This window comes from Sulfurimonas sp. (assembly GCF_023229105.1).
Classification (GTDB): Bacteria; Campylobacterota; Campylobacteria; order Campylobacterales; family Sulfurimonadaceae; genus Sulfurimonas.
In genome coordinates, this window is sequence record NZ_JALNZY010000004.1 from 1 (window position 1) to 47,793 (window position 47,793).

Genomic DNA, 47,793 nt, shown 5'->3' on the forward strand with positions numbered 1-47,793 from the left:
AGCCTCTTGCAATAGAGGGCTAAAATGACGTATACAACGTCATTTTAGAGTAGATTTTAAATCTAGAGAGCCTTGAAAAACTCTGCAGCTTCACGTTCGTCATCACTTAAGCTATTTTTTGTAAAATCTTCATCTTCTGCAATCAATCTTTTTATCTCTTTTTGGCAGTAGTTAAAAAGAGTATCTCTTGCATCATCAAGGTTATTGATAAAACCAAGTCCGCTAAATTGATATGGATTGTCTTGTTCTAGGCAAAGAAGAGTGCCGTCACATTTTTCTTCAATTACCTCTACTAAAGTTCTATATGTAATGTTAAATTCAGTTGCATGCCAGCCGATATCTTCCATCTCGTTAGAACCAAACTCATCGACACCATCGGCAGTTGTGTCATCATAGGTTGCTCTTAGTTTATTAAATCCTATAATCTCTTGCCAGTTTGCAAAAGCTTTTATAAGCACTCTTTCATTATCTTCAACAACCTGATAATTTTTACCAAGAGCCACTTCTATAGGGGTATTTGGCTCAACAGAACCAGCATAAATAAGCATATCATGTGCGCCAAACGGTTCATAACAGATATCCCCGTCAACTTTTATTGCAAATTTTTTGCCTGAGTTTATCGCTTCTAGTAAATTCTTTTTCTCAGCAGTGATGATTTCTTTAAAAAAGTTAAACTTTTTCATAAATACTCCTCTGTTTTTGATGACATTATAAAAGTTTTTGCTTTACTTTAGTATAATGTCAAAAAATTTTAGGCAATTAAGCTTAATATAATATCAAGGAAAAACAATGGCACTAAAAGTTTACTACGACAAAGATTGTAATATCGAACTAATCAAGAGCAAAAAAGTTGCAATGATAGGATTTGGTTCTCAAGGTCACGCACATGCGGAAAACTTAAGAGACAGCGGTGTTGAAGTAGTTGTTGGCTTAAGAAAAGATGGTTCTTCATGGGCTAAAGCTGAAGCAAAAGGGTTTAAAGTTATGAGTGTTGGCGAAGCTTCTGCTTACGCTGATGTGGTTATGATTTTACTACCTGATGAAAACCAAGCAAAAATATACAAAAACGAGATTGAGCCAAACCTAAAAAAAGGTGCAACAATCGCATTTGGACACGGGTTTAATATTCACTACGGAAGAATTCACCCAAGAGCCGATATAAATGTAACTATGATTGCTCCAAAAGCTCCAGGGCACACAGTTCGTTCAGAGTTCGTCAGAGGCGGTGGTATCCCAGATTTAATCGCTATTGGTCAAAATCCAAGCGGTACAACTAGAGAACTAGCACTTTCATATGCATCAGCAATCGGCGGTGGTAGAACTGCTATTATAGAGACAACTTTCAAAGATGAGACAGAGACTGACTTATTTGGGGAGCAAGCTGTTCTTTGTGGCGGAGCTGTTTCGCTTGTTCAAGCTGGTTTTGAGACATTAACAGAAGCTGGATATGCTCCTGAACTTGCATACTTTGAGTGTCTGCATGAGCTTAAGCTTATCGTTGACTTGATGTTTCAAGGTGGAATTGCAGATATGAGATATAGTATCTCTAACACTGCTGAGTATGGCGACTATGTTTCTGGAAAGCGTGTTATCAATGCACAGAGTAAAGCTGCTATGAAAGAGATTTTAAAAGAGATTCAAGATGGTAGATTTGCAAAAGACTTTATCCTTGAAGGTCAAGCAGGATACCCAAGAATGAACGCTGAGCGTACAAATGCAAAAGCTTCTTTAATTGAGCAGACAGGTGTAAAACTAAGATCTATGATGCCGTGGATATCAGCAAATAAAATAGTAGACACCTCTAAAAACTAATCTTTTTAGTTTCTAGCACTCATCTTCGGATGATGTGCTCAGGCACTTACACACGTAAGCTCCTTCTTATAAACATCCAAATCTAAGCACTATAAATTAAAAATCTTTAGTTTTTAAAATATATAAAATAGTGACGCATTTTCTGCGTTGCTACACTCGTCACACTACAGGAGTGCTTCTTCACTTCGTTCAAGGCGTGCAAAATTAGTGCACTTCCTCGTTATGCACCTTGAAACTCCATCACTCTTTTAGTTTTTAGATAAAAGGGCAATTGAACCCTCTGCTTCCTGAACTTGATGCAGGATTAATGAACTACTAATTAGAGTAGTTGTTGAAGCCTAATAAGAGTAGAGAGTAAAATCGCGCTTTTGTTTACATGTGAGCTTTTCATCTTTAGTTCACTATCAAGAAGCAGCTCATGTAACTTATAGTAAGTGAGGGGTTTTATTTTTATGGACATTGCGGCTTTTTCATCTACTACAAACTTTGGAGCAGGGTATCCAAGTATCTCTATGGCGTTTGGTGCACCGTTTACGCGTATGTAGATATGAAACATATATAGCTGTGTGAGGTAGGAGATTATGGCGGTTAGCACTCTTATCTCATCTTCTCCATGTTCGAGAATAGTGTTTAAGTCCTCTTTAAAATCTTTTTTATTTAAAATTTTTTTTATAAAATTTTCTATGCTTGTTTGGGAAAGTCCAAAAACTAGACTATCTATATCTTTGGTTGTTATAGCTCTATCGTAAACTTTTAACTTCTCTATTTCATTGCACGCAAGAGCAATATCCCAGTTTTGAATCGTTAAGAGATGGTTGATTGTATAGTTGTCAATATTTACATTTTTTTCTCGGGCAACTTGAGATATCGTAAAAACAGCTTCGCCTTGATTTGGATGAAAAAATCTAACACACATAGTTTTTGTTTTTGCCGGCGGTTTTGCGTACGCTTTTTGATCATCCCCATAGTAGGCATAAACAAAAATATTGCTTGAATTTTTTTCACACTGCTCTATAAGTATATCTAGCTCTTTTTTTGGAACTTTTTTCTCGCTTTTTATTATAAGAACATTGCGGTCCCCAAAAAGGGAAGCCTGCGAGAGATGCGCTTTTGCAGAAGCAAAATCATACTCATCATGATAAAATTTTGCTACAGATGCATCTTTGATATCTGTTAAAATCCCGATGTATCTATCTATAAGAAAAGCGCTCTCCCCAAAAAGTATAAAACTGTTTGAGAGCGAACCGTTTTGTATATGCTTATCTAGTTCGTTTTTGTACAACTTAGTTGTCTCTCTCTGCTCTCTCTATGACGCTTGCATAAATCTTTGCTTTGGCAATGTCAACTTTGTCGATTCTTACTTTGACATCTTCAAAGAGCTGCGCATCAAGACCATGTGTTATTAAAAATCGTGCACCTTGTATCTCATCATGGAGTTCTGCTTTGAGGTATGGGTCGGTAGAGGTAATTCTTGCTTTAAATATGCCGCCGATATTTTCATCTGCCCATCTTGCAAACTTTCTTGCCATAAACTCATTTTCAATCGTAGATGCTTCTCTCTCTTTTTCGCTGACACTCATGCAGAGCGACTCGATATTTCTTAAAACATAAGAGCTCTCCTGCGAGTCGTTATTGTTGATAGCTTTGAGAAGTCTGTGAACTATTAAGTCTGAATATCTTCTAATAGGTGAAGTAAAGTGTGTATATTCATCAAAGCCAAGACCAAAATGTCCTACGTTAAACGGTGCGTATCTCGCCTGCATTTGAGACTGGATGATAAGAGTATCCACTTCAGACGAAAGCCCCATCTCTTTAGCTTGCGTTTGTATCTCGGTAATTGTCTCTTTTATAGATCTCTTGATATCTACAAACATGCCTATACCTGCGAGTTCCTGATAAAGGTTTTGGAGTTTTGTCTGGTTTGGCGGCTCATGGATGCGGAATATTCCCTTTTTGAATCTCTTAGCAGCCTCTTTGTTTGCCAAAAGCATACAATCTTCTATAAGCGCATGAGATGGAGTCTCCTGGGCATAAGTCGTGTGTGTAATATTTGAGTTTTCATCAATAAACATCTCAAGCTCATTTGAGTGAAAATTGTAACCGACTTCAAGCCTTTTTTCTTTGAGTTTGTCGGTAATAATTTTTAGTTTGAATATATACTCAAAAACTCTCTTTTCAGACTCATTTTTTGCTTCAAGTCTGCCCTCTAAAAACTCATCAATCTCCTCATAATTAAATCTTCTTTGCGAGTGAATTATCGCCTCGTAAACTTTTGATTTTTCAACTTCTAACGTTTTTGGACTTAGTTTTATCTCAAAAACATAAGAGAGTCTATCCATATGCGGCTGTAGCGAGCAGAGCGTTTCGCTTAACTCTCTTGGAAGCATCGGGATTGAGCGGTGTGGGAGATATATGGAAAAACTTCTGTAAATTGCTTCATTGTCAATCGCACCAAACGGGGTAACATATTCGCTTACATCGGCAATTGCTACATAAAGCGTAAAATTTTTATCATCCCAGTATATTGCATCATCAAAATCTTTTGCCGTTACGGGGTCGATTGTACAAAACGGCAACTCTCTTAAATCTGCTCTTTTAGGATACTTTGAGGCGTCTACCTCCACAAAAGAGGATGCGAGTTTTAAGACTTCAGGTTCAAACTCATCATGTTTGTTAAACTGCGCAAGAACTATTTTTTCATCAACTTGGGGGTCTTTTATGTTGCCGAGCTTTTGCATAATACTAAAGTCTTGATTGTTGATTTTAAAGACATCACCATGCTCGTATGCATCTAGCTCCTCTTGCGTTATCTCCGCTCCTACTGGGTACTTAGTTTTGAGATCAACCAAAGATTTTCTACCCGCTTCTGAGATGATATAAGCAACGCTGCAACTCTGTGCTTTTCCTAAAATCTCAACAACTTTTGCAGCAGGGGAGCCTCTTTTTCCAAGGAGTCTTTGAACGACAATAAGGTCGCCCTCTTTAGCGCTTGCCAAATCTCCTTCGCCTATAAATATGTCACGAGTATATTCGCCGATGACATGAAGATATGCCGTCTCCTTTTGAACAAGGCCCAAAGAGCCTGCGCGGTATTTGGAGTTGAATTTATAAATATTCTCTTTTTTAGTAATATAGCCTTTTTCTAAAAAATTTTGTATAAACTCAAGTTCATCTGAAGCAACGTCTTGCTCGCTTAGCCCATTTGTTAGCTTTATTAGGAGGGATTTTATATCAGGCATCATATGTTTTGTAAAGCTTTATCGAAGCTTTGCATGTCAAGGTTATATTTTTCTATCAGCTCTTTTGCTGCAGCTATGCTATCATCAGTTACGGTACCGTTTACAAGGACGACTGTGCGTACAACTTGTAAGATTTGTGCAGATTTTTTATACTCTTTATTTGCTTTTTCGGGATGGAGGCAGTTACGTATAGTGTTTACCAATCCTAATTCAAATCTCCAGTGTTCAAACACTCTTGCGCTTACCTCGGGAGTATCAACTTTTGCAACTTCTCTCTCTGCTTCTTCGATGGTAGCCGAGCTTGCTAGGAGTTCTTTGAACTTCTCTTGCGTTTTATCAGCCATAATCTGCTGCGCTATCAAAACTTTGCCTATCTCAACTAAAAAAGCCGCAGGCGAGAGTATTCCAAGAAGTTTCGCATCTTGTTTAAGACACCATGCCGTAGTTAGAGCATGCTGTTTTTTTGAGAGCATTGAAAATGTATCATTATCAATCCCATACACAGACAGGTCAAGGTCAAAGCTTTTCTTGACGATAGAAGCCAAAGCAAAGCCCCTTACCGTTCCCATGCCAAAAAGGCCAACGGCTTGATTTATGGAGTTGATTTCACGAGAAAATCCATAAAGAGGAGAGTTCGCGGCTTTTAAAATATCTGCTGTTAAGAGAGGATCTTTTTCTAAAATTTTGGACATATCGCTAAAGGTACTTTCAGGATTTTGGTAAACAGCTTCTATTTGCATCACTGATTCAGGAAGTGGTGGCAACTGCTTAATTTTTTTAAGTATCTCTTCAGTCATACAATTCTCTCTTTTAGCGAATAATTTAGATAGATGATATATATTTATTCATAAAAAAGCACTGAATATTTACAAATAATAGATATTATTTTCGTATATTTTAAAAAAAGAGGACAACAATATGCAAAAAGAAGCGATGCTCATACAGTTAGGCTATGTACCAAATGATGCGTTGGTAAAACAACTACAGAGGATTGAAGAAAATACCGAAGGTTATGAAAAAATACAGAAACACATTATGGATTTGCATGATCATTTAAAGGTTGATGATTCTTATATTGCGATGTCAAACACAAACGATTTTTTTAAAATAAAGATTGATGCCCCAAATGCTGAGATTGCAGAAGAGGCGCATGAAAAAATTAGACACTTTAGTGAAAAATATAAAGTAATAATCAATAAATTAGAGAATAAAAACACCTATTACATACTAGGATTTAGCAATTTATAAAGAGCCGATGAGTATTGAGGGATATGATTTACTCATAAAAGAGTTTAAGTTTTTACTTGAGATAGAAAAACCTAAGGTGGCGCAAGAAAAGCTCGTTGCCGCTGCTTTGGGCGATAGAAGTGAAAATGCAGATTATCAGGCTGCAAAAGAGAAATTGCGGCATATAGAAAAAAGGCTTTTTTATTTAAACTCTATGATAGAAAAATCTCATATTATTGACCCCTCAACACTAACACATGACAGGGTTAGTTTTGGAAGCAGTGTGACCATACTAAGCCTCCAAACGGATGAGGAGGAGAACTATACTGTTTGTGGTGTTTTAGAGGCAGAGCCAGAACATGGGCTTATTTCCGTACACTCTCCATTGGCAAAGGCTATGATGGGAAAAAAGGTAGGGGATGAGTTTAAAATCCGGCTTCCCCTTGAAAAAAAGGAGTATGAAATAGTAAAAATCTACTATAAAAACATCTTTAGCCTTAAAAAAAATATCCGCACAAAGTCCGACTTTTCCTTCCATTAAAACTCTTTTTACCTCATATTAGATATAATTTTTCTTTAAAACTAAATTTTTAGGATTCCCCGTGAGCCAACAACTAGAAAATATTGAAAAAGTAATTGCTTCGCATAAGCTTTCAAGTGAAGATTACACGCATATTAAGCAGATTTTAGGGCGTGAGCCGAACTTGGTAGAGATAGGGATTTTTTCTGCAATGTGGAGTGAACACTGCAGTTATAAATCCTCAAAAGTTCATCTAAGCGGTTTCCCGACGAAAGCTCCATGGGTTATTCAGGGACCGGGAGAGAATGCGGGAGTAATTGATATAGGTGGCGGGTATGCTGCCGTATTTAAGATGGAGTCACACAACCACCCTAGCTTTATAGAGCCGTATCAGGGTGCAGCAACTGGTGTGGGCGGTATTATGCGTGACGTATTTACAATGGGTGCTCGTCCTGTTGCTAACCTGAATGCGCTTAGATTCGGCAATGTTTTAAACGATGATGATATCTCTAAGCATCAAAGATATTTGGTTCGCGGCGTAGTTGCAGGAATCGGCGGTTATGGCAACTGTATGGGGGTTCCTACTATCGGTGGGGAGACAAGTTTTGATGAGTGTTATAACGGTAATATTTTAGTCAATGCTTTTACTTTGGGTATCGCAAAAAGCGATGAGATTTTTTACGGAAGAGCGGATGGAATAGGCAACCCCGTTATATATGTAGGTGCAAAGACAGGTCGTGACGGATTAGGCGGAGCTGTTATGAGCTCTGATAGTTTTACGCAGGAGTCAAAATCTCTTCGTCCTACTGTTCAAGTTGGTGACCCCTTTACCGAGAAACTTCTTCTTGAGGCTTGTTTGGAGCTTTTTAAAACAGACCATGTTGTCGGTATCCAAGATATGGGAGCAGCAGGGCTTACATCGTCATCTTTTGAGATGGCAGGACGAAGTGGCAGCGGTATGATAATGCACTTAGATAAAGTGCCTGCTCGTGAAGAGGGAATGACTCCTTATGACTTTATGCTAAGCGAATCTCAAGAACGCATGCTTCTTTGTGCAAAAAAAGGGAGTGAAGCAGAGATTATTAAAATCTTTGAGAAGTGGGATTTAGATGCTGCGGTAATCGGGGAAGTTACTGCAACAGGCAAGATGGAACTTTTTTGGCATGGGGATAAAGTTGCCGAGGTTCCTGTTGATCCTGTAAGCGAGGAGGCTCCGGTACTCAACCGTCCTATGGTACGTCCTGCTTATCTTGATAAAATTGCCGAGGTAACGATTGATGATTTTGCCCGTGTTGCAAATCAAGAAGCGTTCGTTAAACTTACAAAATCTATGGAAGTGGTTGATAAATCGTGGATTTATACGCAGTATGATTCGATGGTACAAACAAATACCATAAAAAAAGGCGGCATGCTTGATGCTTCCGTTATTCGTGTTAAAGAAAATGGTAAAGCACTTGCGATGTCAGCTGATTGTAATGTTCGTTACTGTTATATTGACCCAAAAGGCGGGGCTGCTGCGGCTGTTATAGAGAGCGGAAGAAATGTTGCCATGAGCGGAGCGCGACCTTTAGCGATTACCGATTGTCTTAACTACGGGAATCCGGAAAATCCTGAAGTAATGTGGCAGTTTGGGCAGGGATGTCTGGGCATAAAAGAGGCTTGTACGGCACTCACGACTCCTGTAATCGGTGGAAATGTTTCACTATATAATGAGACAAACGGCGTATCTGTTTTTCCTACACCCTCTATTGCAACTGTGGGTGTAAACGATGATGCAAACAAGGTATTGATGTCAAGCTTTCAAGGCGAGGGTAATACTCTTTATTTAGTGGGAGAGAGCAAGGGTGAGTTTGGCGGATCACTCTACATGAAAGAGATATGCGGAGTTGTTGCGGGTAAACTTCCTGAGATTGATTATGAAAATGAGCTTGCTCTTTGGGAGTTGGTTATAGAAGCAAATAAAAAGGGTATCTTGGAGTGTGCAAAAGATGCAAGCAGTGGCGGTGTGGCTATTGCTTTGGCGAAAATGGCGGCTGTGAGTGGCCTTGGTTGTAGTGCTAGAATGCTTGTAAATGATGAAAGAGATATTTTTGCTGAGAGCATGAGCCGCGCTATCATAGAGGTCAAACAGGAAAACAGTGCATCATTTGAGTCGATGGCAGGAGTCTTGTCATGTCAAAAGATAGGAACTGTAGGCGGAGATAAGATTAAAATTAATAATGTAGAGATGAGTATGAAAGAGTTGCAAGATAACTATTTTAATACATTTAAAAAAGTTATTGAGTCAGATTTATAAAAGTTTATAATAAAACAAGAGATTTGAGCAGATTTATTTTTGGAAGTTTCTTGCATTTATAAATGCCGGCAAAACTAAAAAGGTATATTTGAAACTATGGGCAAGAAAACAACATATACAAAGATTACGGCAAAAATAATATCAATAACGCTTCTCCTTACTTTGACATCGGCTTTTATATATGGGGAGTATATGAAAAAAAATGCCATACACTCTCTAGCTTATGAAGATGCCAAAAAAACAAGTATGTTGGTTTTTGAGAGTCTCTATTCTGCCATGCAAAAAGGGTGGAACAAAGAGGATTTAAAAGAAATAATACAGAGACTCAATCAGGTAGATTCAGATATGAAGATCGATGTTTATAGAACAGATTTGGTATCGGACATTTTTGGAGTCATAGAAAAAGACAAAGTTGCAATCGCTCAAAACAAAGATATACAAGAAGCCATGACGGGTAAAGAAGTTTTAAATATATCCGATTCAAGCTTTATAAAATACTACTACCCCGTTATAACAAAACAGGACTGTCTTAAATGCCACACAAATGCAAAAGAGGGCAATGTTCTGGGCATCATAGATGTTTCTTATCCAGTCAATAATTTAAAAGTATCCTTAAGCGAGATGATAAACTTTTTTATCGTATTTATTATTGCCTTCTCCGTCGTGATTTTTTTGGCAATATTTATTAAATTTAATCAGCACATTATAAAACCGATTAAAAAGTTTTCAAATGCTATTCAAAACATAACAAAATCACATGACATAACAAAAAGAATAGAGGTCAATGATGATGTTGAGGAGATAGATTCGATAAAAGATGTATTTAATATCATGTTGGATTCAATAGAGCATCAATTTTATTATGATGTTTTAACGGGCTTGGAAAATAGAAGAAAATTAACCGAGAGGCTAGAAGAGAAAAAAAGAGCATTTTTAATGATTATAAATATAGACTCTTTTCAAGAGATAAACGATTTATATGGAAATAAGGCAGGAGACTCTATACTTAAAGATTTTGCCCACTTTTTAAAAGAGAGTATACCTACAGACGATGGCATCTACAGGCTCCATTCCGACGAGTTTTCATATATATGCGATAAAGGGATAAATATAGAGGAGTTTAAAGCTTTTGCTTCAAAGCTAAGTGAAAAAATTTCGCGTAAATCTTTTAAGATTAATGCAAACGGCGAAGTGAGCTTAAGTGCCACCTTCGGTATATCTTACGGATATGAAATGCTGTTGGAAAATGCAGATATAGCTCTTAAAATTGCAAAAAAAAGCAAAAAAGATTTTTTGGTATATGATGACACTATGTACATGGCAAAAGTATATGAGAAAAACTTTGAATGGACTAAACGCTTAAAAAGAGCCATAGAAGAGGATAAGATAGTACCTCTTTTTCAGCCCATAGTTGATACTAAAACACAAAAGATTGTAAAGTATGAAGCCTTGATGAGAATAGTCGATGACAATGGAACATATATCCCCCCTTTATACTTTTTAGAACTCGCTAAAAAGAACAAACTTTATCACCAGTTGACAAAAATAATGATTGAAAAAACATTTCAAAAGTTTAAAGATTTGCCTTATTCAGTTTCAATCAATATATCCGTTGAGGATATTTTAAACAGAGATATCAATAAATTTATTTTAAAAAAACTAAAAGAGAGTTCAATAAATCAAAAAATAGTATTTGAGATAATAGAATCTGAGGGTATTGAAAATTTTAATCAAGTCTTAGAATTTATAAACAAAGTTAAAAGTTATGGAGCAAAAGTATCTATAGATGACTTTGGGACTGGATATTCAAACTTTGAATACCTTATGAAACTCAAAGTAGATTACATAAAAATAGATGGGTCGATGATAAAAAATATAGATAAGGATGAGAACTCTCAGATAATTACAAAAACAATCGTGAATTTTGCAAAAAGTATGGGAATCAAAACAGTAGCAGAGTTTGTACACTCTAAAAATGTGTTTAAGAAGGTTGAGGAGCTTGAAGTTGATTTTTCACAGGGTTACTATTTTGGAGAGCCGACGGATAAAATTTTTTAAAATTCTTCCATTTTAAAAACTTCATAAGCCACTTCCTCGTATGGGTGAGTCTCTTTTAAAACAGTTATAGCCTTTTTTATTAGCGCCTTCTCGCAAATCATCTCAACTTTATACTCTTGGACATGTTGCGTTTTATTGAGAGTTCCAATATATGGCTTTGCTTTGTTTATCGGTCTGAACTCTCCTGCTCCGAGCGTCTCAAAACTGCAACACTCATAGTTTTCGTATCTTCCTACCCCGATAGCAAATAACGCCTCTTTTACTCTTTGCTTATCTTCGGGCGGTACGAAAAAGTTTAGTTTATACATTTAGAACTTTCAAATAGCCTAAAAGCTCGCGATCTAGCTGATACTTTTGGCTTGTAACCTCATCGATGTTCTTGTACTCAAAACCTTTTTTTGCATAACAAATCATGCTCTTATTTTTCCCATCAAGCAGACCGTCTATCGCATGATTTACAAATTTATAAGCCATAAGTCTGTCGTATATTGTCGGATTTCCGCCTCTTTGCGTATGACCTAGTATGGTTACTCGTGATTCAAACCCAATCTTCTGCTCAAACCATTTTGCAATCTCGCTTGACTCCTCTTTTATCCCCTCCGACACTATGGCTATAAAATAGTTTCGACCGTTTTTTATCTGCGCTTTAAAGCTCTCTTCATACTCTTTTAAATCATACTCTACCTCAGGGATTAAACAGAGTTCCGCTCCACTGCATAGCGCTGAGACTAGAGCTAAATAGCCACAGTTTCTTCCCATTGTCTCTATTACAAAAGCTCTTGAGAAGGAGGCTGCCGTATCTCTAATGTTGTCAATGGAATCTTTGATGACATTGAGTGCGGTATCAACTCCTAGGCAATACTCAGTACCGTTGATGTCGTTGTCTATAGTAGAGGGAATTCCGCAAAATTTTACCCCATGCTCCTTGTAAAAAATATCCATACCTCTAAAGGAGCCATCGCCACCTAATACAACTAGCATATCAATATCTAAAGTATCAAGATTTTTCTTTGCAATCTTTCTAAACTCTCTGTCCATAAATCTTTCGCTTCTTGTGGAGCCTATTATGGTTCCCCCGCGATTAATAATTCCTCCAACATGCTTATGAGAGACTTTAACTATTTTGTTATCAATCAACCCTTCAAAGCCGTTATAGATAAAGTAGGGAGTTAAGCCCTTTTGTAGTGAATACTCGACAAAATGTTTCAGTGCGGGATTCATACCGCTTACATCACCACCAGAGCATAAAATAGCTATATTTTTCATCCGTTTTTCTCAATTTTCATTTTCTTAAGTTTACCATCTTCTAATCTCAAATAAGATAAAATTTCATAATTTATTTTCACAAGGTCATAAATGAAAAGAGCATTGGTAAGCGTTAGTGATAAAGTAGGAGTAGTAGATTTTTGTAAATCTTTAGTAAAAAACGGGTTTGAGATTATATCAACGGGCGGAACTTATAAAATATTGGTTGAAGAGGGCGTAAAAGCTATTGAGATAGATGAGGTTACAAAGTTTCCAGAGTGTTTTGAGGGACGTGTAAAAACCCTAAATCCATTCGTTCACGGCGGAATTTTACATAGACGTGATAAGCAGTCGCATCTAGATCAGGCAAAAGAGCTAGGAGTTGAGGCTATCGATTTGGTATGTGTAAATCTCTACCCTTTTAAAGCGACAATTCAAAAAACAGATGATTTTGAAGAGATTATAGAAAATATCGACATCGGCGGACCCGCGATGGTTAGAAGTGCGGCTAAAAACTTTGATAGTGTTATGATTGTTACCGATGTAGCTGACTATACAAAAGTAATAGATGCGATAGAAAATGAGAAAAATACGCTTGAATTTCGCCGCAATCTCATGATAAAAGCGTATGAACATACCGCTGCATATGACTCCATGATAGCAAATTATATGAACAGCCGTTTTAACGGCGGTTTTGGAGCAAAACAGTTTATCGTCGGAAGCAAGGTAATGGATACGCGTTACGGCGAAAATCCTCATCAAAAAGGGGCACTTTATGAGTTTGACAAACACTTCTCAAACAACTTCAAAACACTTAAAGGGGAAGCAAGTTTTAACAATCTAAACGACTTAAGCGGGGCTGTTAAGATTGCTTCAGCATTTGGGGATGAAAATGCAGTCTGCATCACAAAACATGGAAATCCTTGCGGTTTTGCTATTCGTGATAATTTAATAGATGCTTATATAGAGGCTCTAAAATGCGATCCTGTTTCTGCATTTGGAGGCGTTGTCGCAGTTAACGGTGTCGTTACAAAAGAGTTGGCACTTAAGATGAATGAAATTTTCTTAGAGGTAATTATCGCAGGTCGTATCACTGAGGAGGCGCAGGAAGTTTTTGCTGCTAAGAAACGCATCAAGCTTTTTGAAATGGGACATGATAAGCTGGTTCTCTCAGATGATGCTAAAGATTTTAAACATATTGACGGTGGTTTTGTATATCAAGATGCTGACAAGGTACATGAGGGTGAAGTAAAAAATGCAAAACTTATGAGCCAAAGAGAAGCAACGCCGCAGGAGAAAAAAGATATGCTTATTGCTTATAAAGTAGCATCACTTACAAAATCAAACTGTGTAGTTTATGTAAAAAACTCTGCAATGGTAGCCGTGGGCATGGGAATGACCAGCCGTGTTGATGCTTCGCAGTGTGCTTTGAAAAAAGCTAAAGAGATGGGACTTAACGTAGAGGGAGCGGCACTTGCGAGTGAAGCATTTTTTCCGTTTCGCGACTCCATTGATGCAGCTGCAGCAGCAGGCGTAAAAAGCGTAATCGAGCCGGGGGGAAGCATAAGAGATGAAGAGATTGTAGAAGCTGCAAATGAGTTTGGCATGTCTTTATATTTCTCTGAAGTTCGTCATTTTCTACACTAAAATTTTATCTACATGTCAAGCATTTTCGCTTGGCACCGCTTTATATAAATGCAAAACAAAAGAGCTGTTTTTCTGTTAACACTTCAAAGCATAGTTTATATAGCTTGCATAATATGGTAGATTTTATGTATAATTATTTTAAATGAAGTTTTAATGAAAAAATATGTTTATATTTCATTAATTAATATTTAGAGTATTCAACGCTCAATATGCCTCCTAGAAATAAAAAAGCTGATAAAAATGCTTTTACCTTCTCTATGTAACCTATAGAGGTTTAGAAGTAAGTAAGGCTGTTTTAGAGAGATACTCTGAAATAATTTTTAATGAAGCTCAAAAAGATTTTATGGTTTGGTTAGATAGAAAAAGAGGTATATAATGAAATTGTTTTTAGTTCTTCTCTTAGTGGCATCTGCTTTGTATGGTGCAAAAGTTGTAGAAGTTTCAAAAGAGTACCAAAAATCACAAAATTGCAAAGCTTGTCACTTGCAGATTGTAAAAGATTGGGAAGAGTCTTGGCATGCAAAAAGCCACTATGATAAAGATGAATATTTTTCTAAAAGTATAGAGTATGTAGCTAGAAAAACCAGAAAAAGCCCAAACAGTGTAAAAGTACAATGTGCAACCTGCCACAATCCACGCATCGCAGTAACAGATACAGGGTTAGACTATGAAATCCAAGTTCTGATGGGTTTAGATGAAGATTCAAAAGTAAACAAAGCAATAGAGAGTAGTGCTATAAATGAAGGGATAAACTGTGTGGTTTGTCACAATATAGACAAAATACATCATGATAGAGATGACTCTTTTAGAGGTATGAATCGCGTCAGTTGGACTAAATCAGGTCTAATGGTAGGACCATTCGATGATACTACATCACCTTATCATAAAACTGAGTATAGAGATTTTATGGATAAAAAAGCTGATGAACTCTGCTTTGTTTGCCATGCAAATGATAGGTCTGTAAATGATTTAGTATTTACAAATATGCAAAATGAGTATAAACAGCAAGATAAAGCTTGTGTTGATTGCCATATGGGGAGAAAAATTTTAGGAGTGGCCTCTATCCTTAGGGCAGAAGATGGTCATGCAAAAAAAAGAGAGGTTAGACAACACTCCTTTGAAGGTGCTCATGCTGAAGATATGTGGAAAAATGCACTAAATCTTGATGTTTGGCAAGAAAAAGATGAAATTTATATAGCTTTAAAAAATCCTCAGCCGCATAATATTCCAAGTGGGTTCGGTTCAAGAGAGTTAATAATAGATATAGCATATATGAAACTCGAGAAGATTATTGACACTAAATCTATCTCTTTAACAAGACACTACACAAGAAGAAAAGGCAAACCGACAATCCCGCATCTAGCAGAAGAGATGTCAGAAGATATGAGCATACCGGCAGATGAAACAAAAGTAATAAAAGTAAAAAATATAGCAGAAGCAACTGGTATTGAAGTAAAGGTTTATTATCGTCTAGTAAATGATGAAGTTCGCTCAATACTGGAGCTAAAAGAAGCAATTTGGGCTAAGAAAAACCTTATAAACTCAAAGAGTATAGTGCTGCAATAAGTCAAGACAGCTATCAGGGTTATGTTTATTGAGGTGGTGGCCAATCTCGGAATCGAACCAAGGACACAATGATTTTCAGTCATTTGCTCTACCGACTGAGCTAATTGGCCATTATAAAAGTTGAGAGTCTTTAAAAGTGGTGGTGGCCAATCTCGGAATTGAACCAAGGACACAGTGATTTTCAGTCACTTGCTCTACCGACTGAGCTAATTGGCCATCTTTTAAAGAGCGCAATTATAGCTTTTAGGTACTGAAAGTAAGCTTATGGGTTATGTGAGAGCTTGTAAAGTTTTAAATGTTTTTAAAGGCTTCAACTATCGCGATTTGTTCAAGTTCTTTTATCTTTTTCTCTAGAGAATCGACGCTCTCATCTTCACTCAGAGCAACTCTTTTTTGCAAAAGTATCTCTCCCTCGTCATAATTCTCATTGATTTTGTGAATCGTAACGCCGCTCTCTTTTTCACGGTTTTTTATAACCGCCTCATGTACAAAGCGCCCGTACATTCCCTTGCCGCCGTAGTTTGGTAGAAGTGCAGGATGACAATTTATAATTTTGAAATTTTTTGTTAAATTGCTAGAGAGTTTTTTCATATAACCTGATAAAAATATATATTTGCATCCATGCTCTTTTAAGAGCAGTTCTATTTTTTCATCTGGATTTGTATCTGTTTTTGAGTTAACGACAAAATTGTCAATGGCGTAATTTGTTGCATTTTGTAAAACCAAAGCGTTTTGATTGTTTGATATAACTAAGACAAGCTCAATGTTCAGCTCTTTTTTTTTAACTGCTTCATATAGTGCGTTAAACCCGCTTCCGTTGTGGGATGAGAGTATTGCTACTTTTGTCATGATAGCCCTTTTACCGCATTTTTAAATACATCGCCTCTATGTGCATAAGAGGTAAACTCATCAAGACTCGCAGCAGCAGGAGAGAGCAGGGCTACTTCATCTGCTTTTAAATTTTTATCAATCTTTTTTACGGCATCAACTAAGTTTTCACAGAGTTCATAAATAATGCCATATTTGCGTGCTAGAGTTGAGAGCTTCTGTTTGTTTGAGCCGATATTATAAATCTTTACGTTGCACCCTTGTAGATGCACAAATAGCTCATTCAAATCGACACCTTTATCATCGCCGCCTAAAATAAGGTGCACATGTTGCTCCTTGTATCGTTTCACAGCGGCAATTGTGGCATCAAGGTTTGTAGCCTTTGTATCGTTTACCCAGAGACGATTTTTACTATCTCTTAGCTCCTCTTGTCTATGTGGGTCGATTACAAAGGAGTTGATTTTTTCATAATCTATTTTGTCAAAAAGTATCTTCTGCAAAGCCATCGCCAAAAGTGCATCCATCAAAAATGCGCCTTTAAAGCTGACTCTATTTATATCTATCTCAAAGTAAGAAGCCAAATCTTTCTCATCTTTGTATGTAATCACGCTAGCTGATGTTTTTAAATCTTTATAGGCTTCTGGGATGATTGCAATCTCCCCTTCACGCATCATGGCAATCGGTTTTAGTTTAGCCTTTATATAGCTGTCCATATCTCCATGCCAGCTAAGATGATCTGGTGTTATGGGAAGTAAAATATAGATATTTGGCACAGCTTTGTTTGTATAGTGGATGGTAAATGAGCTTGTCTCAAGTATCCAGATGCTTGCATCTAGATTCATTTCACCTAGAGGCGTTCCGATGTTGCCACCTGCTTCGGAGCCTTTTTCTTCTAGTAGATGCTGCACTATCTGCGTTGTGGTGGTTTTGCCGTTTGTTCCGCTAATCCATACGCAAAGAGGTGCATTGTGTGCAAAAACATCATATTCGCTTATAAGATTTTTCGCTCTTTGTATAAGTGGGTTTGATGGAGGAATTCCGGGAGAAGAAATCTCCAAATCAGAGTAATTGGGATTAAAATCAGATGAGGGTTTGACTCTAAAGTTGTTCTCATCTATAAATGGTTTTATACATTTGTCATCATAAAATATTGCATTTGCATAGAATTTACCTAAAGCTTTTGTGGTTTTTCCATACCCAAAGAGAGATACTCGCAGCATCAGCGAATCTTTAGTGATATTAGAGCGATAATATTTGAAAGAATAGCGACAATCCAAAACCTAACGATTATTTTGTTCTCTGCCCACTGTTTCATCTCAAAATGGTGGTGAATCGGTGCCATTAAAAATACTCTTTTTTTTCTGAGTTTATAGCTTCCAACTTGAAGTATTACAGAGAGTGTTTCTATGACAAAGATAGAGCCGATGAGAAGAAGAAGAATCTCGCTTTTTGAGATTATCGCAAGGTAGCCCAAAAATGCGCCTAAAGTAAGAGAACCGCTATCTCCCATAAAAACTTCCGCCGGATGACAGTTGTACCATAAAAACCCTGTAAGCGCTCCGATAAGGGCACTTGAAACTATTGCGACTTCCCCGATATTTATATTTGGCATCAGCAAGTAGGAGCTAATCACTGCATTTCCTGTTATGTATATAATGATGCTAAAAGAGGTAAGCGCTACAATGGACGGCACCGTAGCAAGACCGTCAAGACCATCTGTGAGGTTAACTGCATTTGAGGTAGCTATCATAACCACTACCCAGAAGATAATCGCAAATCCGCCCATATCACAGACAGGATTTTTCATAAATGGCAGATAAAGATTTGTATTAAAATCAGAAACAAGGTATAAAAAACCGGAGATAAAGAGTGCAGAAGTTATTTGTAAAAGTAGCTTTGTTTTTGCTTTTAAACCTGCAAGATTCTCATTTTTTTTGATTTTTGCGTAGTCATCTTTAAAGCCGATAAGTGCAAATAAAACAAGAGTTGCTATCGCACCAACGGCATAAATATTTGAGAATTTGATGGTAATTAAGGAGGCTAAAATTGTTGCAAAAATAAAAACTATTCCACCCATGGTAGGAGTTTTTGCTTTTGCTTGATGACGTTCGGGTGCCCAGTTGTTTATAGGTTGTACACTTGATGTTTTTTGCGCCCATCTTATAAAACGAGGAAGTAAAAAGAGTGTAAAAAAAAGCGCTAAAAAGAAAGCTATCCCAGCGCGAATCGTAATATATCCAAGCAAATTGATATGAAAAATTTCTGAAAGCCAGTACAGCAAAGTGAGTAGTCCTTATAAATAAAAATGACATTATAGTATAATTGCATAAAAATTTCGTTAGAAGAAGATTTAGTTCAAGGAGTTAGAATTGGCAAAAAAAGCCATCTTAGTCATAACCGACGGCATTGGTTACTCTTTAAAAACTGAGTACAACGCATTTTATAATGCTATAAAGCCGACATATGACAAACTATTTAGTAGCACCCCATACTCGTTAATCGACACTTTTGGTTTGAGTGTCGGGTTGCCTGAGAATCAGATGGGCAACTCTGAAGTAGGACACATGAGTATTGGAAGCGGGAGGGTTTTGTACCAAGATTTGGTAAAAATATCTCTGGCTTTGGATGAAAACAGATTTAAACATAATGTCGAATTTAAAAAGCTTTTAGAAAAATCAAATAGGCTTCACCTTATCGGACTTATGAGTGATGGCGGGGTTCATTCGCATATAGACCATTTTATGGGCATAGCAGATATTGCTTCTCATGAGGGCAAAGAGATTTTCTTGCATCTTATAACCGATGGCAGGGATGTATCGCCTACTTCTGCTAAAGGGTTCTTAGAACAGGTAAGCAAACATGTGGGTAAAAATGTAAAAATAGCTACGATTTCAGGTCGTTTTTACTCTATGGATAGAGATAATCGCTGGGATAGAGTTCAAAAAGGGTACGAGGCAATCGTTCATGCCACTTTTAAAACAGAGATGCAGCCAGCAGAGTATATCGATGCTTCGTATGCAAAAAATGAGACGGATGAGTTTGTAGAACCTGTTGCGTTTGATGGATATGAGGGCATGAGAGAGGGCGATAGTGTTCTTACGATAAACTTTAGAAGTGACAGAATGAGAGAGTTGGTAACTGCAATTGCAGATAAAAATTTCAGTGGATTTCAAAGAGAGTACGTAGGTGTGAACCTTGCGACGATTACGGAGTATGACAAGAGTTTTTCTTATCCCGTGCTTTTTAAAAAAGATTCGCCAAAAAATACTCTCTCAGAGGTAATTTCAAAAGCAGGACTTAGACAGCTTCATACTGCAGAGACTGAAAAGTATGCACATGTGACATTCTTTTTTAACGGTGGAATTGACGAGCCGTACGAGAATGAGACGCGAGTTTTAATCCCCTCACCAAATGTTAAAACATATGATATGAAGCCGCAGATGAGTGCTCACGAGGTCGGGGATGTGGTTTTAAAGGCTATGGATAATGAGTATGATTTTGTGATAGTAAATTTTGCAAACGGCGACATGGTTGGACACACGGGAGATTTTGAAGCGGCAAAAATTGCAGTAAGCGCAGTTGACACGGAGCTTGGCAGAATTTTAACCAAAGCAAAAGAGAAAGATTATGCGGTTGTTATCACATCTGATCATGGAAATTGTGAGGAGATGAGAAACGAAGAGGGAAATGTTTTAACAAACCATACAGCTGGAAAAGTATGGTGTTTTGTTGAAGCAGATGGTGTTACAAAAGTGCAAAGCGGAGCTTTAAATAATATAGCGCCTACCGTTTTAAAGCTTATGGGGCTTGAGATTCCCTCAGAGATGGATAAGAGTTTAATTTAAAAATAGAGGAGTAATAATGAAATTTAGTGGAAAAAATGTTTTAGTAACGGGTTCAAGTAGAGGAATAGGTGCAGAAATTGCAAAAACTTTGGCAGGGTATGGACTTAAAGTTTGGATAAATTACAGAAGCGGCGCAGCAGAGGCTGATGCCATAAAAGATGCTATAGAAGCAGCAGGCGGAAGTGCCGCCGTAATTGGCTTTGACGTAAGTAACGAAAATGCGTTCGTTGATGCTATTAAGACTATTGTTGATTGTGATGGGGAGTTAAGTTACCTTGTAAACAATGCGGGGATAACAAACGATAAGCTAGCTCTTCGTATGAAGAGCGAAGATTTTATGTCGGTAATAAATGCAAATCTTCTCTCATGTTTTATAGGGTGTCGTGAAGCGATGAAAGTTATGCGAAAGAAGAAGTTTGGCTCTGTGGTAAATATCGCTTCAATCGTAGGAGAAACAGGCAATGCAGGGCAGACTAACTACTCTGCGAGCAAAGGTGGAGTAATTGCCATGACAAAGAGTTTCGCACTTGAATCAGCATCAAGCGGCATCCGTTACAACTCCATAACTCCGGGTTTTATTGCAACTGAGATGACGGATGTTTTAAGCGAGGAGATAAAAAATAGTTTTACGGCAAAAATTCCGATGGGACGCTTTGGTAATCCTGCTGAAGTTGCCGAGGCTACAGCATTTTTACTCTCAGATCACTCAAGCTATATAACGGGTGAGGTGCTAAAGGTAAACGGCGGGATGAATATGGCATAAGTCCATAAAGAGGTAAAATATGAATATAGCTGTTTCAGCTTGACTTTTGGGAGAGAAGGTTCGATTTGATGGCGGACACAAGCAAGATAAATTTGTGAGTGAGAAGTTAGGTCGCTATGCCTATTTTGTGCCGTTTTGTCCAGAGACAATCGCTTTTGGTACGCCTCGCAGCTCCATTCGTCTTGTAAGTATGCAAGATGCTCCTCATATAATCTGCGATAAAAACGGTGCTGATTTGACAAAAGAGCTTCAAGATAAATCATATCAAGAGCTTTATAAAATCGCAGGAGTAAACCTAAGCGGAATTATTTTCAAGTCCAAATCTCCAAGCTGCGGTATGGGAAGTGCCAAAATTTACTTAGAAAACGGTTTTGCCGACTCAAAAGCCGATAGGATGTTTGTAGCAATTTGCAAAGAAGTATGAAGTAGAGTATCTTTTAGGACAAACATTTTATAGCCATACCCAAAAGAGTTGGCACTTCGCTTAAGCCTGCTTAGTTCTAAGTAATCTTTATGAAGAGAATCCTCCTGCAAATTAAATTTACAAACGGTTATTTAAAAGATGTATAATAGTTGCATAAAACAAAAAGGATGCAAGATGAAAGATTTATTTTATGCAGGTTTAGGTGGCATGCTGATTTTGAAAGAGAAAGTTGAAGCTGAGGTAAAAAAGCTTGAAGAGAAGGGAAAGTTGAGTCGTGAAGATGGCGAAAAGTTTATCAAAGAGCTTCAAGATAAGGGCAAAGAGGGGGAAGTGGAGTTTAAAAAACAGATAAAAGATGCGCTTAAAGAGGTAATTAAGGAGTTAGGGCTTGCTACAAAAGCTGATTTAGAAAAATTTAAACTTGACAAGAACTAGGAGATGAGCCAATACTCGCCTCTTCGCATCTGGCGTGTATTTACGCTGCTTTTAACGCTCTATCTACTTATAAAAAAGAGGGAGAAATTTCTTTTTTTTAAACCTCTCTGTGCAAAAAAACTTCTTGTAGTTATCAATGATTTGGGAGCTAGTTTTGTAAAACTCGCACAAGTTTTAGCTACAAGAAGCGATTTTTTTACGCCGGAGTATCTTGAAGCGCTAAAAACTCTTCATGACGAGCTGTATCCTATGAGCGATAGGGAGATGCATATAGTTTATGAGCGAGCATTTAAAGAGAAACACTTTTTTAAGTTTGTACAAAAGCCTATCGCTTCTGCTTCAATTGGTCAAGTACATGAAGCATGGCTTGATGAAAATACGAAAGTTGCGGTGAAGCTAAGACGACTAGGAATCGAGAAAAAAGTAAGAGCTGATATAAAAATTATCTCAATGTTTAATGCCCTCTTTAAACCGCTCTTTTCTCACTACACAAAAAATTCCATTGAAGCTGTTATTGGCGAGTTTTCAAAGATGATACTTCAAGAAGTTAGCCTAACGCATGAGCTTTCAAACTTAATAAGATTCGCATCAGTCTATAAAGATAGCGGGGTGCGTTTTCCTATTCCGTATCCATTATATTGTAGTGATGATGCTCTTGTTATGAGTTATGAAGAGGGATTTAGGTTTGATGATAAGAAAAATATTTTAAAACACAACATCGATTTTAGAAGCATCATAGCAAAGCTTGTCGATTTTTATACAACCCAGATGCTTATCAACGGCTACTTTCATGCAGACCCACATCCGGGGAATCTTCTTGTAAGTCGTGAGGGCGAGCTGATATTGCTTGATTTTGGCATGGTAAAAAATGTACCAAACTACTCAAGGGTGGCGATTATTGAGCTTATAAAAGCGGCAAATGAGCAGGACTATGAGCGTTATATCAGTGCATCTAAAAAGTTAGGAACTGTTGCATATGAGGCTCCTACAGCAGAGTTGGCAGAGTTTACTAGAAAGATGTTTGAAATTTTTGCAAATGAGAATCTAAACAGTGAATCGATGCAGCAATTAGCTTTTGAGGTACTAGAATCTACAAGAGACCTCCCCTTTAAACTGCCAAGCGATGCCATATATATATTGCGGGTAAGTGCTATTATTGAGGGTTTAGGAACAACTTATATAGAAAACTTTAACGGCATCAAAGATATATTGCCGATTTTGCAAAAAAATATTCCAAGAGCATTGGGGGCAAAAGAGAGTATTTTTGAAACTATTGTAGATGAGATAAAAGCGATACCTTTTATTGCAAAAGATCTTAAATCTGCTCTTAAAAAAATAGCTAACGATGAGTTAAAAGTTGAGATCTTAAATGATCAGCTTGAGTGGATTAAGAGAAATCTTAAAGAGTATATAAAATCGATGAGTGTGACTTTTGCATTGATTTTGGGTGGCATTTTTACGCTTTTGTATGACAAGGAGTTAAAAGATTTAGCTTTGGTACTTTTTACACTAGGTGTTGCTAGAATTTTATATAAAATATAAAAGGCGGAGTCCTTACAAGTTGTAACATACTCTGTTTTTTCCATTCTCTTTAGCTTTATAGAGAAGATCATCTGCCTCTTTATATATCTCATCCGTACTGTTAATGTCATTTGCATTTTTACAAACTAAACCGATAGATACCGTTATAAATTGACTTGTGTTGCTAAAGGCATGTACGATATGCAAATCTTCTATATTTTGTCTAATTTTATTTGCAAGTTTTATAGCTTTTTCTTTAGTTTCACATTTGAAAATAACTCCAAACTCCTCTCCTCCAAGTCTAAAAGAGTAATCATCTGCTCTATTGATGCTCTTTTTCAGACATGCTGCAAAGCTTATGAGCACATTGTCTCCCATCTGGTGACCATAATTATCGTTATATTGTTTAAAATAATCTATATCCATTAATAAAAAACTGACAAGTTCGCCATTCCTTCTTGTGCTGTTTATCAGTTTTGGAAAAATTTCGTTGAAATGTCTTCTGTTGTAAATATTAGTAAGTCCATCCGTTATAGAGATTTCTTCTATAATTTTTTTATCTGTAATATCCTCTTTGATGGCGGTATAGCCGATTTTTTTACCCTTTTCATTGTAGTCTGGCATAACGCTTACTTTTACCCAGAAGTCTCCACCATCTTTTTTACGATTTTTAAACTCTCCGTTGTAAATTTTATCTTCTGTTATTGTTTTCCAAAGGTCGTCATAAAGCTCTTTTTTTGTATCTGAATGTTGCATAATATTGTAATTTTGCCCCAACAGTTCATCTTTTGTGTAGCCACATTTTTGAGCAAATGCATCACTTACAAAGGTAATTTTTCCATCCAAATCCGTACTTGATATAATTACATTTTTGTTTATCAAATCTGCGTATCTTTTGATTTTATTGTATGCATTTTCAAGTGTTTTTATGAAAATATTAAAAGTATAATTGATTATAATCATAGTTACGATTAAAGAGAAAATAAAATAAAAAATTATCTTTTTAGAGTAAGAGAGATAATTTTGATAATCTTTGCTTAAATCACTAAAAAATATAAATTTTCCTATGTTATTTTTATCATAGCCAATGATATCAAAAGAGTACAGAGCATAGAGGTTATCGCCTTTATGTATATCCTGATTTTGTATCTCGTCATATCTTTCATCTTTTGGCAGTAAATCTAGTAGCTGTTTGTTTTTTGCACTCTTATATTGAACTATATTTGATTTTTTTTCAATTGACTCTCCCTCTAAGAAGAGCATACCATCTATATCAAGGATATATGAAACTACATCAAGAATTTTTTGAGGGGATATGCCAAACTCTAAAGCTCCGATATAGCTATTTTGATAAAAAAGAGGGATAAGCACTCTATAGGAGAGCCCATGTATGCCAAGCTCAAATCCAAAAAGTTCTTTTTGCTCCTTGTGAATCGTTCTTGGCATAGCCCTTAGTAGAGCTATATTGTCGCCAAATTTGTCTCTCTGATGAAGTCTTAGAAGGGTAACGCCATCATTTTGATGAAAATGAACCTGTTTTATATACTCATCAGTTGCTATAAGCGTTTCATATTTTTGCTCACTCAGAGCTATGAGCAACTCTCTATCTTTCGAAAAAACAGCTTCAAGTATCGCATCATCTACAAACTCATTAACTATTTTTAAATAATATTTCTTTAAGTGAATATCTGTATTTTTAAGATATGAATTTTTTGTTTTTTCAAAGTTTATTCTTTTAAACTCCTCTAATTTCATAGCATGGTAACTGGAAAAAAGATAAAAAAATAGACCAAGACAGAGTGATAAAATAAGAAAAAGTGCCGCTAAGGATTTATTTTTTATACTTAAATTTTTCATTTTATTCTCTTTATAAATCTTAAAATAGGCGAAAAACAACTTAAGATGCAAACAATTTCTAGCTTTTAAGATAGCAACTATTTACATTTTAAGTTTTATTTTATAAAAAACCTCTTTAAATTTAAAAGTAATTTGAATGAAGCTATCAACACAGCCTATATAAAGTTGGAGGTTGCAAGGTTATTTTAATTGTATTAGATACTTTTATAAAACTGCGCAGATATAGCTCACAGCGACAGAAAAATAGTTTCTAAAATTCATAATAATCCCCAAATAACCCGATTTTGCGAGGATAGACGGCGTGGTGTTTTATTTTCGTTGGTAGTTTATTTAAGTTAAATATGCTACAATTACGAGATTTTACACATAAAACATAGGAGCTGGAATGGCACTTTTAGATGATATTAGAGAAGTAGTAGTTGAGCAATTAGGCGTTAATGCGGATGAAGTAAAAGAAGACGCAAAGTTTGTTGAAGATTTAGGTGCAGATAGTCTCGATGTAGTTGAATTAGTAATGGCACTTGAAGAGAAATTTGATATCGAAATTCCTGATGATGAAGCGGAAAAAATTCAAACTGTTAAAGACGTTGTTAACTATATAGAAAATAAGTAATTGTCTAAAAACTACTGAGGGCTCCTCGGTAGTAAATATTTTTAAAAGCTCAGAGTGTTCTGGTTTTTTAAAAATATTTTATATTTTTTATGGAGATTTTAATGAGAAGAGTCGTAATTACTGGGTTGGGCATGATAAATGCGGTTGGAAATGAAAAAGAGAGTTCTTTTAAAGCTATATGCGAAGGCAAGTGTGGAATTGACACTATCACTCTTTTTGATCCGGAGAATTACAGTGTAAAAATTGCAGGTGAAGTAAAAGATTTTGACCCTTCGACGGTTATGGATGCAAAAGAGGTTAAAAAAGCCGACAGATTTATCCATCTTGGACTAAAAGCTGCGCAAGAAGCGATGGCTGAAGCAAATTTTTCTGAAGATACAGACATGGAGAGATTTGGTATAAGTGCAGGTTCTGGAATCGGAGGACTTCCCTCTATCGAGAAAAACTCTATCATTATTGAGACAAAAGGTCCAAGAAGAATAAGCCCATTTTTTATCCCTGGAGCGCTTGTGAATATGCTTGGCGGTTTTGTATCTATCGCACATGGAACAAAAGGTCCTAACCTCTCAAGTGTTACTGCTTGTGCTGCGGGAACGCATGCTATAAGCGAAGCTGTAAAAACCATCTTGTGCGGCGGTGCGGACAAGATGCTTGTTGTCTCTGCCGAGTGCGCAATAACAGGTGTCGGCGTTGGCGGATTTGCTTCTATGAAAGCACTCTCAACAAGAAACGATGACCCAAAAAAAGCTTCTCGCCCGTTTGATGCAGACCGTGACGGTTTTGTTATGGGAGAGGGTGCAGCCGCGCTTATTTTAGAAGTGTATGAAGATGCCGTTGCGCGTGGAGCAAATATCTATGGCGAGATTATCGGTTTTGGCGAGAGCGGAGATGCTAGTCATATAACAACACCGAGTCTTGATGGTCCTGCACGTGCTATGAAAGCTGCATATAATATGGCAGGCAAGCCTAAACTCGACTATATCAATGCACATGGAACAAGTACCCCGATAAATGATAAAAATGAGACTGCCGCAGTTAAAGATTTGCTTGGTGGTAAAGAGAATTGCCCTCCGATGAGCTCTATAAAAGGACAAATTGGACATTGTCTTGGAGCAGCTGGCGGGATTGAAGCCGTTACTTGTTTAATGGCTATGCGTGATGGAATCATCCCTCCTACTATTAACTATGAAACTCCTGATGAAAATTGTGATTTGGATATTGTTCCTAATGTTGCTAGAAAAGCTGAACTAAATACAGTAATGAGCAACTCTTTTGGTTTCGGTGGAACAAACGGCGTGTTAATATTCAAAAAAATCTAAATATAAGGATTTAAATTGGCAACATATTTAGACTTTGAGTATAAAATAAAATTTATCCAAGAAGATATTATATCTGCACAAGTTCGCCATGATGAAGGTGCAGTTAAAACTCTTCAAGAGAACTTAGATAAAGAAGTTTCAAAAATATTTAACAACTTATCTCCTTTTCAAAAACTTCAATTGGCGCGTCATATAGATAGACCGTATGCTCTTGATTATATTAATCTGCTTATGAGAGATAAGTACGAGATACATGGGGACAGACATTTCCGTGATGATGCTGCGATACTCTGTTATATAGGTTATATCGGCAACGAGAAGGTTATGGTTATCGGGGAACAAAAAGGTCGCGGAACTAAAAATAAGATAAAAAGAAATTTCGGTATGCCTCATCCTGAGGGGTACAGAAAAGCACTTCGCGCGGCAAAACTTGCTGAGAAGTTCAACCTTCCTCTTCTTATGCTTATAGACACTCCGGGTGCATATCCGGGCATCGGGGCGGAAGAGAGAAACCAGAGCGAAGCTATTGCTAGAAACCTGCTTGAACTCTCACAACTCAAAACCCCTACAATCTCTATAGTTATCGGAGAGGGCGGAAGCGGCGGCGCTCTTGCTATTGGAGTTGCGGACAAATTTGCCATGATGAGATACTCTGTTTTTAGCGTTATCTCTCCCGAGGGTTGTTCTGCGATTTTATGGAGTGATCCTACAAAAGCTGAAGCGGCAACAAATGCGATGAAGATTACAAGTGAAGATTTAAAAGAGTTAAATCTTATAGATGACATCATAGCGGAGCCGCTTATCGGAGCTCATAGAGATAAAGATCGCGCTGCAGCTGCAATAGGCGAGTATTTTTTAGAGGAGCTGACAAAACTTCGCAGCATCTCTGAAGAAGAGAGAATGCAAGCGCGATACACTAAGCTAATAAGTGTCGGAGCTTATAGCGAGTAATTACTTTTGATTCTCTTTAAGAAGAGGGTCAAACTTCGGTCTTTTAAGCATTTTTGCCTCCTTTGAAAATTTAATAATATCCTCAACACTTTTTATACTCTCATCCAAATTTGTAAGCGATAACTTAAATAGTTCGTATGTAGTAAGCACATCGCTCATAGCTCTATGGTGCGTTGCACTTGGATGCAGACTAAAGACTTCGTTGAGGTATGAGAGAGCATATCTATATGATTCAATGGTTCTCTCAGCTAAAGAGAGGGAACACAAACTTCTGTTTAGCAGAGGTGCCAAGCCCATTTTTTGCATACTTTGTGAGATGAATTTATAATCAAATTTTACATCATGAGCAATAAAAACAGAGTCTGCCAAAAAGTTTTTAAAATCATACATAACCTGCTTAAGAGTCGGCGCATCTTTCGTGTCTTCAGCAGCAATGCCCGTAATCTCGCTGATGTGAGAATTTATCTCCTTGCAGTGAACAAGAGAGTCGAAAGCGCCGATTATTTTGCCATCTTTTATCTTTAGGGCGGCAATCTCTATTATCTGATGCTTCTCTATTTTAGAGCCGTTTGTTTCAATATCAACTATACAAAACTCAGCATCTTTTAGCGGGATAAATTTAGTTGCAAAGTAAAAGCTTCCTTGCTGTTTTAAAATCTCTAAGCCCTGCGAGTGCCAAAGCTGAAGAAGAAGTTCTAAATCCTCATTTATCTGCTCCTTTAGAGTTTTTACGGAGAGACCTTTTGAAGATAGTTTATGAATGCTTTTTGCATCTAAAGAGAAGTCGTTACTAAGCATGATTATAATTTACTTCTTTGCATTTTTGATAAATTCATTGACTTTTGAGGCATCTTTTTTGCCATAAGAGTGCTCCACTGCGCTGCTCACATCTACACCGTAAAAACCATATTTTTTTAGAGAAGACACGCTGTTTGCATCAAGTCCGCCCGCTAAAATAATCTTTGAGCAGTCAATATTTTCAAACCAATCAAGATTAAGCTTTTTTCCGCTTCCGCCGTAGGTATCACTGTAGGCATCAACGAGTCTGTACTCCTCACTAAATTTTAAAACATCCTCAGCTTTTTTTGCACGTATCACTTTTATGTAGGGAACAAAAAGCTGCGCGTAAAGCTCATCTGGAGCTTCAAAGTGGATTTGAGCCAGAGTTGCTCCCGCCTCTTGGCAGTAGGAATTTATAATTTGTGCATCACTGTTTACAAAAAGTGCAACTTTTTCTACAAAAGGAGGAAGTCTTTTTATGATATCTCTAGCGTCACTAGGTAAAATATATCTAGGAGACTTCTCATAAAACACAAAGCCTAGCGCATCTGCACCGGCTTCTATCGCCGCCATAGCATCAGCATAAGATGTAATTCCGCAAATTTTACAACGCATTACTTATCCGTCTGACAAAGGAAGCAATTCCTTCGCCTTCGCTTGAAGGGCTGTGGTCATTGAAGCTTTATGTTTCGTATAAAAAATCATATCTGCAAACTCTCAATAGCTTCTTTTTTATTTGTGTGGTTAAAGATATAACTTCCTGCAACGACAATATCTACACCTGCTTCTTTAAGTAGAGCAACATTTTTGTTGTTAACGCCGCCATCAACCTCTATAAGGCAATTTGGATTTATCTTATCTCTCATGGCACTTAATTTTTTTGCTTTAGGAATTACACTATCTATAAAACTTTGACCACCAAAACCAGGATTGACGCTCATTAAAAGAACCATATCTAAGTCGCCAAGCAGATACTCAAGTGTTTCAGGCGGAGTATGAGGATTTAAAACAATTGCCGGCTTTATGCCAAGAGAGCGAATTTTTTGAATAAGTCTATGCGGATGCTTCTCCTCTTCTATATGAAAAGAGATATACTCGGGTTTTAAAGGGGCAAAAAGATCTACAAAGAAAGTGTTGTTCTCAACCATAAGGTGAATATCAAGAGGTTTTGTAGCACACTTAGCAATAGCAGATACCACAACAGGTCCTATTGTTAGATTTGGAACAAAATGGCCATCCATGACATCTACATGTACAAAATCACAGCCAGCTTCACAGATAGCTTCGACATCCCTTTGTAAGTTACCAAAATCGGCCGATAAAACACTAGGAGCTACTAACATTAATTTTCCTTTATAATTTAGCGAAATTGTACAATTTTGTATCTTTTATCTTGTTAAGAAAAACAAAAATTTATCGCCATTGAAAGAGAGTTCTACTTGAACTCCTTTCCTCGTTTGTACAACTTCAAGAAGGCTCTCTATATCTTGATATGTTCTAGGCAGAGTAATGTTTACGGATATATTTTCATCTGCAAGTAGAGTTTTTATCTTTCCTCCGACTATATTTACAAGTTCTGCCAAAGTATCTAAAATCAACTCTATATCATTGGTGTCTTCACCGATAAGCAGTTCACATGCCTTTTTTGCAATAGCAGAGGGAAAAACCAATACGACCATCCCGTCAAGATCACCGTAGTAGCCGATAGAACTTGCGATTTTACCCTCTTTTTTATCAATAGTTAAACTCTGAACAGCTGCAGACTCTTTTACTGCTTTTGAATTTGTCATCATCTCAATAGTAACGGCTGCGGCATTTATGAACTTTGGTAATTCTATTACACTCTCTTTATTTAGAGTTCTTTTGTTTTTTATATTTGCCGCACTGCTGGCACCGAGCTCTTTTAAGAGTTTTTTATTTTGAAGTATATCATCCATGTGATTATAAAAAAGTATTCCGGCATCTTCCATGTTTTCTTTAAAAGATATTTGAGTTTTATCAAATTTCATTCCAACAAAACATATTGTTGCATTGTATTCGGCAGCCGAAGTTGAGAGTCTGGAGAAAAAATTAAGCGCGTGTACATTCATGCTGATGACTTTGTAGGCATCAAAAATAAAAAGTCTAAAGCCTACATTTAGCGAGTTGTTATGGTACTCGATATTAAAATTATCGCTTATTTCTATATCTAAAAAGGAGGAGACGGTATAGATAATTGCATTTCCACTTACTCTTGTGGCAATTTTTTGTCCCATCTGCCCCAAAAATGTTAAATCTATTTCATAATCAAAACTATTTTTTCTCTCGTTATACTCTTCTAAAGATTTTGCAATCGAGGGAGAGTGCCCGTTGTCATGGAGCTCAATTGCTATTGCGGAGCGTTGAGATCCATCTTCGCTATATATAAGGACGCTTTTGTTTAGATTTTTATAGCTTGATGAAAAGAGGTAGGCAATACCTAGAGTTTTAAAGAGTGAAAAATTTATATCGCCTTTGTAAAATCTCATTATTGCATCATATTTATTTTGGTCATAGTCGCAAAATCCCACGGTTGCAATGTTCTTTTTACGAATCTTTGAAAAGAGTTTGATAAAAATATCCAAACCGTTGCGGTTAAAAAAAACGACTTTTTTTAGTGATACTAAAATCATATCTGTTTTTAAATTCTTTGCAGCCTCCACATCTTCGATGCTTAAATAGGCATTTGCGTTGTTCCCGTCTAAAAAACCCTGCGGCGAAAATGTTGCAATACCGTCTTTAACTACCGCTCTCATTTGATCTCCATAAGAGATGCAAACTCATCATAAATGTCGCTGATATAGCCAACTTGAAAATCAACAAAATCATTTAGTCCCGCTTTTATGTAAGGCGCTTTTGAGAGTTCATAAAAAAGAAGAAGATGCATCCATTTTCCAAGCATATTTATCTTTTTATCGGTGGATGGTTTTACTCCCGAGGCAGCCTGAACTATTTTATAAATACTCTCATCCATTTCCCATTTTCTTGCAATCTCTTCACAAATATCAAAAAGGTCAATGCCGCAAAGACGGACTAAAATAGTATTGTAATCAAGTGCTTTTGTACTTCGCAAAAGATTTACATCTTCTATATTTTGACTAAAAAGAGCTTCCGTGACGATAATGCTAGCAGGAAGAAGGCTTATTGCAGTGTAGAGTTCCTTGTCCTGAATTTCTAAATTTTCCAAGATAATCTGCCATTTCTTTGAGAGATTTGCTTGAAGTTCATAAAAGAGGTGTGCGTTTAGTTTAAACAGAGTCCACTTCTTTGGACTCAAGAGAGATATCATATAGTTGTAAACGTTCTGCTGCGATAGAGATACACCCAAAATGCCAAATATTTGAGATATATCACTTACCTCATTTTTAAACCCGTAGATAGGTTTGTTGACTATATTTTTCAAGTATGTTTTGAGTGCCAAGTCATTTTCGGCAACTTTTGCGGCTTTTACTAACTCCCCACTTTTTAGAAGTGCAAAAGTCGCATTTAGAACTTTTGGTTCTGGCGGAATTTTTTCTATAAAACTGGCTACTTGTTCTTTTGTTATCATATCTCGCTACATAATGTTGATTTTGTTTATTTTATCCATAAACGTATAAGAAAAATATAAAAGGGTCTGGGTTGTTTTCTAAAAGATATCCCACAGTTTAGCTTAAGCAGAAGTTTTGTTTAGGCTAGATATAATTCGCAACTTTAATAAAACTTAATACAAGGAAGCTAATATGGCAAGAAGATGCGCTATAAGCGGCAAAGGTCCAATGAGCGGAAACAATGTTTCTCATGCTAAAAATAGAACTAGACGTCGTTTTTTGTTAAACCTTAGAACAGTACGTATCACTTTAGATGACGGTACAACTCAAAAGATTAAAATTTCTGCAAGAGAGTTGCGTACACTTAAGAAAAATTCTTAAGTAAGTATAATTAGGAATTTGACTTGAATCTCTTAGAGAAGATTCGGAAATTTCTACACTGGGAGTCATCTCCCAAACCCCACATAACGCTCAATAATGAGCTATATTCCCAACTTTTACCATTTAGAATGCCGCTTATACTGATTCAGTTGCTTATGCTAATAGGAACTTTAGGCTATTTTTATATTGAAAATTACTCCATTATGGATGCAGTTTTTCAAGCTGGATATACGTTTACTACAGTTGGATTCGGCTCTTTAAAAGAGGGTGAATTTTCGGCCGCAGGACAGATATTTACCGTAACGCTTATTATTTTGGGTTTTACCGCCTTTACTGTTGCAATCGGTATTGTTGTTGATGTTGTAAGAAGAGGCGAGCTTAAGAGAATAGTCAAGGAGAGAAGAATGCTGTATAGTATAGCAAGGTTAAAAAAGCACTTTGTCGTATGTTATCATAATGAGTACACCCTTGAGGTAACAAAAGAGTTGAGAAAAAATCACATACCTTTTGTTGTAATAGATCCCAGAGAAGAGATACATCAGTGGGCTGAAGAGCATAATTATACGACATATCTAAAGGCGGAACCCCATGCAGAGCTTACTATGCTAAAAGCGCATCTCTCCTCTGCGAAAGGTCTTATCACGCTCTCTAGTTCAATATCTGACAATATTGCTCTTATAGCTTCTGTAAGGCTTTTTGAAAAGGAGCATTTTCTTCCAAGACCTTACTATATAATCTCTTCCGTAGAGAGCATGAACGATGTTGATAAACTAAAAAAACTCGGAGCAGATACGGTAATATCTCCTACAAAGCTAACAGCGCAGAGAGTAAGTGCTATGGCAGCTCGCCCGGATATGGAAAACCTTCTTGAGGAGTTCTTGTATAGGAGCGATAATCCACTTAACATGGAAGAGATAGAGGTGCCAAAGTATAGTTGGGCAGTTCTTAAAAAACTAAAAGAGACTCATATCAGAGATATAACAAACACCTCGGTAGTGGGTATTACAAAAAAAGATGGAAAATTTATAACGATGCCAAGAGGCGACGTTTTGATAACGAGTGAGTGCAAACTTCTTGTTGTAGGAACACAACATGGTATTAACATAACAAAAGAGCTCTTAAGAAGAAGAGAGAAGCCAAAGGAGCTGAAATTTGTATAATATAGTATATTCGCAAGCTGGAGTTTGCGCAAGTGATGGATTCTTTGCCGACGGTGTAAGTGCCGGACTTAAAAAAGAGGGTGCCAAAGATATGGCATTTATTTATAGCGAAGATGCATGTGAAGTGGCTTCGGTATTTACGTCAAACAAGATGTGCGCGGCGCCGATTAGACATTTTCGTCAAATGGGTAATTTTAAAACAAACTTTATTCTTATAAACTCAAAAAACGCAAATGCAATGACAGGCAAAGCAGGGGTTGAGGATATAAAAGAGGTCTTGCTAACATGTGGCTCAAATATAAAAAACCCTATCATGAGCTCAACGGGAGTAATTGGCGTAAGACTTCCAAAAGCAAAAATTATAGAGGGAATGAAGCTTTTTAATTTGAGCAAACGAGACTCCGCAAGTGCTTCAAAAGCTATCATGACAACTGATACATTCGCAAAAGAGATAGCCTTTAAGGTGGAGCTAGATAACGGCAAAAGCTTTAATATAGGAGCAATTGCAAAAGGGGCAGGGATGATAAATCCTGCCATGGCTACAATGCTCTGCTTTATTACAACTGATGCAAAAGCAACTAAAGGGGAGATGCAAGAGCTTCTTGATGAGGTTGTAAAAACTACTTTTAACGCCATAAGCGTAGATGGAGACACCTCCACAAACGACACTGTTTTGGTTTTGGCAAACGGCAGAAGCGGTGCTTATGACAAGGAGGCATTTAAAGAGGCACTCTTTAAGGTAATGCACTTTTTAGCGTTAGAGATGGTTCGTGACGGCGAGGGTGCTACAAAACTTGTAACATACAAGGTAACAGGGGCAAAAGATGAAAAAGAGGCAGAGATTGTCGCTAAAGCACTCTCTGATTCGCTTTTAGTTAAAACTGCACTCTTTGGAGAAGATCCAAACTGGGGAAGAATCGCTTCAACTGTCGGTGCTAGCGGAGTTGAGGCTTATGAAGAGAGACTGAAAATCTCATTTGACAATCTCTGTGTTTATGACAGGGGAGAGATTCTTTTTGATGCGGAGATGGAGAAAAAGTGCGCTATCGTCATGCAGCATAAAAAATTTACTATTGCCTGCGATTTAGGTGTAGGCGATGGCAGTTTTAAAGCGTACGGCTGCGATTTGGGACATGAGTATGTCAAGATAAACGCCGACTACAGGACATAATTGTCGTTTACAAGAACAAAAGTTACTCGACAATAATAAATGTTACTGGAGGATTGAGATTTGTCACAAAACAATTCAACAATCCTCTACTTCTCCTTAAAATAGCCTACTCAATCATTTAGTTTGTTATAGTTTTTGATATAATAAGTTCAATTTTAATAATTATGCGTTAACAATTTTATTTGGAGAGGGTGTTACTTTATTGAATAGTGCTAAATTAAGTAAGTTAATATTCCAAATTTTGCTGTTGGTATCGATTGCCCTTATTGGTTATATGTTAATATCTAGTAAAAATGAAGCCTTGATAAATGAGAGATATTTACAGATTTCTAAAAATATGAAAACGCATCTTGAGGCTTTGATTAAAGAAAAGCAGGATTCTATCTTGCAAATGTCTTTAGCGATGTCTGAAGATCAAAAAATAAAAAATGCACTTTTAAGTAAAGATAAATTAAATATAAGTCTAAAAGAGTTCTCTTTAAAATTAAAACAAAATACTAATCTAAAAAATATTTGGTTTCAGATTGTAGATGCGCAGGGAAAAAGTTTTTATAGAAGTTTTAGTGACAAAACTGGAGATAGTTTAGTAAAAGCTCGTACAGATATAGACAAAATGATAAAAAACCCACAAATTATCACTTCTATTAGTGCCGGTAAATTTGCTATTTCGCTTAAAACAATGGTTCCAATCTATGACAATAATGTCTTTATCGGTATCTTTGAGACTCTTGGAATGTTTGACTCCATAATTGATAAAATGAAAGAGAACAAAGAACATACTATTATGCTGATAGATGAATCTTACAAGGATCAATTAGTATATGTAAATAAAAATAAGTTTATTGATAACTACTTTATAGTTAATGATAATCCTGATGAAGAATTATTAGAGTACATAAAGGTACAATCCGTAAAAGGTGTCATAAATTGTGATGAGGGATTTGGTATATGCCTCTCATCTCATTCGATTGTGAGTGTTTATAAGCTAAATGATGAATACCACAAACCTATGGCATATTTTATTATGTCGTATAATTTAGATGACATAAATTTAGATGATATTTTTCAAATTCGCAATACACTGTTTTTAATATTTGGAGGCTTGTTATTTATAGGGTATATTTTATTTTTATATTTTCAATCTAAAAAAAATCTCATAGAAGAGTTGAATTATAAACTAGAAGATATGGTCAGAAGCAAGACAAAAGAACTTACTTATTTAGCGCATCATGATGCACTCACTGGTTTGGCAAACCGTTTTTTATTTATGGAGATAGTGAAACATGCTATAACGAGGGCCAAGAGACAAAAGTCTAAATTTAGCATCTTATTTTTAGATATAGACAGATTTAAAGATATTAATGACACATATGGGCACTATATGGGCGATATACTTTTAAAAAGTATTGCAAAGAGATTAAAAGAGAGTGTTAGAGCTGAAGATACAGTTTGTAGGTTAGCTGGAGATGAGTTTACTATTTTATTGAAAAATGTCGAGGAAGATAATCTTGTAGCCATTGTTGAAAAAATTATATATTCTACTCAACAATCAATAGAACTCCAAAACAATGTGTTTAGTATTACTTTGAGTATAGGAATCAGTTGTTTTCCACGCGATGGCTCTGATGCCGATCTCTTAATGAGCAATGCTGATACGGCTATGTACAAGGCTAAAGAGCTTGGAAGAGATACTTATCAATTTTATAATGAAAAAATGAGTGAATGTGCACTTAAGAGAGTTATCTTAGAGAAAAACTTAAAAATCGCACTTCAAGAGAATCAGTTTGAAGCATTTTACCAGCCTCAAATTGATACTGCTACGGGTAAAATCATAGGAGCTGAAGCGCTTATAAGATGGAACTCTCCAGAGTTGGGATTTGTTTCACCTGCTGATTTTATACCTATTGCCGAGCAGACAAACTTAATAATTAAAATAGATCTTTGGATGATGAAAAAAAGCATGAATCAATTAATGATTTTTCAAGAGGAGGGGATAGATATAAAAAAATTATCCCTAAATATATCTGCAAAACAGCTTGAGGGAAAAGAGATGATAGCTGATTTAAAAAATATTTTAATAGAGACAGGCTTTGATGCTTCAAGATTAGAGTTGGAAATTACAGAAAGAGAGATGATGAAAGATCCAGATGCAACTGTACTAATCCTAAATGAAATAAAAAAACTAGGAATTAGCATCTCTATAGATGATTTCGGTACAGGACACTCTTCGCTTGCATATATAAAACGTCTGCCAATTGACAAACTAAAGATTGATAAAAGTTTTGTAGATGAACTTCCACATGACAAAGAAGATGTTGCGATTGTTCGTTCTGTGATTTCTATAGCCAAGAATTTACAAATAGACATTATTGCAGAGGGCGTAGAAACTCAAGAACAAAGAGATTTTTTACTCCAAGAGGGTTGTCCTAACATTCAAGGATATTTATATTCTAAACCACTCAATGCGTACGATTATAAGCAGTTCTTACTAAAATATAATGAATATGAGAGATAATAAAAAAAACATATTAGAAAAGCCTTTTGAGTATTTTATTATAAACAATAGAAGATATTTGGGTTCTAAAACTAAAATACTTGAATTTATACAAAATTCAATAGATAAACACATTAAGAAGTATGATAGTTTTTTAGATATTTTCTCTGGCACTGGGGTAGTTGCAAATCATTTTAACAAAAAAAATATAAAAATAATTACTAACGATATGTTGTTTTCAAACTATATAATTCACTATGCTTTCTTTTCTGATGACATATATGATGAAATTAGGGTTCTTGAATTATTAGATTATTTGAATAATTTAATTCCTACTGACAACTATTTCTCTGAAAGTTTTGGGGATAAGTTTTTTTCACTTGAGGTGTCAAGAAAAATAGGTGCTATACGAGAAGAAATCGAGAAGGTAACTAGTAAAATAACAAAACGAGAAAAATATATTTTAATAACTTCACTAATTTATTCTATTGACAAGATAGCTAATACCTGCGGTCATTATGATGCATTTAAAAAAACATCAATAATGCAGAATGATTTTAAATTGAAGCCACTTAGCATAGACAACGAAAGTAATGTTAATAATATTATTTTAAATGCTGATGCAAATAAAATCATAGCCGATATAGAAGAAGTAGATATTTTATATTTAGACCCGCCATATAATTCAAGACAATATATTTCTGCATATCATCTAATAGAAAACTTAGCTAAATGGGATAAACCAGAAGTTGAGGGAGTTGCCTCTAAAATGGTCAATAGAAAAGAATATAATTCTGATTATTGTTTAAAAACAGCAATCAATGCCTTTGGGGATTTAATAAATAAAGCAAAAGCAAAATATATTATATTGTCATATTCAGATATGGCAAAAAAAGGCAATGATAGGTCAAATGCAAGAATGTCTGATGCAGAAATAATTGACATATTGGAGAAAAAAGGAAAGGTATTTGTTGAGAGTATTAAACATAAACCTTTTTCAACCGGTAAAACAAACTTATCAATACATAATGAGAGATTATTTATATGTCAAACATACTAGAGATAAATAAAATTTATAAACAAGATTGTTTGTCTTTTTTAGATAGATTATATAAAGAAAAAATATCGCCAAATTTAATCTTTACAGACCCACCTTACAACCTCTCCGGCTCAGACCTAAATTTAAAAAACAATACTACAGGCGGAGCTTTTTATAAAGTCAATGAAGCTTGGGACACTATGTCAGAGGATGAATATTTTAATTTTACTTATCAGTGGATAAAAAAATCATTTGATATTCAAAAAGATGGAGCATCTATATATATTTGCTGCTCACTTCATAATATCGGTGAAGTCACAATGGCAGTAAAGCAAGTTGGATATTCTATTAAAAACATTATAACTTGGGCTAAAATAAATCCAATGCCATCTATTACAAAAAGAACATATACGCACTCAAGTGAGTTTATTGTTTATGCTGTTAAAGGTAAAAAATGGACTTTTAATTATGAGACTTTAAAATTGATAAATCCGGACAAAGCAATTAATGGCAAAGATAGGCAGATGAGAGACGTTTGGAGTTTGCCACAATGTCAAGGCAAAGAAAGGATTAAAGACCCCCAAACAAACAGAGCAGTTCATTCTACTCAAAAACTAGAGGAGTTAGTAAAAAGAGCAATCCTCGGTTCAAGCAATGAGAATGATTTAGTATTAGATATGTTTATGGGTTCAGGAACAACAGCTGTCGCATCTAAACGAAATAAAAGAAATTTTATTGGCTGCGAGTTGGAAGATAGATATATTACAGTAGCAAATAACAGGTTAGCGGTAAATTAATCTCTTTTGGCATAATTTAATTTTCAAAATTGATATGTGAAGTTGATTGTTGCGTCTTTTTTTTATATACTCAGGGTATTAAAAAAAAGGGAGTCTATTATATTAAAAATGCTTTTAATCACTGATGCCAAAACGAACATTAGTGTGCTTACTTCAAAGCGCGGCACTGTTTTGAATATTAGCTTATTTTTAGAAAAAGATAGATGTTTGGAGAGTAGATGAAAAAGTTGCTTCTATATTCGATTATCATTGCTATGACGGTTCTATGCACTGTTGTTACTATTGCATTTTTGACGCCAAATAAAAAGATTCCAAACTATAGCAACGAGAGATTAAGAGAGATGGCTCTGAGTAAAGGTTTAAAGCCTGTTCCTGCCTCCTTTGAGAAGCTCTTAGAGTTAGTAGATGATGCATCTAACCCTATGACGCATGAAAAAATTGCACTGGGCAAGGAGCTGTTTTTTGATACAAATATCTCAAAAACAAAAACAACAAGCTGTGCAACGTGCCACTCTTTTGATAAAGACCTTAAAAACAGAGGTGCAATGCTGAAGATGCTTACACAAGAAGATACAAAAATTACTGATTGTGCGGCTTGCCATCTACAAGACCAAAGCGGGGTTGATAGATTTACCTTCTCGCAAGGTGATGCGGGAGCAAAACATCCATACCTTTTAAATACACAAACTATTTTAAATACGGCATTTGCCAAGCACTTTACATGGAGCGGCGAGGTAAGCAGCATAAAAGAGCAGAGTGCGGCTTCGCTTCAAGCCCCGCACAAGTTAAATATCGCGCCACAAGAGCTTGAGCAAAGATTAAAAGAGAGTCCTAAATATATGCAGCTGTTTGCGAAAGCTTTTTCTGAGGGCATTTCATTTGAAAATACAGCAAAGGCGATAGAAGTTTATGTAAAAACGCTTGTAACAAGAGGTTCTTATGATAGATTTTTGGAAGGAGATAACAGCGCGATAAGTGAAGAAGCAAAGAAGGGGCTGGCAAATTTCATAAGTTTTGGATGCAAAGGATGTCATAGCGATATTGCTTTTGGCGGACAGAGCATTCAGAGATTTCCGCTTAGAGAGTTTGCACAACTCTATGACGTTAAGCCAAACTTTGAGCTACTTCCACAACTTAAACGATTTGATAGGGAATTTCCTTTTAAAAATCAAGGCGGTTATCTAGGAAAAAACAACGAACACCTCTTTAGAGTTCCGATACTTAGAAATGTGACAAAAACATCTCCTTACTTTCATAACGGGGCTGTTGCAAAAATTCGAGAAGCAGTAGATGTTATGGCAAGGCATCAGATAGGGCGGCATCTTACGCTTGAGCAGATTGATGAGATAGTTGCTTTTTTTAGAACGCTTGAGGGCGATATTGTAGAGTATAAAATAGGGGATGACAAATGAGAAGATTTTTTGTAAAAGTTTTGGTGCTTATAATGTTTTTCTCAGGTGCGCTACAGATTAAACTTTTTGGTATCTCATGGGAGAGTTTTAAAATCATTCAGCCGCTGCATATAGTAAGTTCTCTTTTGATAATGCTCTTTTTTATGGACTCCTTTATTTATAAACATATACGCAGATACTACTTTGTCAAAAAGATAAACAGCGTTGGCGGCTGGCTGCTTTTTGGTGCATTTGTCCTTGTTACTTTTAGCGGTTTATACCTCTTTTTAGTGGGCAATACAGGAGGAGATAGTTTGGGAATACTCTCTTTTAATCTTCATCTGTTTGGCTCATTTGTTTTGTTGGCTCTTTTTTTATGGCATATTTTTGCATTAAAGAAGCAAAGTATGCAGCCGTTGATGGCTCTTTTTCTATTTATAACGGCATATCCGGCACTCTCTTATAGCAAAATAACAGATCTCTCACTTCTTGAGATAGAGACAAAAACAGGAAAATATCATAGTGAGGATTGGACTAACTCTACGAAATGCAAATCCTGCCACAGTGAAATATTTGAGCAGTGGAGCAACTCTAACCATAAGCACATGGTAGGTTCAAACCCTTACTATATGGTACTAGAGACATTAGCAGGAGAGGTTGAGGGGCAGGAGTTTCGTAAATGGTGCATGAGCTGTCACAATCCAAGTGCCCTCTCTTTGGGGCATCCTAAAACAACACATGCCATGGATAACAATATTGTTAGCGCCGAGATGTTTGAAAAAAATGCAAAAACACTTCAGGATGATTTTAAAGAACATGGCAACTTTAGGGTTGAGGAGGGTGTTTCATGCATCACCTGTCATCAAATAACAGAGGCAAAGAGTAAGGGAAATGCCTCCTATAAGCTCTCCCTTGAGAGACAAAAATACGCATTTGAAGATAGCGACTCGGATATGGGGCGCTACTTTAGTGAAAAACTGATTAACTCAAATCCTGATGCTCATAAAAAAAGTTACTCCAAAGAGCTTTATAAAGAGAGTAGATATTGTGCCTCCTGTCATGATGAGTTTCATCCTCAAAATGGCATAAAAATTGTCTCTACATTTGAGGAGTGGAACAAATCGCCATATAACAATCCAAAGGATAAAACAAAGCATAAGAGTTGTATAGATTGTCACATGACGTACCTAGAAGAGGGGAAATTCGCACCCCTAAAAGGTACTTCGACGGATGGAGGAGTAGTTAAAGAGGATGTGAAAGTTCACTACTTTGCAGGCTCAAACCACTTTTTGGCAGGACTTAGAGATAAAGAGCATGAGGAGCAGGCACTGCAGCTTCTTAGAACATCTGCAAAACTTGATATCGATATAAAAGATGGAGTTTTGGAAGTAGGTGTTAAAAATATCGGCGCAGGGCATCATTTACCGACAGGGGTGGCTGATTTTAGGGAGATGTGGCTGGAGGTAAGTGTCAAAGACAAAGACGGCAACACTGTTCTCTCAAGTGGAAAACTCAAAGAAAACGGCAACGTAGAAGAGGGAAGCAGATTTTTTCAAAAAGTTTTTGGCGATGAAGAGGGTAACCCGGTCGGACTTCTTTTTTGGAAATATAAAATACTTCTAAGTGATACAAGAATTCCTGCGGGGGAGAGAAGAGTCGAGAGGTTTGTACTAGATAAAAATAGTGTCTACCCGCTGCAAATTAGTGCAAAACTCAACTTCAGAATCTATCCACAATGGGTAACAGATGCTGTAAAAAAGGTGTTTCCTACCCTTTTAGATCCAAATGTAGTTGAGCTTGTGAGTATGCAAAGAGAGTTTTAATGAAGATTTTTTTTGTTCTGCTCTTGAGTGTGTCAGCACTTCTTTCAGATAATATACGGTGGCAAAACGATTTTGATAAGGCACTGTTTAAAGCAAAAAAAGAGAAAAAAGAGATAATGCTGTTGGTGTTAAAAAAAGAGTGTGCAGTATGTAAAAATATATTTGTTACCCTCTTTAACGATAAAACGGTGCAAAAAGAGGTAAATAAAAAATATATAGCGGTCGTCGTCTTTTTCGAAAATGAAAACAGCTACCCTATAGAACTTTTTTATACACAATCTTTTCCGAGCCTCTTTTTTATCTCAAGTAAAGATGAGTCGTTTTTGCAAAAGCCGCTATTTGGAAATTTTACAAAAGAGGAACTTTTAAAAAATCTTTAACAGAGCTTTTATGAGTTAAGCCTCGGCAGATGCCAGCCTCTTTTAAACGCCACAAGCCTTAGTGTTATGCTAAGAAGAGCAACTATCATGATGCTAATTTCATTAATTGCATTAAAAAAGTTAAGCGTTCCTAGCAGCAATGCGACAATCACTGCGATAGAGCCGTAAAAATCGCTGATAAGAACTGTTGGAACCTGATTTATCATAATATCTCTGCTAACCCCTCCGCCGACTGCCGTAATAAAACTCAAAATAATTATGCCAAAGAAATTAAACTGCGCATTTATCGCCAAAAGAGCGCCGGTTATACTAAAGGCTACAAGTCCAATAGTGTCGCTTACGACAAACATCCATTTTCTCTCAAGGGAACTCTCTTTATAAAGTTTAAAGATGTATGCCAAAAAAATAGTCGTAATAAGTGTAAGAGCTGGATGCAAAGAGGTAAAAGCCAAAGGCGCAGAGCTGAGTATGGCATCTCTGATGATACCGCCGCCAAGAGCGGTAAGTGTTGATGCTATAAGTATGCCTAGTATGTCTAAGTTATTTTTTATAGCGATTAAAAAACCGCTTATTGTAAAAGCAGTAATACCGATGATATCTGCAAATATAAAATATTCTGGCATCTAGTTTTGGTAGTGAGATTTAAACTCTACATAGCGTGATGCAGAAGCGTAAAGTTCTTTAATCTCCTCCTCGCACAACTCTCTGATTACTTTTGCAGGGCTTCCCATAATAAGTGAGCGTGGGGGAAAGATTTTGTTTTTTGTAACAAGCGCCCCGGCTCCAACAATTGACTCTTTGCCTATAACAGCACCATCAAGTATAGTGGCGCTCATTCCTATAAGACAAGCATCTTCTATAGTGCAGCCATGAAGCATAACACGGTGTCCAATTGTAACGTCACTGCCTATTATTGTCGGATTTCCATCACTTTTGTCATCTTTTTTATAGTGCGTTACATGAACCATGCTCAAATCTTGAATACTTACTCTGTCTCCTATTGTGATGCGGTGAACATCTCCTCTTACAACGCTCCCAAACCAGATAGAGCAATCCTCTCCGCATGTAACATCCCCGATAACATCGGCAGATGGTGCAATCCAGCTGTTTTTTCCGATTTTTGGACTCATCTGTTTAAAGTCGTATAGCATGGCTTAAGGCTCCTGCGTAAATATATTTGTCATAAGTTCTTTAACTAAGTGAGCGCTCTCTTTTACGGAGGCTTTTGTTATTTTATTTGCATAATCCTCTAAAAGAGTGTGGTTGTTGATGCTTGGTAGCCCATCATTTTTTATCTTTTTATAGGAGCCGTCACTTTGAAGCTCATGTGCTAAAGTATTGTCCGCGCATTGAAGTCTTAGTATCTGAATAACTTTCTCTTTTGCTGTTTTGTCTTTAATCGCCGTTAAGAGTTCTATGCGTCTCATAAGGTTTCTTGGCATCCAGTCGGCACTAGAGATATAAACACCCGTCTCATCGTTTTTAAAGTAAAATGTTCGTGAGTGTTCGAGATATTTTCCAAGTATAGAGATAACTCTGATGTTTTCACTTACCCCTTCTATCCCCGTTTTTAAGCAGCAGATACCGCGAACAATAAGATTTATCTTTACGCCTGCTTGACTTGCTTTGTAAAGAGCTCTGATAACATCTTCATCAACAAGAGAGTTTAGTTTTGCAATAATCTCTCCGTTTGCACCCTTTCTTGTCTCATTTTGAATAAGTGAGAGCACCTTTGGCTTTATTTGTGAGGGCGACATATACAGCTCATTAAGTTTGCCCTTTTTGCTAAATCCTGTTAAGAAATGAAAAAATCTAGTCATATCGTTTGTTATATCATCTTTACTTGTCAGATAGCTCATGTCGGTATATATTTTTGAGGTAGAGGGATTATAATTTCCTGTTCCTAGATGAGCGTACTGCTTAAGTTTAGCGTTTTTTCTTCTTGTTATCAGCGTTGCTTTTGCATGAACTTTAAAGCCTTTGATGCCATATATAACATGAGCGCCTGCTTTTTCAAGCGCTTTTGCCCAGATAAGATTATTCTCTTCATCAAATCTCGCTTTAAGTTCGACCATAACGGTTACCTGCTTGCCGGATTCGCTTGCACTCATAAGTGCTTTAACAATTGGGGAGTCTGTTCCTGAGCGGTAAAGAGTCATCTTTATAGATACGACATCAGGGTCTTTTGCCGCTGTTTGAATCAGTTTTACGATGGGGTCAAAACTCTCATACGGGTGGTATAGTAAAATATCCTGCTTCTCCAAAGTAGTAAATATATTTTCATTGTTATCAAGCGGGGGAAGCGTTTTTGGTTTAAACGACTCTGTTAAAAGATGGGCAAAATGTTTGTTTGAAACTATCTGCCAAAGACTTGAGAGGTTTAAAAAAGTATGAAATTTATAGATATCATCTTTATATACGTTTGTATGGCGGTTAAAAAAGTTTACAATTTCCTCATCCCCGTCACTTCCTATCTCAAGTCTTACCATAGCACCTTTTCGGCGAAGTTTTAGTCCCTCTTCAAGTATCTCCAGGAAGTCATCAGCCTCCTCCTCTTCAATTTCTATATCAGCATTTCTAGTAACTCTAAAAGATGCAAATTTTATGAGGGTATATCCCGGGAAAAGGTCCTCTACATGTTCGGCAACTAAACTCTCTATAGGAACATAGATGTCATGTTCAAGCTCAATAAATCTCTCTAAAACTCTAGGTACTCGGATGATTCCAAATCTCTCGATTGCTGTATTATCGCTATCTTGAAGTTTTACTATAAGCCCGAAGCTAAGGTTGTTTAGATGCGGGAAAGGGTGGGTTGCATCCACAGCTATAGGTATGATTACAGGGTAGATGTTTTCGTTGAAATATCTGTTTAGATAATGTCTTTGGTGCTGATTTACATCTTTGTAAAGCTTTATGCTTATGCCCTCGGGTTCAAGTTTTTTTAAAATCCCGTTCATGCAGTGCTCAACTACTTGCTGCTCTTGATGAAGGTACTTTCTTATCTCGCGAAGTTGCTCAAGCGGGGTTAGTTTGTCGGCGCTTGAAACTATGATGCCAGCAGCAAAAAGTTTTTTAAGTCCTGCAACTCTAATCATGTAAAATTCATCTAAATTTGTTCCATATATTGCCAGAAATTTAAGGCGTTCTAAAAGCGGAAGTGACTCATCTTGTGCCTGTTTTAAAACTCTTGTGTTAAATTGAAGCCATGAAATTTCACGATTGTTGTATAGACTTGGATTTTTTAGATTTATCATTATAAATCCCTATAAAATAGATTTTTTAAAATAAGGTCGAATTATACCAAATAAAGGTTACTTTATAATTCCAGTTCCCTTGTAGTTTGCACTGTGATAGATTGTAGCACCGTTTTTTCGTGCGTAATATTTCATAAGAAGCTTTTGCAGAGTCGGCTCAATAGATGGGGCAAACCACGCATTGTTGCTAAGGGCTAGAACATATGAGACCTCTCCCTCATAAATCTCCTCACAGGTAGCTTCGTAGCAGATGGCATTTCTAAACTTTACTCCCTTTATTGTAAAGTCAGTCGGCTTGGTTGCCGTTTTAAAGTCTGATGCGCCACTGAAAAAAATCTCATTTATAAAATCTTGTGCGAATTTTGGAAGCGGAATATACTCCCCAAACGGTACTAAAACCAACTTTTTTGCTATCTCAAAAGTTCCCTTGTCAAACTTGTATGTTACATTATAGTTTAACTCCCCTTCACTAAGAAGTGAACCGGCAACAATAGTGATATCTTGAGAGAGATTTTGCAGCTCTTGTATTATTTGCGGCGCTTTGTTCATAAACAGCGGAAAAACGGATTCAGGAAAGAGAATCAAATCGTATCCGCTATTTTTTGCTTCGTGTATCTCATGAAATACAAGCTTGATTGTTGGCAAAAGGCTCTCTTTTTGCCACTTCTTCTCTTGAGGTATGTCGGTTGCTACTAGTTTTATCTTTAGCGGAGCCTCTCTTTGGATGGCAGGATTGATGTTTATGCTAAGCAATAGAAGCAGAAGCGGAGCATATTTATAAGAGGATTTTTTTATATAAAAAGAAAGACTAAGAGCAAGAAGTATAAGAAAAAGCTGATACTTATAAACTCCAAAGTAGCTATCTACAAAGAGTAACTCTATCTGAAGCCAGTTAAAATCAAATGGCTTTGCGAAACTTAAACCAAAGAGCACTAAAGCTCTTATAGCTACACTCTTAGTAAGAGCTAAAATACCAAAAAAAAGCATGTAAATAAGTGCAAAAAGGAGAGTGATAATAGGTGTCATATAGCCTACGTCATTATATTTAAAGCTATATCCTATCCAGTAAAACCAAAGAAGACCTATAAAAAAACCTGCTACTAAAACGGCCCTTTTTGGAATATATAAAAGCAGAGCAAGTGCTAAGAGTCCAAAGAGAGTGTTAATGATTTTTAGAGTTATACCAAAATGCTCTAAATAGATAAAAGAGCTAAAAAGGAGTGCGGTTATAACTCCGCAGGCGAAATCAAAAAGTAGAGGGTTGTAACCATTCCTGATAGTTTGGATTTTTTTTATCATTTTTTTCGTTATCTTTTTGGTTATGTTTTTGGGGCGAATTATAACACTATTCAGTCTTTTATTAATATACTTTTTGTATAATCGCCACAATTTACTCAAAGGAAACCAAG

Annotated in this window: 43 protein-coding genes and 2 tRNA genes; 24 read left to right on the top strand and 21 right to left on the bottom strand. The window is 36.5% G+C overall.

The annotated features are described in order from the left end of the window. Positions 1-62 precede the first annotated feature (62 nt). Positions 63-683, bottom strand: a complete 621-nt coding sequence (locus M0Q17_RS01040; protein ID WP_295082382.1) for a hypothetical protein — start codon at positions 681-683, stop codon at positions 63-65. Between the two features lie 106 nt (positions 684-789). Here M0Q17_RS01040 and ilvC point away from each other — a divergent pair, with 106 nt between their 5' ends. Further along, entirely contained in the window at positions 790-1,812 is a 1,023-nt protein-coding gene (ilvC, locus tag M0Q17_RS01045) for a ketol-acid reductoisomerase (RefSeq protein WP_295082384.1), read from the top strand. 319 nt (positions 1,813-2,131) lie between these two features. Here ilvC and holA read toward each other — a convergent pair whose 3' ends face one another. The 3 genes from holA to M0Q17_RS01060 are packed head-to-tail and all read right to left on the bottom strand — an operon-like array spanning position 2,132 to position 5,848. Beyond that, complete coding sequence (gene holA, locus M0Q17_RS01050; RefSeq protein ID WP_295082386.1) at positions 2,132-3,094, bottom strand: DNA polymerase III subunit delta; 963 nt, start codon at positions 3,092-3,094, stop codon at positions 2,132-2,134. Position 3,095: 1 nt separating this feature from the next. Beyond that, entirely contained in the window at positions 3,096-5,054 is a 1,959-nt protein-coding gene (locus M0Q17_RS01055) for a ribonuclease R family protein (protein ID WP_295082388.1), read from the bottom strand. Then, positions 5,051-5,848 carry an HDOD domain-containing protein gene (locus M0Q17_RS01060; protein WP_295082390.1) on the bottom strand — a complete coding sequence of 266 codons (798 nt, stop codon included), beginning with the start codon at positions 5,846-5,848 and terminating at the stop codon, positions 5,051-5,053. The genes M0Q17_RS01055 and M0Q17_RS01060 overlap by 4 nt, the downstream gene beginning before the upstream one ends. 121 nt (positions 5,849-5,969) lie before the next feature. On the opposite strand from M0Q17_RS01060, the gene M0Q17_RS01065 reads away from it, so the two are divergent. From M0Q17_RS01065 to M0Q17_RS01080, 4 genes are all read left to right on the top strand, one after another. Beyond that, a complete protein-coding gene (locus M0Q17_RS01065) occupies positions 5,970-6,299 on the top strand; it encodes a hypothetical protein (RefSeq protein WP_295082393.1) in 330 nt (109 codons plus the stop codon). Positions 6,300-6,306: 7 nt separating this feature from the next. Beyond that, entirely contained in the window at positions 6,307-6,819 is a 513-nt protein-coding gene (greA, locus tag M0Q17_RS01070) for a transcription elongation factor GreA (RefSeq protein ID WP_295082396.1), read from the top strand. Positions 6,820-6,880: 61 nt separating this feature from the next. After that, a complete protein-coding gene (gene purL, locus M0Q17_RS01075; protein WP_295082399.1) occupies positions 6,881-9,094 on the top strand; it encodes a phosphoribosylformylglycinamidine synthase subunit PurL in 2,214 nt (737 codons plus the stop codon). A gap of 96 nt (positions 9,095-9,190) precedes the next feature. Continuing rightward, complete coding sequence (locus tag M0Q17_RS01080; protein ID WP_295082402.1) at positions 9,191-11,152, top strand: EAL domain-containing protein; 1,962 nt, start codon at positions 9,191-9,193, stop codon at positions 11,150-11,152. On the opposite strand, the gene M0Q17_RS01085 is transcribed toward M0Q17_RS01080, so the two are convergent. Further along, complete coding sequence (locus tag M0Q17_RS01085) at positions 11,149-11,460, bottom strand: NGG1p interacting factor NIF3 (RefSeq protein WP_295082405.1); 312 nt, start codon at positions 11,458-11,460, stop codon at positions 11,149-11,151. The two genes, M0Q17_RS01080 and M0Q17_RS01085, sit on opposite strands and share 4 nt — an antisense overlap. Then, on the bottom strand, positions 11,453-12,418 hold the full coding sequence (locus M0Q17_RS01090; RefSeq protein WP_295082408.1) for a 6-phosphofructokinase: 966 nt from the start codon (positions 12,416-12,418) through the stop codon (positions 11,453-11,455). Before M0Q17_RS01090 ends, M0Q17_RS01085 begins: the two co-directional genes overlap by 8 nt. Positions 12,419-12,508: 90 nt before the next feature. Between M0Q17_RS01090 and purH the strand changes: the two genes are divergently transcribed. Both purH and M0Q17_RS01100 read left to right on the top strand, forming a co-directional pair. After that, positions 12,509-14,044: a bifunctional phosphoribosylaminoimidazolecarboxamide formyltransferase/IMP cyclohydrolase gene (purH, locus tag M0Q17_RS01095; protein WP_295082410.1), complete on the top strand. Its 1,536-nt coding sequence runs from the start codon at positions 12,509-12,511 to the stop codon at positions 14,042-14,044. Positions 14,045-14,419: 375 nt separating this feature from the next. After that, entirely contained in the window at positions 14,420-15,610 is a 1,191-nt protein-coding gene (locus tag M0Q17_RS01100) for a multiheme c-type cytochrome (RefSeq protein ID WP_295082412.1), read from the top strand. Positions 15,611-15,644: 34 nt separating this feature from the next. Here the strand turns inward: M0Q17_RS01100 and M0Q17_RS01105 are convergent. The 5 genes from M0Q17_RS01105 to mraY form a co-directional block, all read right to left on the bottom strand. Beyond that, positions 15,645-15,720: transfer RNA gene (locus M0Q17_RS01105), tRNA-Phe, on the bottom strand. A gap of 30 nt (positions 15,721-15,750) precedes the next feature. Next, a tRNA-Phe gene (locus M0Q17_RS01110) sits at positions 15,751-15,826 on the bottom strand. A 75-nt stretch (positions 15,827-15,901) separates the two neighbouring features. Beyond that, positions 15,902-16,459, bottom strand: coding sequence for a phosphoribosylglycinamide formyltransferase (locus M0Q17_RS01115; RefSeq protein WP_295082414.1), 558 nt, complete (start codon positions 16,457-16,459; stop codon positions 15,902-15,904). Next, positions 16,456-17,658, bottom strand: coding sequence for a UDP-N-acetylmuramoyl-L-alanine--D-glutamate ligase (gene murD, locus M0Q17_RS01120; RefSeq protein ID WP_295082417.1), 1,203 nt, complete (start codon positions 17,656-17,658; stop codon positions 16,456-16,458). Before murD ends, M0Q17_RS01115 begins: the two co-directional genes overlap by 4 nt. Further along, the gene (mraY, locus tag M0Q17_RS01125) at positions 17,658-18,719 is read right to left on the bottom strand and encodes a phospho-N-acetylmuramoyl-pentapeptide-transferase (RefSeq protein ID WP_295082420.1); all 1,062 of its coding nucleotides are present in this window, start codon (positions 18,717-18,719) and stop codon (positions 17,658-17,660) included. The genes murD and mraY overlap by 1 nt, the downstream gene beginning before the upstream one ends. 88 nt (positions 18,720-18,807) lie before the next feature. Here mraY and gpmI point away from each other — a divergent pair, with 88 nt between their 5' ends. The 5 genes from gpmI to M0Q17_RS01150 all read left to right on the top strand — a co-directional run bounded on the left by gpmI (position 18,808) and on the right by M0Q17_RS01150 (position 23,447). Next, a complete protein-coding gene (gene gpmI / locus M0Q17_RS01130) occupies positions 18,808-20,283 on the top strand; it encodes a 2,3-bisphosphoglycerate-independent phosphoglycerate mutase (protein WP_295082423.1) in 1,476 nt (491 codons plus the stop codon). A gap of 16 nt (positions 20,284-20,299) precedes the next feature. Further along, positions 20,300-21,046 carry a 3-oxoacyl-ACP reductase FabG gene (gene fabG, locus M0Q17_RS01135; protein WP_295082426.1) on the top strand — a complete coding sequence of 249 codons (747 nt, stop codon included), beginning with the start codon at positions 20,300-20,302 and terminating at the stop codon, positions 21,044-21,046. 46 nt (positions 21,047-21,092) lie between these two features. Further along, positions 21,093-21,470 carry a DUF523 domain-containing protein gene (locus M0Q17_RS01140; RefSeq protein WP_295082429.1) on the top strand — a complete coding sequence of 126 codons (378 nt, stop codon included), beginning with the start codon at positions 21,093-21,095 and terminating at the stop codon, positions 21,468-21,470. Between the two features lie 174 nt (positions 21,471-21,644). Then, positions 21,645-21,905, top strand: coding sequence for a hypothetical protein (locus M0Q17_RS01145; protein ID WP_295082432.1), 261 nt, complete (start codon positions 21,645-21,647; stop codon positions 21,903-21,905). A 3-nt stretch (positions 21,906-21,908) separates the two neighbouring features. Beyond that, complete coding sequence (locus M0Q17_RS01150; protein ID WP_295082435.1) at positions 21,909-23,447, top strand: AarF/UbiB family protein; 1,539 nt, start codon at positions 21,909-21,911, stop codon at positions 23,445-23,447. A gap of 12 nt (positions 23,448-23,459) precedes the next feature. On the opposite strand, the gene M0Q17_RS01155 is transcribed toward M0Q17_RS01150, so the two are convergent. Then, positions 23,460-25,283 carry a diguanylate cyclase gene (locus M0Q17_RS01155; protein ID WP_295082438.1) on the bottom strand — a complete coding sequence of 608 codons (1,824 nt, stop codon included), beginning with the start codon at positions 25,281-25,283 and terminating at the stop codon, positions 23,460-23,462. A gap of 385 nt (positions 25,284-25,668) precedes the next feature. On the opposite strand from M0Q17_RS01155, the gene acpP reads away from it, so the two are divergent. From acpP to accA, 3 genes are all read left to right on the top strand, one after another. After that, positions 25,669-25,896: an acyl carrier protein gene (gene acpP, locus M0Q17_RS01160; RefSeq protein WP_137013889.1), complete on the top strand. Its 228-nt coding sequence runs from the start codon at positions 25,669-25,671 to the stop codon at positions 25,894-25,896. 101 nt (positions 25,897-25,997) lie between these two features. Then, positions 25,998-27,215 (top strand): beta-ketoacyl-ACP synthase II, encoded by a 1,218-nt coding sequence (locus M0Q17_RS01165; RefSeq protein ID WP_295082443.1) that lies wholly within the window; start codon positions 25,998-26,000, stop codon positions 27,213-27,215. Between the two features lie 15 nt (positions 27,216-27,230). Further along, positions 27,231-28,166 (top strand): acetyl-CoA carboxylase carboxyl transferase subunit alpha, encoded by a 936-nt coding sequence (gene accA, locus M0Q17_RS01170; protein WP_295082446.1) that lies wholly within the window; start codon positions 27,231-27,233, stop codon positions 28,164-28,166. On the opposite strand, the gene M0Q17_RS01175 is transcribed toward accA, so the two are convergent. From M0Q17_RS01175 to M0Q17_RS01195, 5 genes are all read right to left on the bottom strand, one after another. Continuing rightward, on the bottom strand, positions 28,167-28,964 hold the full coding sequence (locus tag M0Q17_RS01175) for a 3'-5' exonuclease (RefSeq protein ID WP_295082449.1): 798 nt from the start codon (positions 28,962-28,964) through the stop codon (positions 28,167-28,169). Between the two features lie 9 nt (positions 28,965-28,973). Then, positions 28,974-29,561 carry a phosphoribosylanthranilate isomerase gene (locus M0Q17_RS01180; protein WP_295082451.1) on the bottom strand — a complete coding sequence of 196 codons (588 nt, stop codon included), beginning with the start codon at positions 29,559-29,561 and terminating at the stop codon, positions 28,974-28,976. A gap of 86 nt (positions 29,562-29,647) precedes the next feature. Beyond that, entirely contained in the window at positions 29,648-30,289 is a 642-nt protein-coding gene (gene rpe, locus M0Q17_RS01185) for a ribulose-phosphate 3-epimerase (protein WP_295082454.1), read from the bottom strand. 45 nt (positions 30,290-30,334) lie between these two features. Beyond that, positions 30,335-31,720: a chemotaxis protein CheX gene (locus M0Q17_RS01190; RefSeq protein WP_295082457.1), complete on the bottom strand. Its 1,386-nt coding sequence runs from the start codon at positions 31,718-31,720 to the stop codon at positions 30,335-30,337. Beyond that, entirely contained in the window at positions 31,717-32,514 is a 798-nt protein-coding gene (locus M0Q17_RS01195; RefSeq protein ID WP_295082460.1) for an HDOD domain-containing protein, read from the bottom strand. The genes M0Q17_RS01190 and M0Q17_RS01195 overlap by 4 nt, the downstream gene beginning before the upstream one ends. 172 nt (positions 32,515-32,686) lie before the next feature. Here M0Q17_RS01195 and rpmB point away from each other — a divergent pair, with 172 nt between their 5' ends. From rpmB to M0Q17_RS01240, 9 genes are all read left to right on the top strand, one after another. Next, complete coding sequence (gene rpmB, locus M0Q17_RS01200) at positions 32,687-32,875, top strand: 50S ribosomal protein L28 (RefSeq protein WP_295082463.1); 189 nt, start codon at positions 32,687-32,689, stop codon at positions 32,873-32,875. 23 nt (positions 32,876-32,898) lie between these two features. Further along, positions 32,899-34,035 carry a TrkA family potassium uptake protein gene (locus tag M0Q17_RS01205; RefSeq protein WP_295082466.1) on the top strand — a complete coding sequence of 379 codons (1,137 nt, stop codon included), beginning with the start codon at positions 32,899-32,901 and terminating at the stop codon, positions 34,033-34,035. After that, positions 34,028-35,206: a bifunctional glutamate N-acetyltransferase/amino-acid acetyltransferase ArgJ gene (argJ, locus tag M0Q17_RS01210; RefSeq protein ID WP_295082469.1), complete on the top strand. Its 1,179-nt coding sequence runs from the start codon at positions 34,028-34,030 to the stop codon at positions 35,204-35,206. The genes M0Q17_RS01205 and argJ overlap by 8 nt, the downstream gene beginning before the upstream one ends. A gap of 202 nt (positions 35,207-35,408) precedes the next feature. Beyond that, the gene (locus tag M0Q17_RS01215; protein ID WP_295082472.1) at positions 35,409-37,721 is read left to right on the top strand and encodes an EAL domain-containing protein; all 2,313 of its coding nucleotides are present in this window, start codon (positions 35,409-35,411) and stop codon (positions 37,719-37,721) included. Beyond that, positions 37,711-38,760 carry a DNA adenine methylase gene (locus M0Q17_RS01220; RefSeq protein WP_295082475.1) on the top strand — a complete coding sequence of 350 codons (1,050 nt, stop codon included), beginning with the start codon at positions 37,711-37,713 and terminating at the stop codon, positions 38,758-38,760. The genes M0Q17_RS01215 and M0Q17_RS01220 overlap by 11 nt, the downstream gene beginning before the upstream one ends. Next, positions 38,745-39,536, top strand: a complete 792-nt coding sequence (locus tag M0Q17_RS01225; RefSeq protein ID WP_295082477.1) for a site-specific DNA-methyltransferase — start codon at positions 38,745-38,747, stop codon at positions 39,534-39,536. Before M0Q17_RS01220 ends, M0Q17_RS01225 begins: the two co-directional genes overlap by 16 nt. A 218-nt stretch (positions 39,537-39,754) precedes the next feature. Further along, complete coding sequence (locus tag M0Q17_RS01230) at positions 39,755-40,948, top strand: cytochrome c peroxidase (RefSeq protein ID WP_295082480.1); 1,194 nt, start codon at positions 39,755-39,757, stop codon at positions 40,946-40,948. Beyond that, entirely contained in the window at positions 40,945-42,750 is a 1,806-nt protein-coding gene (locus M0Q17_RS01235) for a multiheme c-type cytochrome (RefSeq protein ID WP_295082483.1), read from the top strand. The genes M0Q17_RS01230 and M0Q17_RS01235 overlap by 4 nt, the downstream gene beginning before the upstream one ends. After that, the gene (locus M0Q17_RS01240; protein WP_295082486.1) at positions 42,750-43,130 is read left to right on the top strand and encodes a thioredoxin family protein; all 381 of its coding nucleotides are present in this window, start codon (positions 42,750-42,752) and stop codon (positions 43,128-43,130) included. Before M0Q17_RS01235 ends, M0Q17_RS01240 begins: the two co-directional genes overlap by 1 nt. Positions 43,131-43,138: 8 nt before the next feature. Here M0Q17_RS01240 and M0Q17_RS01245 read toward each other — a convergent pair whose 3' ends face one another. Genes M0Q17_RS01245 through M0Q17_RS01260 form a run of 4 tightly spaced genes read right to left on the bottom strand, consistent with a single transcriptional unit; the run spans position 43,139 to position 47,683 of the window. Then, entirely contained in the window at positions 43,139-43,753 is a 615-nt protein-coding gene (locus M0Q17_RS01245; RefSeq protein WP_295082488.1) for a TRIC cation channel family protein, read from the bottom strand. Further along, on the bottom strand, positions 43,754-44,281 hold the full coding sequence (locus tag M0Q17_RS01250) for a gamma carbonic anhydrase family protein (protein WP_295082491.1): 528 nt from the start codon (positions 44,279-44,281) through the stop codon (positions 43,754-43,756). It abuts the gene before it with no gap. A gap of 3 nt (positions 44,282-44,284) precedes the next feature. Beyond that, on the bottom strand, positions 44,285-46,384 hold the full coding sequence (locus tag M0Q17_RS01255) for an RNA degradosome polyphosphate kinase (protein ID WP_295082493.1): 2,100 nt from the start codon (positions 46,382-46,384) through the stop codon (positions 44,285-44,287). Between the two features lie 57 nt (positions 46,385-46,441). Then, positions 46,442-47,683 (bottom strand): apolipoprotein N-acyltransferase, encoded by a 1,242-nt coding sequence (locus tag M0Q17_RS01260; RefSeq protein WP_295082495.1) that lies wholly within the window; start codon positions 47,681-47,683, stop codon positions 46,442-46,444. Between the last annotated feature and the right edge of the window lie 110 nt (positions 47,684-47,793).

Excerpts from the sequence above, each read along its gene's own strand:
- M0Q17_RS01040 (WP_295082382.1), bottom strand. The coding sequence starts at position 683 with ATGAAAAAGTTTAACTTTTTTAAAGAAATCATCACTGCTGAGAAAAAG.
- ilvC (WP_295082384.1), top strand. The coding sequence starts at position 790 with ATGGCACTAAAAGTTTACTACGACAAAGATTGTAATATCGAACTAATC.
- M0Q17_RS01055 (WP_295082388.1), bottom strand. The coding sequence starts at position 5,054 with ATGATGCCTGATATAAAATCCCTCCTAATAAAGCTAACAAATGGGCTA.
- M0Q17_RS01060 (WP_295082390.1), bottom strand. The coding sequence starts at position 5,848 with ATGACTGAAGAGATACTTAAAAAAATTAAGCAGTTGCCACCACTTCCT.
- M0Q17_RS01065 (WP_295082393.1), top strand. The coding sequence starts at position 5,970 with ATGCAAAAAGAAGCGATGCTCATACAGTTAGGCTATGTACCAAATGAT.
- greA (WP_295082396.1), top strand. The coding sequence starts at position 6,307 with ATGAGTATTGAGGGATATGATTTACTCATAAAAGAGTTTAAGTTTTTA.
- M0Q17_RS01080 (WP_295082402.1), top strand. The coding sequence starts at position 9,191 with ATGGGCAAGAAAACAACATATACAAAGATTACGGCAAAAATAATATCA.
- M0Q17_RS01085 (WP_295082405.1), bottom strand. The coding sequence starts at position 11,460 with ATGTATAAACTAAACTTTTTCGTACCGCCCGAAGATAAGCAAAGAGTA.
- M0Q17_RS01090 (WP_295082408.1), bottom strand. The coding sequence starts at position 12,418 with ATGAAAAATATAGCTATTTTATGCTCTGGTGGTGATGTAAGCGGTATG.
- purH (WP_295082410.1), top strand. The coding sequence starts at position 12,509 with ATGAAAAGAGCATTGGTAAGCGTTAGTGATAAAGTAGGAGTAGTAGAT.
- M0Q17_RS01100 (WP_295082412.1), top strand. The coding sequence starts at position 14,420 with ATGAAATTGTTTTTAGTTCTTCTCTTAGTGGCATCTGCTTTGTATGGT.
- M0Q17_RS01115 (WP_295082414.1), bottom strand. The coding sequence starts at position 16,459 with ATGACAAAAGTAGCAATACTCTCATCCCACAACGGAAGCGGGTTTAAC.
- murD (WP_295082417.1), bottom strand. The coding sequence starts at position 17,658 with ATGCTGCGAGTATCTCTCTTTGGGTATGGAAAAACCACAAAAGCTTTA.
- fabG (WP_295082426.1), top strand. The coding sequence starts at position 20,300 with ATGAAATTTAGTGGAAAAAATGTTTTAGTAACGGGTTCAAGTAGAGGA.
- M0Q17_RS01145 (WP_295082432.1), top strand. The coding sequence starts at position 21,645 with ATGAAAGATTTATTTTATGCAGGTTTAGGTGGCATGCTGATTTTGAAA.
- M0Q17_RS01150 (WP_295082435.1), top strand. The coding sequence starts at position 21,909 with ATGAGCCAATACTCGCCTCTTCGCATCTGGCGTGTATTTACGCTGCTT.
- M0Q17_RS01155 (WP_295082438.1), bottom strand. The coding sequence starts at position 25,283 with ATGAAAAATTTAAGTATAAAAAATAAATCCTTAGCGGCACTTTTTCTT.
- acpP (WP_137013889.1), top strand. The coding sequence starts at position 25,669 with ATGGCACTTTTAGATGATATTAGAGAAGTAGTAGTTGAGCAATTAGGC.
- M0Q17_RS01165 (WP_295082443.1), top strand. The coding sequence starts at position 25,998 with ATGAGAAGAGTCGTAATTACTGGGTTGGGCATGATAAATGCGGTTGGA.
- M0Q17_RS01175 (WP_295082449.1), bottom strand. The coding sequence starts at position 28,964 with ATGCTTAGTAACGACTTCTCTTTAGATGCAAAAAGCATTCATAAACTA.
- M0Q17_RS01180 (WP_295082451.1), bottom strand. The coding sequence starts at position 29,561 with ATGCGTTGTAAAATTTGCGGAATTACATCTTATGCTGATGCTATGGCG.
- rpe (WP_295082454.1), bottom strand. The coding sequence starts at position 30,289 with ATGTTAGTAGCTCCTAGTGTTTTATCGGCCGATTTTGGTAACTTACAA.
- M0Q17_RS01190 (WP_295082457.1), bottom strand. The coding sequence starts at position 31,720 with ATGAGAGCGGTAGTTAAAGACGGTATTGCAACATTTTCGCCGCAGGGT.
- M0Q17_RS01195 (WP_295082460.1), bottom strand. The coding sequence starts at position 32,514 with ATGATAACAAAAGAACAAGTAGCCAGTTTTATAGAAAAAATTCCGCCA.
- rpmB (WP_295082463.1), top strand. The coding sequence starts at position 32,687 with ATGGCAAGAAGATGCGCTATAAGCGGCAAAGGTCCAATGAGCGGAAAC.
- M0Q17_RS01220 (WP_295082475.1), top strand. The coding sequence starts at position 37,711 with ATGAGAGATAATAAAAAAAACATATTAGAAAAGCCTTTTGAGTATTTT.
- M0Q17_RS01225 (WP_295082477.1), top strand. The coding sequence starts at position 38,745 with ATGTCAAACATACTAGAGATAAATAAAATTTATAAACAAGATTGTTTG.
- M0Q17_RS01230 (WP_295082480.1), top strand. The coding sequence starts at position 39,755 with ATGAAAAAGTTGCTTCTATATTCGATTATCATTGCTATGACGGTTCTA.
- M0Q17_RS01235 (WP_295082483.1), top strand. The coding sequence starts at position 40,945 with ATGAGAAGATTTTTTGTAAAAGTTTTGGTGCTTATAATGTTTTTCTCA.
- M0Q17_RS01240 (WP_295082486.1), top strand. The coding sequence starts at position 42,750 with ATGAAGATTTTTTTTGTTCTGCTCTTGAGTGTGTCAGCACTTCTTTCA.
- M0Q17_RS01245 (WP_295082488.1), bottom strand. The coding sequence starts at position 43,753 with ATGCCAGAATATTTTATATTTGCAGATATCATCGGTATTACTGCTTTT.
- M0Q17_RS01250 (WP_295082491.1), bottom strand. The coding sequence starts at position 44,281 with ATGCTATACGACTTTAAACAGATGAGTCCAAAAATCGGAAAAAACAGC.
- M0Q17_RS01255 (WP_295082493.1), bottom strand. The coding sequence starts at position 46,384 with ATGATAAATCTAAAAAATCCAAGTCTATACAACAATCGTGAAATTTCA.
- M0Q17_RS01260 (WP_295082495.1), bottom strand. The coding sequence starts at position 47,683 with ATGATAAAAAAAATCCAAACTATCAGGAATGGTTACAACCCTCTACTT.